Source organism: Pseudonocardia bannensis, from assembly GCF_012911875.1.
In the GTDB taxonomy this organism is placed as follows: domain Bacteria; phylum Actinomycetota; class Actinomycetes; order Mycobacteriales; family Pseudonocardiaceae; genus Pseudonocardia; species Pseudonocardia bannensis.
The window spans coordinates 54539-111457 of record NZ_JAAXKZ010000001.1; the positions used below are offsets into that span (position 1 = coordinate 54539).

Sequence of the window (56919 nt, forward strand, 5' to 3'; positions counted from 1 at the left end):
TGCTCCTCGTCGCCGGAGAACGGCATCGCGGCCACGCCGACGACCGGGATCCGGCGGCCGAGCTTGACGTTGGACAGGTGCCGGGCGAGGTCGACGACGATGCCGCTGCCGGTGCCCCCCGCCATGGAGAAGAACACCAGCACGATCGACGGCAGCCGGGTCGCGTTGATCGAGGCGACGAAGTCGTCGAGCTCCTTCTCCAGCCGCTTGTCCTCGCCGTAGTAGTAGTGACCGTAGATCGCCTTGGCGACGGCCCGCGGGATGGAGTCGCCCGGCTTGGGCATCTCGGTGTCCGACGGCAGCCACGGCTCGTAGTTCGGGTTCCAGTAGTAGCGCGGATACTCCATCTTCAGGAACTCGCGCCAGCGGTTGAGGCTGGTCATCAGCTCCCCGCGCTCGGGGACGTCCAGGGCCACCGTGCGGACCTGGTGGCGGTCGGTCGGAATGCCGCGTTCGGCGAGCCGGCCGTTCAGGCCCGCTGCGTACTCCCTGAGCTCGTGCATGTCCTGCTCGCCGATGTCGACGGCCAGTCCGGTGAACCGGGCGCGCGGGTCCTCCAGCTGGTCCTCGATCTCACCGGTGCGCAGCAGCGCCTCGACCATGTAGGCGCCGGTCTTGCCGATGCCGATCGCGTGGATGCAGTGCGGCGCCTGAGCGCCGGTCGCGCTGTGGTAGAGCGACATGCCCATTGCGGTGCTCCTCCTGGTTTCGGGCGTACGACGTCGCCGCACGCCCTCGTGGGTCTCGTGCGCTGCTCGCCTGTCTGCAGGTCGGGGGATGTCATTCGAGGTACCCGAGGTCCTTGAGCACGGTGGCCGCGGTCGTCGGCCGCTCGTCGGCGATGTAGGTCCGGTAGTGGTCGACGACGTCGCCGTAGTTCCGCGTCATCCGGCCCGCCTCCAGCAGTTCGACCGCCTTCTCCAGGTAGGCCCGGGTGAGCTTGTCCTTCCAGAGCCGGTGCGAGACGTAGATGTAGTCCTGGTCGGCCCCGGTGACCTGCAGCGTCCGCGCGCCGGGCATGGATGGGAGCTCGGCCCCGTTCTCGTACCGTTTGACGACGTCGGCCCAGTCCAGTGGCACGGTGTCCTCCGGGTTCAGCTGCTGGAGACGGACGTGGCCGCCTCTTCGGCCTCCGGCAGCGACACCGGGGACGTGATCTCCTCGCCCCGGATCGCGGCGTGCGGCACCACGACCCAGCAGGCGCAGCCCCAGATGCACTCGCCGCCCATGCCGTCGAAGCGGATCGACGGTTCGCAGAGCATCACGCCGAGGTCGAGCAGCCAGGAGTGCATGAGCAGCTTGTCGTCCCACTCGAGCGTGTCGTAGGTGTCCCGGGACGGCACGAACAGCGCGAGGTCCAACTTGGATGCCCGCGGCAGCAGCACGCTCACGAAGCCGGCGTCACTGTCGATCGGCAACACGACCGGCTCGACCCTGGTGTTCGCGACCTCGCCGATGGCCTTCGCCGCGGCCTCGCCCGCCTTCGCCCCGTCCTTGGCGGGGGCGAACACCCGCGCCTCGGCGTACTCGGTGCTGAAGCCCTTGTTCAGGCCGAGGGACCCGAGCGAGCCGGCGTCGTCGAGCTTGCGGGTGGTGAGCACGTTGATCCAGCGGTCGCTCTGCTCGCCGCGGATCGCCGGGTGCCACTGGTCACCGGGGACGGCGAGCCAGTTCAGCGCCTTGAGGGTCTCGTAGAGGTTCTTGCCGTCGTCGGCGGCGAGGAACCTGGCGAGGCCGGAGTCGAGGTAGGCGTGGGTGGCGGCCAGGTCGCCGGTGAAGGCCTGCACGTCGTCCTGCGGGACCACGAAGAACCCGCCGGTGAACGGGTTCTTGTACAGGTCGCCCCAGACCGCCATCACGCCGTTGTTCTTCTCGGTGTCGACCATGCAGTCGAGCTCGTTGATGGCCGGGAAGAACGATCCGTCCGCGATCTCGGGCGCGTCGGCGCCGCTCGGCAGTACGCCGATCCCGACCACCCAGGGCCGGCGGCCCAGCTTGATCGACGACAGGTGCCGGGCGATCTCCACGACGATCGCGCTGCCCACGCCCCCGCCCAGCGCGAACGGTACGACCACCAGCGGGGTCCGGCCGCTGTTCAGGATGCCTTCGGCGAACGCGTCCATGGCCGTGGCGATCTCGTGGTTCTGGTAGTACTCCGAGCCGTAGATCGCCTTGGCGACGGCACGCGGGAAACGCTCGCCCTCCGCGGGCAGTTCGATGTCGCCGGGCAGCCACGGCTCGTAGTTCGGGTTCCAGTAGTAGCGCGGGTACTCCATCTTGAGGAACTCGCGCCAGCGGTTCAGGCTGGTCAGCAGCTCCTCGCGGGTCGGGATCGGCAACGCGACGGTCTGCACGGCGCCGGCCGGCAGCCCGCCGGCGGCGGCCCGCACCGGGGCGAGATCGGTGTCGCCGATGTCGACCGCCAGCGCGGTGAAGCCTTCCGGCGGGTCCTTGAGCAGCTCGGTGATGATCGCCGCTCCGGTGCCACCGAGGCCGAGGACATGCAGGGAGAACGGTCCCTCGTGCTCCCCGGCCCGGTGCACACCCTCTTTGCTCAGCGCCTCGATCCGGGCCAGCGTCGCGTCGGTTCCGTGCTCGTGGTTGTGACCGTGTCCGTGCTCGGTGGCCATGCGCAGTGCCTGCCTTTCGAGATGTCGATGGAGCCTTTCGAGGGCTGATCGCCGATCCCCGCCGTGACGGGCGGTCCGCGACGCCCGGGCCGGACCGGCTCAGCCGGTGCCGACCGTCTGTCGTGGCCTCCGGCGGCCCCTTCTGCCGTGCTCCCCTGCCGTCGATCCGGCGAGACCGCTGATCGCGCCACGCAGCGCCCATTCCTGGCGGAGCCGCGCAGCGCGCGCCGCCCGCACTGCGACGGGGGACAACCGGGCGTACTGCAGCCCGTACTCCTCGTCGCCACACCGGCCGAGCACGGTGCCGTCGAACCCGACGATCGCGGAGTGCCCCGCCCAGGTGTGCTCGCCGTCGGAACCGACCGTGTTGACCGTCGCGACGTAGCAGAGGTTCATCCACGCCATGGCGCGCGCGGCGGAGATCTGGTCGTCGACGGGGACGTCCGGCGAGCCCTGGCAGCGGACGACGAGTTCGGCGCCGCAGACCTGGCAGCCGCTCGGAGGGTGCGGCGCTCCGTCGCAGATGGCCAGCGTGGTGCGTAGTCCCTTCGGGCCGTCGACGGCCCGGGGCGGATCGGCGGGGGGCCCGCCGCCGGTGAGCCCGGCGAGCGTGTGCCGGTGGCGGTGGACGACCTCACCGCGGTCGTCGATGAGGACGACGGCGTTGCCGGGGTCCGGCCGGCAGCAACCGCCGGTTGTCGAGAACACACCCCAGACACCCGCCGCGCGGCAGGCCGCCGCGAACACGGCGGTCTCCTCCCCGGGCGCGGTGAGCGGGGGTCCGATGTCGTCCTGAGAGTCGGCGACGCCGTGCGTGCTGTACTCCGGGAACACGATGAGATCCAGGCCGGGGAGGCCCTGCTTGATCCCGACGACCATGTCGGCGATCTTCAGGTAGTTCTGCCGGACGTCGCCGGCGCAGTACAGGTCCGGCACCGGGTAGTTCATCACCGCGATGCCGACGAGCGCGTCATCGCGGGCGCTGCGGTCAGGCATGCAGGACCTCCCGGGACGTCGGCCAGGCGCCTGAACAGTGCGGCGAGGTGTGATGCGCGCCTCAAAATACCGCGGTAGCTCCGGAACGCAATACATCCAGCGTGAAGTAACTGAAAACTTCGCCGTCTGTCGCCAACGACAGCTTCGCAGCTACCCAGGGTTGAGGAATTCGAGTGCAACGGTCACCGCAGGTGATCTGGTTACGCTCCGGTAGCAGAACCGGCCACGCCGGGGGGCGCCTGGGAGGCGGTTCCGGGCCCGAGCTCGGACTGGACGGCCGATTCGGTCAGCCGGCCGAGCAGGGACATGACGGCATCCCGGGTGCCCGGGGGCAGCATCAGCTCGTAACGGGCCAGGGCCTCACCGAGTGCGGCGTCGACGGCCGCGTCGATCTGCCCGACGATCTCGCGGCCGTCCGCGGACAGGTGGACCAGGACCCGGCGGCGGTCCCAGGGATGGACCTCCCGGTACGCGAGCCCGCCGTTCACCAGGCGGTCCGCGATGCGTGTCGCCGTCGGGCCCGGCACGCCGGCCCGGGCGGCGACCTCCCCCATCGTGGCCCCCGAGTTCTCCGCCAGCAGCAGCAGCACCCGCCACTGCTCGCGCGAGATCCCGAGGCCCGCGGTGATCGGGGTGACCGCGGCCGTCACGAGCTGGTCGGCCAGGTCGAGGATGGCCAGCACAGCGGAGAACGCCGGATCCGAACTCGCCACTACCCCCGACTCCTCGATCGACGGATCGGCACGGCAGCGCGCCGGCCGGGTCCGCCGAACTCGCTGCGCCCCGCGAAGGGCGCCCGGCGGACGGCAACGATCATGAGTATTACACGGAGACGGGCTGGGCATGACGCACATCACCTGCCCAGGCAGTGGTCAGGTGGGAGGCGCGTCCAGTCCGGACACCCGGAGGGTGATGTTGAGCCGGCCGTGGGCCAGGCCGATGTCGGGCGCGTCGAGATCCGTCAGCAGCCGGGGCACCCCGTGGTAGGCGAGCCGGCTCTCGTCGCCGAAGACGAGCAGGTCCCCGGAACACAGCTCGACATCGGTCCACGGTCGGCCGCGGTCTGCGGTGTTGCCCAGGCGGAACACGCAGGCCGCACCCAGGCTGAGCGACACGACCGGCTCGAGCACCTTCTCGTCGCTGTCGCGGTGGAGTCCCATCCGGGCGTCCGCGGCGTAGTGGTTGATCAACGCGATGTCGGGCCGGTAGGCGGCGCCGCGGGCCGGGTCGAGGTAGGCGTCGGCGACGGCGGCGCGGCCGAGGTCGCCCAGCCGGTCCGGGAACGGGGTGACGGGAGACCCGTCCTGGTCGTCGCGGGTGCGGGAGTAGCGGTAGGGGTACCAGTGCCAGCCCAGGCAGACCTGGCGCGCCGACATCCGGGCACCGTTCGGCAGCGACGCCGCCCGGATGCCCGGTCCCTGCATCGCCCACTCCCGGCAGGCCACCACGAGCTCGCGCTGGCGGCACAGGTCCAGCCAGTCCGGGACGTGCACCGCGCCCGGTGCGAGGGTGCGGCGCTCGCGGGGTATCAGCTCCATCGCCGGTCGCCTGTCCGCGCCGTCAGCGGGATGCCTTCGTCTCCTGCGGCGCGAACCCGGATCGCAGCACCCCGACGAGCCGGTCGACGGCCTCGGCGGTGGTGGCCGGGTCGGCGTCGGTGAGCCCGAGCACCGGATCGAGGCCCGGGCTATTGGGGGCGATGGCCAGGTGCGGCATGAGCAGGAGCAGCAGTGCGAGGAACGCGTCGAGGTCGGCCTCGCGATCGAGCTGGCCGGCCTCGCGGGCGATCTGGAGCAGGGGCCGCAGCACCTCGATGTAGTGCCGGTTGACGACGAATCGGACGGCGGAGCGGGCAGCCGGGTCGGGTTCGAGGCTCACGGCCGCGGTGAAGGCGCGATCGACGGGATGGGTGTCGAAGTACTCCGTCCAGACCAGGAGCATCGCACGCAGCGAGCCGAAGAAGTCCTCGGTCCAGGCCATCTCCTCGATCCGCCGCACCATCGCCGTCCGGATGCGCACGCTCGCCAGGTCGCTGAGGTGGGCGTACATCTCGGCCTTGTCGGTGAAGTACTGGAACAGGCTGCCCTTGCTGACCTTGGCGTTGCGAGCGATCGTGTTGAGGCTGCCGCCGGAGAAGCCGCGGGCGGCGAACTCGGCCTCGGCGGCGTCGAGCACGGCCTGGCGGCGGGCGGCGGGGAGCCGGTACCAGGTGTCGGTCGGCACGAGAACACCCCCTTCGGGGCCATCAGGACGTTGCGCCGTGAGCGTGTCCCAGCTTACAGTGACCGCCGGTCATATGACCACTGGTCACATCGGGCGACGTCGCCGCCCCGGCACGCTCCGGGCGTCTCGGACGCCCCCCACGTCGAGGAGGCTGGCATGAGTGGTGCCGAGCAGCCGGGCACCCCGCGCCGGGTGCGGATCGCGATCATCGGCGCCGGGTTCTCCGGGCTGGGCATGGCGATCCGTCTGCAGCAGGCCGGGATCGGTGACTTCGAGATCCTCGAGCGCGCCGACGACATCGGCGGCACCTGGCGGGACAACAGCTACCCCGGGTGCGCGGTCGACGTGCAGTCGCACCTGTACTCGTTCTCGTTCGCCCCGAACCCCGAGTGGAGCCACGTCTACTCCCCGCAGGCCGAGATCTGGGACTACATCAAGCGCGTCGCGAACCAGCACGACGTGCTGAGCCGCGTCCGCTTCCGGCACGAGGTGACCGGCGGCGAATGGGACGAGACGACGCAGCGCTGGCTGCTGCACACCACCGCGGGCGACGTCGAGGCGCAGTTCGTGATCTCGGCGATGGGGCCGCTGAGCAACCCGATCCCCCCGGACATCCCCGGCCTGGAGAGCTTCGCCGGGCACAGCTTCCACTCCGCGCGCTGGGACCACGACCACGACCTGACCGGCAAGCGGGTCGCCGTCATCGGTACCGGGTCCTCCGCCGCCCAGTTCGTGCCCGAGATCCAGCCCAAGGTGGGCAGGCTGCTGGTCTTCCAGCGCACACCGGGATGGACCTTCCCGCGGAACAACCGGCGGATCACCGCCGTGGAGCGCGCCCTGTACCGGCGCTTCCCGCTGCTGCAGCGGCTGGTGCGGGCCCGGCAGTACGCGTACCGGGAGGCCCTGGCCTTCCTGCTGCAGAGCCCGAACCGCGTGGGCGTCATGGAGGCGATCTCCAAGCGGCGGATGCGCCGGCAGGTGCCCGACCCCGAACTGCGCGCCAAGCTCACCCCGGACTACGCGATGGGCTGCAAACGGATCATCGTCGCCGACGACTTCCACCCGGCGCTGGCCCGGCCGAACGTCGAGGTCGTGACCGAGTCCATCCGCGAGATCCGGCCCAACGCGGTGGTGACCGCGGACGGCAGCGAGCACGAGGTCGACACGCTCGTGCTGGGTACGGGCTTCCAGGTCATGCCGGTGGCCGATCCGCTGCGCGGTCGCGACGGCGTGCCGCTGGCGGAGCGCTGGGCGACCCGGCGCGAGGCCTACCTCGGCACGACGGTGGCCGGCTACCCGAACTACTTCATGCTCGTCGGCCCGAACACCGCGACCGGCCACACCTCGGTCCTGCTGTACCTCGAGTCGCAGATCGAGTACGTGGTGCAGGCGCTGCGGCACGTCGGCCGCCACGGCGCCGCCTCACTGGACGTGCGACCGGACGTCCAGGACGCGTTCAACCGCGACCTGCGGGAACGACTGGCCGGCACGGTGTGGACCGCGGGCGGCTGCCGGAGCTGGTACCTCGACTCCGACGGCGGCACCTCGGCCCTGTGGCCGGGATACACCTGGCAGTTCCAGAAGGCGCTGCGGCGGTTCGAGCCGGCCGACTACCGGCTGGGCGCGGCTCCCGCACCGCCGGCGCCGTCGGCACCACACGACACCCGCGACCTCGACCTCGACCTCGTGAAGGGATGACCGGGATGCGCCTTCCCGCCGTGCCCCGACCGCTCATGCGCGCCCTGGTGCGCTACGGCGTCCGCCCCGTGCTCTCCGCCGGTGTCCCGGAAGCCTTCCAGCGGCGCTGGCTGGAGATCATGACGGCCCCGACGCCGCTGCCGTCAGGAGTGCGGGTCACCCGTGACCGGCTCGCCGGCCGCCCGGCCCTGCGCCTCACCCCGCCCGGGGCCGACCCCGCTCGGGCCGTGCTCTACCTGCACGGCGGCGGTTTCACGATCGGTTCCCCGGCCACCCACCGCGCGCTCGCCGGTCACCTGGCCGACGCCGCCGGCGCCACCGTCTACGTGCTCGACTACCGGCTGGCCCCGGAGCACCCCTACCCCGCGGCCCTGGACGACACCACCGCGGCCTACCGGGAGCTGCTCGAGCGCGGTTACGCGGCCGAGCACCTCTCCATCGCCGGCGACTCCGCCGGGGGCTGGCTGACCCTCCGGGCGGGGATCGAGCTGCGGGACGCCGGGACACCGCTGCCCGCACTGCTCGTGCTGATCTCGCCGGTCGTCGATCTCGGGCCCACCGATCGTCCCGACGACGCCGGCGACCCGATGCTGCAGAAGAGCTGGATCCGGTCGTGCATCGACAGCTTCGCGTCCGGCCGCGATCCCCGCTCGCCGGAGCTGTCCCCGGTGTACGCCGACCTGGCCGGGCTGCCGCCGCTGTGGGTGCACGTCGGCAGCGACGAGATCCTCTACGACGACTCGGTCCGCATCGTCGAGCGGGCGCGCGCCGCGGGGGTCCGCGCCGACCTGCGCCGCCTCGACGGGCTCTGGCACGTCGCGCACGCCCACGCCGGGCTGCTGCCCGAGGCCACCGCCGCGGTCGCCGAGCTCGGTGGCCACATCCGGCAGGCGACCCTGCCACTGACCGACACGACCGGGAGTTCCGCGTGAGTGACCAGAAGTCCTTCGACTACATCGTTGTCGGGGCGGGCAGCGCGGGGTGCGTGCTCGCGTCCCGGCTGACCGAGGACCCGACCGTCTCGGTGCTGCTGCTCGAAGCCGGCGGCCGGGACGACGCCGACGAGATCCGTATCCCGGCGGCGTTCTCCAGCCTGTTCAAGACCAAGTGGGACTGGGACTACCGGACCACCGAGCAGAAGCAGCTCGACGGCCGCCGCGCGTACTGGCCGCGGATGAAGGCCCTCGGCGGGTGCTCCTCGATGAACGCGATGATCTACATCCGCGGGCACCGGGCCGACTACGACGGCTGGCGTGACCAGCACGGGGCGCAGGGCTGGGGCTACGCCGACGTGCTGCCCTACTTCGTCCGCGCGGAGGGCAACAGCCGCCTGGGCGGGCCCTACCACGGCACGTCGGGCCCGTTGCACGTCGAGGACCGGCGCTACACCCACGAGCTGACCGAGGCCTGGGTGGAGTCGGCCGTGGCGTCCGGGCTCAAGCGCAACGACGACTTCAACGGGGCCGACCAGGAGGGCGCCGGCCTCTACCAGGTCACCTGCAAGCGGGGCCGGCGATGGTCGGTCGCCGACGCCTACCTGCACCCGGCGGCGGACCGGCCGAACCTGACCGTCCACACCGGGGCGCACGCGACCCGGGTGACCATGGACGGTTCCCGGGCGACCGGGGTGTCCTACCTCCAGGACGGCACGCTGCGTACCGCGCACGCGTCCGCCGAGGTGCTGCTGGCGGGCGGGGCGATCAACTCCCCGCAGCTGCTGATGCTCTCGGGCATCGGCCCGGCGACGCACCTGCGCGAGACCGGCGTGGACGTGCTGGTCGACCTGCCGGGCGTGGGCGAGAACCTGCACGACCACCCGGCAGTGCCGCTGCTGTGGCGCAGCCGCGGCACCAGCGACCTCGTCGACGCCCTGAGCCCGGCCCGGTTGATCCAGTGGCAGGCCCTGGGGCGCGGGCCGCTGGCCTCCAACGTCGGCGAGGGCGGCGGCTTCTTCCACAGCCGTGACGGGCTGGCCGCCCCCGACCTGCAGGTGCACGTGGCACCCACCGGGTTCTACGACAACGGGCTGCGCGAGCCGGTGGGCCGGATGTTCACCGCGGCCCCCACCCTGGTGTCCGTCGCCAGCCGTGGGCGGCTGCGGCTGCGGTCCGCGGACCCGTCCTGGCGGCCCGAGATCGACGTCCGCTACTACGACGACCCGGCCGACCTCGACGCCATGCTGGCCGGGTGCCGCCGGGTGCTGGAGATGGCCCAGGAGGGCCCGCTCGCGCAGCTGCTGGACATGTCGTACCGGCCCGCGGCGGGGGCGCGCAGCAGCGACTCCGAGCTGATCGACCACATCCGGGCGCTGACCCAGACGCTCTACCACCCGGTGGGCACCTGCGCGATGGGCAGCGGCGAGGACGCCGTCGTCGACCCGGAACTGCGGGTGCGCGGCACCGAGGGCCTGCGCGTGGTCGACGCGTCCGTGATGCCGGTCGTCCCCCGGGGCAACACCAACGCCCCGACGATCATGATCGCGGAGAAGGCCGCCGACCTGATCCGCGGGCGCACCGCGCCGGCCGTCTGACACCCCAACCGACCCCACCGGAGGAAGATCATGAGTGTCACCGACATCGCGACGCGACGCGACGCGGAAACGGACGCGGAGACGTTCGACTCACTGAACCCCGCGAACGGCGAGGTCGTCGGCACCTACCCGGTACACGGCGCCGAGGACGTCGCGGCCGCGGTCGCGCGCGCCCGGGAGGCGACCGCGTTCTGGTCGTCGCTGTCGTTCGCCGAGCGTGCCGAGCGGCTGCGGGCCTGGGCCGGGGTACTCACGCGCCGGCTCGCACAGCTGTGCGAGGTGGTGCACGCCGAGGTCGGCAAGCCCCACGGCGACGCGCAGCTCGAGGCCGCGCTCGCGATCGACCACATCGCCTGGGCGGCGCGCAACGCCTCCAAGGTGCTCGGGCCGCGCCGCGTCTCGCCGGGCCTGCTGATGGCCAACCACGCCACGACCGTCGAGTACCGGCCCCTCGGGGTGGTCGGCGTGATCGGGCCGTGGAACTACCCGGTGTTCACGCCGATGGGTTCCATCGCCTACGCGCTGGCCGCCGGCAACACGGTCGTCTTCAAGCCCAGCGAGCACTCCCCCGGCGTGGGCGCCTGGCTGGTCGACACGTTCTCCCAGGTCGTGCCCGAGGCCCCGGTGCTGCAGCTGATCACCGGGTTCGGCCCGACCGGCGAGGCGCTGTGCCGGTCCGGCGTGGACAAGATCGCCTTCACCGGTTCGGCGAAGACGGGCACGCACGTGATGAGGGCCTGCGCCGACACGCTGACCCCGGTGATCATCGAGGGCGGCGGCAAGGACGCCCTGCTCGTCGACGCCGACGCCGACATCGCCGCCGCGGCCGACGCGGCGGTCTGGGGCGGGATGTCCAACGCCGGGCAGACCTGCATCGGCGTCGAGCGGGTCTACGTGCACGAGCGGGTCTACGACGCGTTCGTCTCCGAGGTCACCGCGCGGGCGCGGCAGGTCCGGGCGGGTGCCGACCCGGGCGCGAAGATCGGGCCGATCACCATGCCCAGCCAGCTCGGGGTCATCCGCCGGCACATCGAGGACGCGCTGGCGCGTGGCGGCCGGGCGCTGGTCGGCGGCCTCGACGCCGTGGGTGAGCGGTTCGTGCAGCCGACCGTGCTGGTCGACGTGCCGGAGGACTCCATCGCCGTCACCGAGGAGACCTTCGGGCCGACGCTCACGATCGCCAAGGTGCGCGACATGGACGAGGCCGTGGAGCGGACGAACGCCACGGCCTACGGGCTCGGCGCGACGGTGTTCTCGAAGTCCCGCGGCATGGAGCTCGCTCGGCGGATCCGCTCCGGGATGGCGTCGGTGAACTCGGTGATCTCGTTCGCCGCCGTCCCGTCGCTGCCGTTCGGCGGGACCGGCCAGTCCGGGTTCGGGCGCATCCACGGCCCGGACGGGCTGAAGGAGTTCACCAGCGCCAAGGCGATCGCCCGGCAGCGGTTCCCGATCCCGCTCGCGCTGACCACGTTCGCCCGGTCCGAGGCCGCGGACAAGGCGATGGCCACGCTGACCACGCTGCTGCACGGCAACGCGGGGAAGCTCCCGCGCCGGCGGCGCTGACGCGCAGCAGGTCCACGCGCGGGCGGGCCGTCACGACGGCCCGCCCGTCGGCGTGTCCGCGCCCCCCGTGGCAACCGGGCAACGCGCGCGTCGGGACGCGCGTGGGGAGCACAACGGGCGCGTCACCCACAACGGGCCGCGTGGCGGCACGACGGGCACGTGGCGGCACAACGGGCGCACGATCACGTATGACGCAGGAAGTCACCGGGGCGGCACGGCGCCCGGCGGCGGCCTGGGTCAGCGGGGCTCGCGGGCGGCGCGCGCCGCGGCGTCGAGCTCACCGACGAGGGCCTGCAGGGTGCGGTCGCCCTCGATCTTCCGGTCCAGCAGCGGGTTGACGATCCCACGCAGCACCGACAGCGCGGCCCACCGCTTCGGCACGATCACTCGAGCGGCACGGCGTTCGATGCCGGCGAGGGCCGCCTGGGCGACCTCCTCCGGTCGGATCGCCTGGCCCAGCGGACCGGGCATGGCCCGCTCCCGGAGCCGGGTGACGATCGGGTTGCCGCCGAAGGCGACCTTCGCGATGGCGGTGTCGACCCAACCGGGGTAGAGCACCCCGGCGGTGGCCCCGGTGGAGCTCAGCTCGGCGCGCAGGCTGCGGCCGAACATCTCCGCGCCGGCCTTGGAGACCGCGTACGGCGCGTTGGCCATGCCGTTGACGAAGGCGTAGGCCGACGCGACGACGAGCACGTGCCCGCGTCGCGCGATGACCTGGGGCAGCGCGGCCTTCACCGTCCGCCACACTCCCAGCAGGTCCACGTCGACGACGTGCTCGAAGACGTCCTCGTCGATGGCGGCGATGGTGCAGGGCGGATCGGCGGCGATGCCCGCGTTGGCGAACACGACGTCGATCCCGCCGAAGCGCTCCACGGCGGCCGCCACCGCGGCGTCGAGCGAGGCGCGGTCGGTGACGTCCGCGGCGAGGGCCAGCGTCCGGTCAGCACCCAGCGACGCCGCCACGCGGTCCACGTCCTCCTGACGCAGATCGGTCAGCACCACGCGCGCACCGCGCGCGTGCAGGGCCTGCGCGGTGGCCCGGCCGATACCACCGGCCGCACCGGTGAGGAACACGACCTTGTCGCGGACGGGGAAGTCGGTCATCGTCGCCTGCCTCGGCTCAGCGGTCGGGGTGTGGCCGCACCCTACTGTCATCGACACCGTGATCGGCACCGCTGTATGACCAGTGGTCACACCGTCGGTCAGGTTGCGGTGCATCGCGACCAGTTCGGCCCCGCGCTGGAGATGGCCGGACACGGCGTTGAGCGCGGCGTGGTCGACTCCGGGCCCGCTCCACCGGTCACGACGACGTCCGGCCGCGCGTGCGGGCCGGACACCAGCCGCACTCCCTGCAGGTCCGCGGTCACGTCCCCGCTGTCGAGCAGCAGGCAGGCGACGCCGGGACCGCGAGACCCACGAACGGGGGGCATCCCGCACCGCGACCTGTCCGCCGAACGGGCTACAGGTACGGTCGGCGGCGCCTGTCCGGGCCGGCCCCGCACCAGGGTCGCTGCCCCCACAACGCACCGCGGGAGGACTCGTGCAACGCGGCGATGGACCCGACCAGACCCGCCGGTTCCCGGGGCCGGACGCGCCGGGCCGGTCGGACGAGACCCGCCGCGTCGACGGCCTGGTCGGCTCGCCACGCCGGGACGGCTCCGGCCCCACCCGCAGGATGGGCGCACCCGCAGGTGCGGAGCCCACCCGGCACCTCGGTGGACCGAACACTCCCGAGGGCCCGGTGCTGGACGGGCGTTACCGGCTGACCGGGCTGCTCGGCACGGGCGGCATGGCCGACGTGCGCCGGGCCGTCGACCTGCAGCTGAACCGCCCCGTCGCGGTGAAGATCTTCCGGCCCGGCACCGACCCCGACGGGGAGCAGCGCTTCCGCGAAGAGGCGCGGACGCTCGCGAACCTGAACCACCCCGGGCTGATCCCGGTGCACGACTTCGGGATCGAGCAGCACCGCGCCTACCTGGTCATGGAGTTGGTCGAGGGGCCGACGCTGCGCGCGCGCCTCGACCGGGAAGGCCTGCCGCTCGCCGAGGTGGCACGTATCGGCAGCGACGTCGCGAACGTGCTGGCGTACGTCCACACCCAGGGCGTGGTCCACCGCGACGTGACACCGTCGAACGTGCTGCTCGACCAGGGCCGGCGGGTTCGCCTCGCCGACTTCGGGATATCGCGGCTGGCCGGGGCCGCCGGTCTCACCTCCGCCGACCTCGCCGTCGGCACCCCCGCCTACATGGCTCCCGAGCAGGTGCAGGGCGACCACGCGGGCCCCCCGGCCGACGTCTACGCGCTCGGCCTCGTGCTGCTGGAGGCCGTCACCGGCCGGCCGGAGTATCCCGGGGGGAGCTGGGAGGCGGCCGCCGAACGACTCTCCCGGCCGCCCGCGGTGCCCGGCGACCTGCCGGAGCCGCTGCGGCGCGCACTGCTCACCATGACCGAGACCGACCCGGCACGGCGACCGACCGCCCGGCAGGCGGCGCAGATGCTCGCTGACGTCGCCACCGGCGAGGACAGCGCCGACAGCGGCTATGCGGAGGAGCCGGCGGGCTCGACGACGAAACGCTACTTCGCGATCGCGATCGGATTGGTCGTGCTGATCGCCGCGCTCGTCATCGCGTCGCCGGTGAGCGCGCAGGACGCGCCGCAGACGGCCCAGCCGAGCGTCCCGGCCACGACCGAGGACACCGGGAGCGGCCCGGCCGCGGACAACCCCACCGGCGCCCCCACCGCCGAGGATCCAGGCCCGAGCGGTGGCGGGGACAGCGGCCCCCGGTTCCCCAGCCCGCCGAGCATCAACCTCTCCGACCTGCCGGACGTCCCGGACCTGCCGAACGTCCCCGAGGTTCCGGAGTCGGTCCGCGAGGACGCCCGTGGCCTCTGGGAGCGGTTCACCGACTGGCTGTCCGGCGTGTTCTGACCCGCGGCCGTGCGGGCGGGGCCGGAGTTCGAACGGCGGTCAGCCCGGGCCGGAGCCCCCGGCACCGGGCCGGGGGCCCGCCGCGGCGGTCGCCCGGCGGGGCACGGCGACGCGGGTCAGATCCTGGGCGACGACGATCTCGCCGTCGAACACCGCGGCGGCCTCCTCGTGGAACAGGACCGGGTCGGAGTAGCGCTGGGAGAAGTGGGTGAGTACCAGCCGGCGCACACCGCATTCCGCGGCCACCGACGCCGCCTGCCGTGCGGTGAGGTGGCCGTAGGCGCGGGCCAGTTCCTCGTCCTCGCTGAGGAAGGTCGACTCGATCACCAGCAGATCGGCCCGGTCGGCCAGCGCGTACACCGCGTCGCACATCCGGGTGTCCATGACGAAGGCGAACCGCTGGCCCGGCCGTGGCTCGCTCACCTGCTCCAGCCGCACCGTCCGCCCGTTCAGCTCCAGTGCACCCGCCCGCTGCAGCCGGCCGACGTCGGGGCCGGTGACACCGAAGCGGGCCAGCAGCTCGGGCACCATCCGCCGGCCGTCCGGCTCGACGAGCCGGTAGCCGAAGGTCTCGATGAGGTGGTCGAGCCGCCGCGCCTCCAGGGTCGCGGACCGTTCGGTGGCGAGCACCCCGTCGCGTTCGATCGGCTCCTCGCGCACGTCGACGACGTCGCGGAAGAAGGTGGCGTGCCGCAGCCGCTCGAAGAAGTGCCGGCCCGAGGCCGGGAAGTGCGCGTGCACCGGGTGCGCGACCTGGTCGAGCGAGAGCCGCTGGACGACGCCTGGGAGGCCGAGGCAGTGGTCGCCGTGGAAGTGGGTCAGGCAGATCCGGGTGATCGCGCTGCTGGGCACGCCGGCCAGCAGCATCTGCCGCTGGGTGCCCTCCCCCGGGTCGAACAGCAGTCCCTGGTCGTCCCAGCGGAGCAGGTAGCCGTTCTGGTTGCGCTGCCGGGTGGGCGCTTGGCTGGCCGTGCCGAGCACGACCAGTTCCCGGGCTGACATCCCGCGAGGCTACGCGACCGTCCGCGGGGTGTCGGCCGGTCAGCTCTTCCCTGCGCCCCCGGCGTCGCGCGGCCGCGCCCGCGGAGACGGCCCGGCTCGGTCAGTTCTCGGCCCGGGCCGTGTCCGCCGTGGCTGTGGACGCGACGGACGAGCGGTTGTCGACCACCTGCACGCCGGCTGCGATCCCGGACAGACCCCGGTGCCCGTCGGTGCGCCACGCGGCGACGACCGTCGCCACCGCGAGCAGGAACGCCAGCACGCTGCCGACCCCGCCGATGCCCTGGAGCACCAGGATCCCGCCGGAGCCCACCGTGGCGCGCACGAGCCGACGGCGGCGCGACGGCGCCCGCCCGTCCGGGCCGAGGGGGCGCAGCAGCACCACCTTCTGCCCGATCGTGGCGCCGTCGCCGGCCAGCGGCACCACGAACAGGAACAGCACGGTGGGCAGCCACCAGCCGACGACGTCACCTGCAGCACCGGGCCAGTCGAGCTCCCCCGGCCCGCCGAAGGGGACACCGGCGAGCAGCAGCACGGCGCTGACCCCCATCACGAGCGCACTGCCCGTCAGCTGCACCACGAGCACGTCGCAGACCATTCCGAGCAGCCGGCGCCTCGTGGTCACCGGGCGGGGCGCGGAGGGCGGTGCGGTCACCCGTTGTCCGGGAACGAGCCGCAGCAGCGGCGCGGCCAGGGCGCCGAGCATCGCGCCCGCGCTGTTGGCCAGCAGGTCGTCGACATCGAACAGCCGGTACGGGCAGGGGTAGGCACCCCAGATCCCGGTCAGCTGGGTGACCTCGATCAGCAGCGAGACGACGGCTCCCGCAGCCGTGGTGAGGATGACGGAGCGCTTGCCGAGGTAGCGCACGAGCGCTCCGAAAGGCAGGAACAGCACCACGTTGAACGCCACCTGCTGCACGGCTGGACTGGCCATGAGCGCGTGGAATCCGGACCCGGCCTGCTCGTTGCGGATGTCGCGGAGGAACTGCAGCGGCCGCAGTTGCGGCTCGACCAGCCAGGCGTCACGGGTGCAGAACGCGGCGTCGGCGTGGGGCAGCGGGAGCAGCACGTAGGCGAGGAGTGCGAGGCCGTAGACCAGCGCGGCGCCGGCGAGCATCACGTGGCCGGCACCGAGCGTGCCGCGCCGCCGGAAGCTCACCGCGACGTAGGGCACGAGCAACGCGGTCGCGAGGAGTCCGCCCAGTACCACCGCGACGAAGGCGGGGAGGACGCGGACGCTCACACCGCCATCCTGCCCTGCCGATGATCTTCGCGCTGCTCCGCTTCGCGTCAGCGGTCGAGGGGCCAGTGCACTTCGACGCGCGTGTAACTGATGTGCACTCCCGGGCCCACCAACGAGGACGGGGACCGCGGCTGCGCACCCGGCCACGGCAGTTCCCGCCGGTCGGTCCACGGCCACATCAGACGGGAGACCACCGCGGCCCCGGTCATGGCGGCCGCCGCGGCGGCGCCGACGACCGACGCCGCGACGAGGGGAGCGCCGGCGAGGGCCCGCGCCAGGGACTCCGGACGGGCGACGGAGACGGTGCGCGATGCCCGTGACGCCGGTCGGCGTTCCGACGCCGGGACGGGCAGGCGGCTGTCGTCCGGGCCGGGTGCGCCCGACGGCGTCACGGACTCATGATCAGGCATGGTTTCCCTCCCTGTCACTCGTCCTCATTCCACCACCGCCGGGTGCCCTGAGCCAGGTCCCGCCGCAGCCTTGCCGGGCCGATGAGTTCTGTATCCGCGCGCGGTCCTACCGGTGCCGAGCCGGTGGTGAGCGGGTGAACGGTGGCCGCGATCCACCGCCCACCCGCCCTGCCGTCAGCCGGACTTCCGGTCCGCACCCACGAGGACGTACACCATCGTGCAGTGCCTGTCGCTGCGGTTGCGCCAGGCGTGCCGGGTGCCCCGCTGCACCACGCAGGTCCCCGGGGTGACGTGCACCTCGGCGCCGTCGTCGAGCTCCAGGTAGATCTCACCGTCCACGCAGATTCCGTAGTCGATGCTGTCGGTGGTGTGCATGCCCGGGGTGTCGGGCTCGAACACCCCGATCAGCCCGGGCTGCCTCCGCTCGGCGTCCGCCGCGATCTCCTCGGGGTCGGCGCCGTCCGGCTCCTCCTGCTCGGCCGACTCCGGCGGGAACCGCACCACGACGAACCGTGTGCCGCCCGGCCCGGGGAAGAACGGGTACGGCACCGTCGCGGGGTTGTCCCCGGCGCCGACGAACGGGATGCCGTCGTCGGTGCCCCAGATGTTGTAGATGTCCAGGCCCAGCACCGGCCCCGGCTCGACCGATGTCTCCTCGGCGAATACCGACCTGCCCTCGGCGGTCCGGTCCGTCACGACCTTCTTGACGTCGAATGCCACCATTCCTCCTGACGTCGTGACCAGCGTGTGTCCTACAGGCCCACCCATTGCCGGCCGGTTCCGCGGACGATGCGGCCGAAGGCCGACCCGCTGAAGTGCCCGTCGGCGCCGATGACGCCGGGGTCGCCCTCGAGCTCGGCGGCGATCTTGTCCCGGGTGCGGGCGGCCGTGTCCGGATCGACGTCGAAGATGATCCGCAGGTCACCGTCGGCCAGCTGCAGCGGGCAGTGCACGACGTCGCCCAGGATGATCGCCCTGTCCGCACCGGAGGAGATCACCGCCGAGCAGTGGCCGGGCGTGTGACCCGGGCTCGCGAGCACGTTGACCCCCGGGGCGATCAGCGCGCCGTCACCCACCGGCTCGATGCGGTTCACCAGCGGCGCCTGCACCACCTCCGGGTGCGGCCCGACCGCGGCCAACTCCTCGTCGGTGACGCCCTGCCAGAACTCGAACTCGCCCTCGCCGACGACGTGGCGTGCGTTGGGGAAGGTCAGCGCGCCGTTCTGGGAGGTCCAGCCGACGTGGTCGAGGTGCATGTGCGTGTAGAACACGATGTCGACGTCGTCCGGCTCGACACCGGCCTGGCGCAGGCTCGACAGCAGCTTGCCGCCGGTGAACACGCCGCCCACCGGGTCGAACGGGACCGTCATGTCCCCGAAGCCCAGGTCGACGACGATCTTCTTGTCGCCGGTCTCGACCAGGAACCCGCCGAGGGTCAGCAACAGCTTCCCGTCGGCGTCGAACAGCTCCCGGTGAGCTTCCCAGAGCGCGTCGTTCGCAGCGGGGAAGACCGTACCGGCCTCGACGGTCGCGTCGCCGTCGGGCAGGTAGGTCACCTTGATGTCACCCACGTCGATCGACTCGAGGGGTGCAGGTCGTGCAGACATGGTCGTCCTCTCTGTGGTGACCGGCGGGCGACCCGTCAGCCGGCCAGCGCCCCGAGCACCGGCTTGAACGGGTAGATCTGGCTGTCCACGACCACGCCCTGCGCGACGTAGGGGTCGCCGTCGAGCAGCGACTTCAGCTCGGCCTGGTCGGCCACCTCGGCCACGAGGACCCCGCCGGTGCCGTCCTCGAAGGGGCCGGCCACGCGCACGAGGCCCGCCGCCACCTGCTCCTTGAGGTACGCGGCGTGCGCGCCGCGCGCCCGGTCGATCAGCTCCGCATCGTCGGTGTACTTCCACACCACGGTGAAGAACGCCATGCCATCCATCTCCTCGTGTCGGGGGACCCTCCACCGCCTCACGCAGAGAAGGGCATGAAAGCCGGCGCGGCGACCGCTCGGCCGGCAGCGGGGTGGGTGGCCCGGTTGCGCCGGGCCACCCACCCCGGGTTGGCGGACTCAGCCGGGGAACTGCGGCATGATCTTCTCGCCGAACAGCTGCAGGTTGCGCTTGACCTCGTTGAACGGCAGGAAGCCCTGGTCGGACCACCAGACGAAGTACTCCGGGTTGCCGTTGTCCGCCAGCTCGTGCATCTTCTCGGCCACCGCGCCCGGGTCGCCGGCGTAGAGGTAGTGCGACTCCTCCATGCGCTCGATGGTGCGCGGCACGTCGCCGGTCTCGCCGGCCCGACGGAACACCTCGTAGAAGCCGTGGTGGCCCCAGAAGTGCTTCCAGCCCACGCCCGACACCCCTCGCGACGCCTGGCGCATCGCCTCTTCCTTGTTACGACCGAAGTGGACCGACCGCAGCACCCCGGTGTTCTCACCGAGCGCCAGGTCGAGGCCGAGGTGCTGCTTCGCCTCGTCCTGGTAGGCCTCGACCATCTTGTGGTAGTCCTCGGGAATCGAGGTCAGGATGATCGGGGTGATCCCCTCGCGGGCCGTCCACCGGATGGTGTTCTCGCTCATCGAGAACGCCTGGAACATCTTCGGGTGCGGCTTCTGGTACGGCTTGGGCACCACGGAGATCTTGTGGAGCAGGCCGTCGTCGCCCATCTCCCCGTCGGCGCCGAACCGCCGGGTGTAGTCACCGGCCGGCCACGGGGACGCCGGGTGCGGGTACGGGAACTTGTAGAACTTCCCGTCGTAGCTGAACGCCTCCTCCTTCCAGGCCAGCTTGAGGATCTGGTAGCACTCCTCGAACAGCTCGCGGTTCAGCTTGTCGCGCTCGCTCGCGTCGCTGGTCGCCGTCTGGACCGGGAGCAACTGGGTCAACGCGTTGAACCAGCGCTCCTGGTATCCGCGCGCCATGCCGACCACCGTGCGGCCCTGGGTCATCTGGTCCAGCCACGCCGTGTCGATGGCCAGCTTGACCGGGTTGTGGCTGGGCATCACGTAGCCGACCGGGCCGACCTTGATGTTCTTGGTGTGGTGGGCGACGTCCAGGTAGAGGGAGGAGGGGCCGCCCTGCTCCATGCCCTCGGTGTGCAGGTGGTGCTCCGGGAAGCAGATGGCCTCGAAGCCGTAGTCGTCGGCCATCTTGGACAGCTCGCGAACCTCGGTCAGCATCTGCTGCCACTTCTCGGTCCGGTGACCGATCGGGCGCAGTGCCTCTCGCTCGCGTTCCGTGGCCGGAAGAGCTGGGAGCATGAAAAAGACGAACTTCACCTGGACTCCTTCACCGAAAGAGATGAGGGCCCTGGGAGTGGGCCCGTACAACGGCGCACTCAGCCGTTTCGTGCCAGTGCCGTGCATGACCGGATTCGACCGGAACGGTCAGGAGATCTCCTGGCGTGAACGCTAGCCCGCGGGAGAGGGGCGGTGCTGTCCGATAGTGCAACAGAGCCCGGCCGCCGAGGCCGCTCCCGGTACCGGCGAGCGCCCTGGAGGTTACTCTGAACTGCGGCGATGGCGTGACCGGCGGCCGATCCAGGAGGAGGGCTCCAGGTGACGGCCCCGTGGTTTTATCCTCATCATGTGCAGGTATTGGCGTCGGCTCACCGGCGGGCGAGCCGGCCGTCGCAGCGGCGCGCGAGACGGTCCGCGTCTTCATTTCTTCCTGGCAGGTGCATCAGAATGAGAACCGGCGTGCAGGGCAATGGCCGGCGTGGCCCGAAGATGTCGGAGGTCATCGCCCGGGAGTTGGCGAACCACATCGTGGAGGCCGGGCTCGTGGCCGGGAGCGTCCTGCCCACCGAGCGGGAGATGATCGAGAGTTTCGACGTCGGCCGCTCCACCATCCGGGAGGCGTTGCGGCTGCTGGAGACCAGGAACGTCATCACCCTGCGCCCCGGACCGGGCGGAGGCCCGGTCGTGCGGCGACCCCGGCCCGAGGACCTGAGCGAGGCCCTCACGCTGATCCTGCAGTTCGAGGCCGCCTCGCTCAACGACGTGATGGAGGCTCGTCGGGCGCTCGAGCCGACGATCGCCCGGTTGGCCGCCAGCCGGATCACCGAGGCCGACCTGGAGATCATGGACGAGACCGTCCGCCTGGTCCTGGAGGCCCCGAACCCGGAGAACTTCCAGGAGCAGAACCGGATCTTCCACGCGACACTGGCCCGAGCCGCGCGCAGCGTGGTGCTGCAGGTCTTCGTCGAGAGCCTCGGCTGCGTCGCCGACGGCCTGGCCGGTGGCGTCACGTACTCGTCGCGACGCTATGTCATGGCCGCCGACGCCCACGCGCGCATCATCGAGGCCCTCCGGGCCCGGGACGGCGACTGCGCCGAGAAGATGATGCGCGAGCACCTCGACGAGGCCGACGGCTACTGGCACAAGAAGCACCGGGACCTGATGACGCGCCCGGTGGTGTGGCGGCGCTGAGCCCTCGCTCAGCCACTCAGGCAGCGGCCGTCGATCCCCAGAGATCTGATCTTGCGGTAGAGCGTGGACCGCGCGATCCCGAGCAGTTCTGCCGCGGCCTGCTTGTTGCCGCCGCAGTCGTCCAGCGCGTTGAGCACCGCCTCGCGCTCGGCCCGCTGCAGCGACGTCAGGCCGTGCCGGATCGGTGCCGTGCGGTACTCCGGCGGCAGGTGCTTGATCGCGACGTCCCGCCCGGCCGATCGCATCAGCGCACTGGTCAACACCGTTCGCAGCTCGCGCACGTTGCCCGACCAGACCTGGCCCATCAGGTTCTGCAGCGTGGCCGGCTCCAGGCGCGGGGCCGGCGCGTCGCCGGCGAGGTCACGGACCAGCACCCGGGCGAGATCGGGGATGTCCTCGACCCGCTGCCGAAGCGCAGGCAGACGCAGTCGCGCCGGGAAGCAGTCGCGCAACCGGGTCGCCGCGTCGTCGTGCTCGGCCAGCCGGGCGGTGGCGATCAGCCGCACCGCATGCTCGTCGGCGGTCTCGACGAGGCTCACTGCGCGTGAGGCCAGCTCGGCGGGCAGCTCGTCGATGTGGCGCAGTACCAGCGTCCCGGGGGTGGCCAGGCCGGCCCGTAGACGGTCGAACCATGCCCCCGGGTCATCGCGGCACTGCCCGGTCTCGAGGACCCTCACCACGCCGCCGGCGCCGTCGAGCTCGTGCAGGTGGCGGGCCAGGAAGGTCTTGCCGGTCCCGGGCTCACCGGAGATCAGGACCGGCCGCCGGGCCTCGGCCACCGCCGCGAGCTCGCGGCGGAGCCGCTCCGCCGCAGCGCTGCGGCCGGGCACCGGGTGACCGCTGCCGTCCCCGCCCGGGCGGCGGTACACGGGACCGGGACCGGCCACGTCGGCCGGGCGCGGCCGCATCTCGATGAGGATGCCGGCCTCGAGCTCGTGGACGCGCACGGTCGTGCAGCGGGCCTGTACGACGATGTCGTCGGCGAGCCGCAGTTCGCCGCAGTACTCGTCCCGGGAGGCGAGCACCTTCGTAGCCCAGTCCCAGAGCAACGGCTGGTCGGCCGGGCCGACCAGCGGGCCGGCGAGGGTGTTGCTGATGAGCAGGTCGCGGTTGAGGCACACCACGGCCCCCGCGGACCGGCGGGTGGCCTGTAGGAAGCGGTCCAGCAGGAGCCGCTCGTGCCGCGCGATGTCGTCCGACAGCCGGTCCTCGATCCGTGCCGCGGCCTCCTCCGCCAGCGGCAGCATCAGCACGTTGTCGTCCTCGCTCGGGCACACGAGGGCGAGAACACCTTTGACGATTCCGGTGGTCGGATGCCGGACCGGCACCGCCCGCGCGCTCAGCCGCCGCAGGTTCTCCCGGTAGTGCTCGGCACCGACCACGACGAACGGCCGGCGCTCCTCCATCGCGCATCCGATCGCGTTCGTCCCGATGGTCTCCTCCGCCAGCAGCGAGCCGGGAGCGATGCGGAGCCGGTCGAGCCAGGCCCGCACGTCCTCCCGCCCGACACGGCGCGCCACGACCCGCGCGTCCGCGTCGGCCAGCACGACCGCCAGGGGCAGCCCGTGCAACCGCCCGGCCAGCCGCTCGATCACCGCTTCGGCGGCTCGCAGGAGACGACCGGGGCGATCGCCGCTGGAGCTGCGGGGGACGTCCACATCGCTACGACCGACACCGTTACGCGCGGACCGTTGCCAGGACAGGGCGATCTCGGGCCGGAGGTGGGCGCGGCGGGCGCTCTCGGCCACCTCGGGGCACCGCGGTCTGTCCCGGGCCAGGCTCGGGACAGGGTCGGACTGAAACGTCAGGGTCACGTTCGGTCACCTCGATGTGACTGGGCCTGCTCCGACGTTGTCGAGGCGCGTCCTCCACCGCGCTGCTTCAGGCCGTCCTGAAGCAGCGGGCACCGGCCGTCCGGGCAGTCGCCTCAGGTTGGCATGCTTGCATGTCTGCTATTGATGTGCAGCAATCTTCAGCAGGTGCCAGGAACGTGTCAAGAAGCGTTCCCCCGAATTGGACCGTTGCCGCTCCGCACCCCGCTCGGACAGCTCGCGCTCGGCCAGGCGATTCCTCTTCGGACCCGACATGAACTCTGCGATCTCGACGAGGAGAGAGCACGTGACGACCGACGGCTACATCGACGGTGGGAGTGCCGGTCCGTGGTGCGTCGGCTTCGCCGCATGGCTCGGCGTGCCGTGACCTTGTGGCCCGGGCGCCGGTCCGGTAGCGCGAATCGACGGAGTACCCACCGGCCGTCCGTCCCGGACGAGACCTTGACTTCCGCCCAAGAGCCGCCCATATGATGCGCATCATATTCAGCTTCCGGCCGACATGAGCGGCCGATGGCGGATGAGAAGAGGCCGGTCACGATGACCACAGTGGAGACGACGGTCGCAGACCTGCGCACGGAGGTCCGCCGGTTTCTCGCCGACGAGCTGGCCGCCGGCTCGTTCCGGCCGTCCTGCGACTCCTGGATCCAGGGGCACTCGGCGGAGTTCAGCCGCAAGCTGGGTGACCGCGGCTGGCTCGGCATGACGTGGCCGCAGCGCTACGGGGGCGGAGGCCGTTCGGCGCGCGAGCGGTTCACGGTCATCGAGGAGTTGCTCGCCGCGGGCGCGCCGGTGGCCGCGCACTGGATCGCCGACCGGCAGACCGGCCCGCTGCTGTTGCGCGTGGGTACCGAGCAGCAGAAGCAGGCCTTCCTCCCCGCCATGGCGCGTGGGCGGCTGTTCATCGCCGCCGGGATGAGCGAGCCCGACAGCGGCTCCGACCTCGCGTCGGTCCGCACCCGGGCCGTCCCGACCGCCACCGGCTGGCGGGTGAACGGGCGCAAGGTGTGGACCAGTCACGCGCACCGGAGCCACTACCTGCTCGCGCTCGTCCGGACCGCGGCGCCGGACGGCGACCGGCACGCCGGGCTCAGCCAGATGTTGATCAAGCTCGACGCCCCGGGGGTGCACGTGCGCCCGATCGAGGTGATGACCGGCGAGGCGCACTTCACCGAGGTCATCCTCGATGACGTCGACGTACCGCAGGGCATGGTCGTCGGCGCGGTCGGGGACGGGTGGCGCGGGGTGATGTCGGAACTCGCGCACGAGCGCAGCGGGCCCGAGCGCTACCTCAGCACCTTCCCGTTGTTCGCCGAGCTGGTCGCCGGTCGCACCGCGCACGGGGAGGCGGCACTCGCCGACATCGGCTCGGCCACCGCACGGCTGTGGGCGCTGCGCGCCCTCTCGGTGCAGGTGCAGGACCTCATCGAACGACGGAGCCCGACGGACACCGCGGCCGCGCTCGTGAAGGACCTCGGCACCCGGTTGGAGGGCGAGATCATCGACATCACCCGGCGTGCCTGCCGGCCCGGGCCCGACCCGTCCGACAGCGGTCCGCTGCGCACGCTGCTGTCCGAGGCGCAGCTCGCCGCGCCGTCGTTCACGCTGCGCGGCGGTACGAACGAGATCCTGCGCGGGCTGGTGGCACGCGGACTGGGGGCCTGAGATGGACGACCGCGAGATGCTGCGCTCCACCGTGTCCGCGATGCTGGCGGAGCGAGCGGGCTCCGCTCGCGACGAGGCCGCCCGGCAGGGCTGGAGCGCGGGACTGTGGCAACTACTCGAGGAGTCCGGCCTCACCCTCGTGTCGGTCCCCGAGTCCGCGGGCGGCCCCGGCGGCGGCCTGCGTGACCTCGCCACCGTGGTCCAGGCCTGTGGCTACCACGCGGCGCCGGTGCCGCTGGTCGAGACCGCGTTGCTGGCCGGCTGGGTGCTGGCGTCGGCCGGGCTCGCGGTCCCGCCCGGACCGCTCACCGTCGTGCCCCCGGCAGCCGCGTCCGGCGCACTCGTGCCGGACGGGCCCGGTCATCGCCTGGCCGGCCGGCTGTGCGGGGTTCCGTGGGCCCGGGCAGCCCGGCGGATCCTGGTGCTCGCCGCAGCACCCGGGCAGCCCGGCCGGACGCTCCACGCGGTGATCGATCCGCGCGACTGCACGATCGAGACGGGCACGAACCTCGCGGGCGAACCCCGCGACACCCTGGTGCTGGCGCCCTCCGGTGTCGACTGCCGGCCATTACCCGCGGGCCACGCCGCGGACCCGTCGCACCTGCGTCTACGGGGCGCACTCGGCCGGACGCTGCTCATGGTCGGGTCCCTGCGCCGGGTGCTCGACCTGACCGTCCGGTACGCGGGCGAACGCGAGCAGTTCGGCCGGCCGATCGGCAGGTTCCAGGCGGTGCAGCAACAGATCGCCGGGCTGGCGGGCGCCGTCGAGCAGGCACAGGCGATCACCGACCTCGCGGTGGAGACGCTCGAGCACGACGAGCACGCCGTCGAGGTGGTGATGGCTGCCAAGATCTGCGCGGGACACGCGGCCTCGGTCGCGATCGCGGTCGGCCATCAGGTGCACGGCGCGATCGGCTTCACCACCGAGCACGAGCTCCACCTGCACACCTGCCGGCTGATGTCCTGGCGCGACGAGTACGGATCCGAGTCCGAGTGGTCCGGCGAGCTGGGTGCGCGGGTGACCGGGGCCGGCCCCGGTGGGCTGTGGGGCCTGCTCACCGGCCGGGCGCCCGCGGTAGCGGCCCGATGACCGGGGCGGCGGCACCCGCCCCGATCGCGGCGCCTCCCGGGTGCTTGACCGGGGTGCGGGTGCTCGACCTGAGCTCCTACCTGCCCGGACCGTTCTGCACCCAGATCCTGGCGGACCTGGGCGCCAGTGTGATCAAGGTGGAGGGGCCCGGCGGTGACGCGGCTCGGCAGTTGCCCGGGGCCCTGCACGAGGCGGCGAACCGCAACAAGCGCAGCATCGTGCTCGACCTGAAGACCGATCGCGACCGGGAACTGGGCCTCCGGCTGGCCGTCGGGGCCGACGTGTTCGTCGAGGGCTTCCGGCCCGGCGTCGTGGACCGGCTCGGCATGTCCTACACCGCGGTGCGGGCGGTCAACCCCTCGATCGTCTACTGCTCGGTGTCCGGGTTCGGGCAGACCGGACCGCTCCGCGACGTTCCCGGCCACGACGTCACCTACCTCGCGGCCAGTGGCGTGCTGTCCTTTCCCGGCAGCTGGGGCGACCGGGTGCCGCGGCGCCCGGGGGTGCCGGTGAGCGACCTGGCCGCGTCCGCCTATGCGACCGTCGCGATCCTCGCCGCGCTCTACCAGCGCCGGGACACCGGTGAGGGCGCGCACCTGGACCTGGCGATCACCGACGCGGCTCTGGCCTTCGCGAGCGTCCGGGCCGACGCGAAGCTCGACGACCAGGGGACCGACCACTCGCACCTGCACCCGGCCAACGACCTCTTCGAGGCCGCGGACGGCGTGACGATCGCGATCGGCGCCGTCGAGGAGCACTTCTGGGAGCGCCTCGCCGCGCTGCTCGCCGAGGAGGTCCCGGCACTCGCCGATCCCCGCTTCGGCTCCGCGACGGCGCGGCGCGCCGCCGGCGACGAACTCGTCACGCTGCTGCGCCGCGCGGTCCGGGCCCGCCCGGCCGCCGAGTGGCTGGCCGCGTTCGCCGCGGCGGACATCCCGGCACAGCGGGTGCTGTCCGTGCCCGAGGCCGGCCGATCTCCCCATGTGCGGGCCCGGGGGATCGTCGCGGACAGCGGCGCCGGGCGGCACGTCGTGTTCCCCGTGCTCCGTGACGGAGCGGCGATGGGCCGGGTGCACAGCCCGGCCCCCGCGTTGGGCGCGCACACCGAACAGGTGCTGGCCGACCTGCTGGCCGGGAAGGAGCCGTGGTGACGACACCACCGGGTGGCGGCCCGCTCGCGGGGGTCACGGTCGTGGACCTCACCACGACCTTCATGGGTCCGTACTGCACGTTGTTGCTGGCCCAGCTCGGCGCCGACGTCGTCAAGGTCGAGACCCCCGCAGGCGACGTCGTCCGCTACATCGGCGACGAGCGGGGCGCCGGGATGGGGCCGGTGTTCCTCAACGCCAACCAGGGCAAGCGCAGCGTCGCACTGGACCTCAAGGACCCGCAGGGCCACGAGGTGCTGCTGCGCCTGGTGGCCGGCGCCGATGTCTTCGTGCACAACATCCGCCCGGAGGCGGCGCACCGGCTGGGTATCGGCTACGACCGGATCGCAGCGGCGAACCCGGCCGCGGTGTACTGCGCGCTGCGCGGGTTCGGCGGCGAGGGCCCGTACCGGGACCGGGCCGCCTACGACGACGTGATCCAGGCCGGCTGCGGGCTGGCCGCGGTCCAGGGCGCGGGCGACGAGCCCGCCTACGTGCGGACGCCGGTGGCCGACAAGGTCGTCGGGCTGCTGGCGGTCAGCGCGATCACCTCGGCGCTCCTCGCCCGGGAACGGACCGGCCAGGGCCAGGAGATCGAGGTTCCGATGCTCGAATCGATGGTCGCCTTCACGCTGCTCGACCAGCAGGGCGGCTACGTCTTCGACCCGCCGCGGGGGCCGACCGGATACGCCCGGACGGCCTCGCCGTACCGCAAGCCCTACCGGACGGCCGACGGCCACCTCAGCGTCATGGTCTACACCGACGCCCAGTGGCGGGCGTTCTTCGGCCTCATCGGCCGCTCCGAGCTGGCCGACGATCCGCGGTACCGCACGATCACCGAGCGGACCCGGCACACCGACGAGCTGTACCAGATCCTCGAGAAGGAACTGCTCGCCCGCCCGAGCGACGAGTGGCTCGCGGCGCTCAGCGCGGCACAGATCCCGGTGGCGCCGGTTCGGTCGGTGCCCGATCTGTTCGACGACGAGCACCTGGCCGCGGTCGGGCTGTTCGAGCAGGTGGAACACCCCACCGAGGGGACGCTGCGGCTCGCCCGGTTCCCGATCTCGTTCGCCGGTGAGCACCCGCAGCGGCCACGCCCGGCACCACGACTGGGGCAGCACGGGACCGAGGTGCTCACCGAGCTCGGCTACGGCCCGGAGCAGATCCGCCGGCTCGCCGAGGCGGGCATCGTCGTCGGTGCCGTCGAAGAGGTCAGTGCCGTCGAAGAGGAGGAGATCCGGTGAACGAGGTCCAGTGCGAGATCAGCGACGGCGTCGCCGTCGTCACGCTCGCCGCGCCGCAGCGCCGCAACGCGCTGACCGTGGGGATGGCAGCCGAGCTCATGGCCGCGTTCGACGAGATCGACGCCCGCGACGACGTCGGGGCGGCGGTGGTCCGGGGGTCCGGTGGGTCCTTCTGCGCCGGAGCTGACCTGGGCGTGCTGGCCGACGCGTCGCAGGACCCGCTCGACGACGACGCGCAACGCGACATCGACGCCCTCTACGGATCGTTCCTGCGCGTGGGCCGGTCCCGGGCGGCGACCATCGCCGCGGTGCGCGGCCCCGCGGTGGGCGCGGGGATGAACCTCGTGATGGCCACCGACCTGCGGATCGTCGCCCGCGACGCCCGGCTCATCTCGGGCTTCCTGCGGATCGGGGTGCACCCCGGTGGGGGCCACTTCACCCTGCTCACCCGCGCCGCCGGACGCGATGCCGCCGCCGCGGTCGGGCTGTTCGGCCAGGAGATCGACGGCGAGCGGGCGGCCGAGCTGGGGCTCGCCTGGCAGGCCGTGGAGGACGCCGACGTCGAGGCGGTGGCGCTGCAGATCGCCGGCCGGCTGGGCAAGGACCCGGCGCTGGCCCGCCGGATGACGGCCTCGTTCCGCCGGGAGGCCGGACCGCCCGCGACCTCCTGGGACGTGGGGCTCGAGGTCGAGCGTGGCCCGCAGATGTGGTCGTTCCGCAGGCGGGCCCAGGCCCGGCCGGCCTGAGTGCGCGCGATGTCGGCGACGTCCGGTGGGCCGGCCTGCATCGACTGCGACGTGCACAACGCCGTCCCCGACATCTCGGCGCTGTTCGCGTTCCTGCCCGACCGGTGGGTGGACTACTGCGTGGAGAGCGGCGTGGACGGGTTCGACCCGGCGTTCTACCCGCCGGGGATGCCGCTCTCGGCCCGGCCCGACGCCCGGTGCGACGGGGGGCCGCCGGGCTCGGACCCGGACCTCGTGCGCGCCCACGTGCTGGACGACGGGCACGCCGACCATGCGGTCCTCAACTGCCTCTACGCCGTGCAGGCCCTGCACAACCCGGACTGGTCGGCCGCGATGGCGAGCGCGCTCAACGACTGGCAGGCCGCGCGCTGGCTGGCTGCCGACCCGCGCTTCCGGGCCTCGATCGTGGTGTCGCCCCGGGACCCCCGCGCGGCGGCGGAGGAGATCGCCCGGGTAGCGGAGAATCCGGGTTTCGTGCAGGTCCTGCTGCTTGCGACGGCATCGGCGCCGCTGGGCCGGCGAGGGTACCGGCCGATCTACGCGGCGGCTGAGGCGGCGGGGCTGCCGGTGGCGATCCATCCCGGGGTCGGCGGGCCCAACCCGCTCTCACCGGTCGGCTGGCCGTCGCACTACATCGAGGACTACGCCGGTGCCGCGCTGTCCCTGCAGTCCCAGCTGACCAGCCTGGTGTGCGAGGGCGTGTTCGCAACGCACCCCGGATTGCGTGTGGTACTGCTGGAGAGCGGGGTGACCTGGCTGCCGTCGCTGATGTGGCGCTTCGACAAGAACTGGAAGGCCCTGCGCCGGGAGGTCCCGTGGGTCGACCAGCCGCCGTCCCGGCTGATCCGGGAGCACGTACTGCTCAGCGTGGCCCCGTTCGACGCCCCGCTCGACCTCGACCGGGACTGGGTCGACCGCTTCCTCGCCCAGCTCGGGTCGGTGCAGATGCTGCTGCACGCCAGCGACTACCCGCACTGGCACCACGGGGACCGGCCGAGTGCGCTGCTGGAGCAACTGTCGCCCGCGGAGCGCGCGCTGGTGCTGCGCGGGAACGCGGCCCGGCTGTACGGCCTGCCGGAGGAGGGATCCCGATGCGCGACCGCCTGATCGACTGCGACGTGCACAACGTCGTGTCCTCGGACGCGGCCCTGCTGCCGTACCTGCCGGACCGCTGGCGCCGGCACCTCGAGCTGACGGGATCGCGGACCTTCTCACCGTTCGTGAAGGGCTACGCCTACCCGAAGGCCGCGCCGCTCGCCAGCAGACGCGACGCCTGGCCCCCGTCCGGCGGGCCGCCCGGCTCGGACCTGGACTTCATGCGGACGCAGCTGCTGGACGCGTACGACGTCGAGTTCGCTGTGCTGAACTGCCTGTACCGAGCCCCGGAGCAGCGCTACGACGTCTACGGAGCGGCCCTGGCAGCGGCGGTCAACGACTGGCAGGTCGAGTGCTGGCTGGAACGTGACCCCCGGCTGCGCGCCTCGATCACCGTGCCGTTCGAGTCCCCCGCCCTGGCCGCGGCGGAGATCGACCGGGCCGCCGCGCATCCCGGCTTCGTGCAGGTGCTGCTGTACCCGCGGACGCAGCAGCCGCTGGGCAAGCGGCACTACTGGCCGATCTACGAGGCGGCCTGCCGCGCCGGGCTGCCGGTGGGCATCCACGCGGCGTCCACGACGCCCGGTCCGATCACCGCAGCGGGCTGGCCGTCGTACTACATCGAGGACCACACCGGGCTCGCCGTCGCGTTCCAGGCCCAGGTGATCAGCCTGATCATGGAGGGCGTCTTCGACCGGTTCCCGGACCTGCAGATCGTGCTCCTGGAGGGCGGGTTCGCCTGGGTGCCGCCCCTGATGCAGCGGCTCGACGCCCTGCACCATCGGTTGCACGACGAGGTGCCGGACCTGCAGCACCCGCCCTCGCACTACCTCCGCCACCGGATCCGGATCACCACGCAGCCGATGGAGGAGCCCGAGCGGCCGGGCGATCTCGTGCCGCTGCTGCACGAGGTCGGGCAGGACATCCTGATGTTCTCCACCGACTATCCGCACTGGGATTTCGACAACCCGCACCGGGCGTTCCAGACCCGCGTGCCGGCTGACCTGCACCGCAGGATCATGTACGACAACGCCCGCGCGCAGTACCGGTTCACGTCGTGAGCGGATCCGGATACGACAGGAGCCCGCCTCCCTGAGGAAGCGGGCTCCTGGTCGAACGGGGTGGATCAGACGACGCGCACGCCGGTGGCCTGCGGGCCCTTGTTGCCCTGGCCGATCTCGAACTCCACGCGCTGCCCCTCGTCGAGGCTGCGGAAGCCGCTGGCGTCGATCTCGGAGTAGTGCACGAAGACGTCAGCGCCGCCCCCGTCGACCGAGATGAAGCCGAAGCCCTTCTCGCCGTTGAACCACTTCACAGTTCCCTGTGCCATGTATCTGCTCCTCGCAGGTGGTTGGGCTCCCGCACCGTACGGGACCCGGCCGACCCCTGGTGGCGCTGCCCGGAGTCCTTGTGACTCAGGGCCTCGTACACCAACTTGTTCCCGCGGGCGTGCAATACACGAACACCGAAACTGAAACGACCTACCTCATCCAACCACAGGGCGTGGCGGTTTGTTCCCGGGAGTCGACGAGTGACCGACCTGCGCTGCTCCGGCCGGCCTCCTGAACTGGGCTCCGTCGTGGTCGGTGTGGTCTCGCACACCCCAGCGGGCCGGGCCGTGTGCCGGCCCAGGGGCCTGCCCGCGTCCGGGGTCCCGCTCGCGGTGGCCTCGAGGAGGCTGCGGCACTCGCAGGTCGGGATCACCACGGATCTCTACGGGCGCCTCACTCGAGAGGCTTCACGCTCCGCCGCGGACGGCTTGGCCGCGGTGCTGGACGCAGCGGCCGAGCTCGTCGCTGAGCGCGCGGTGAGTGATGCGACCACAGTGCGACCACACGAGCCGCTGCCGAACCTTCCGAGAAGGTGAGCGATGATCGTCTCGCTGGTCGAAGTGGTGCGCCCGAAGGGATTCGAACCCCTAACCTTCTGATCCGTAGTCAGATGCTCTATCCGTTGAGCTACGGGCGCGTCGATCTTCAGTTGTACCACTTGTCGCAGCCGACCCGGGAGTCGACCACGCCAGCGGAGGCTCCGGGATTTGAACCCGGGATGGGGGGTGACCCCAAACCGCATTAGCAGTGCGGCGCCATAGACCAGACTAGGCGAAGCCTCCCGGGGCCTCTCGGCCGCCAGCAAGGGGAAGAGTACACAGCCCCTCGGGGCGGGATCAAAGGACCCCGCCCCAAGGGGCGGTGATCAGCTCTGCGCTCGGGTGCCGGCGAGGTCGAGGAAGGGTGCGAGGGCATCGGGGTTCTGCAGTGCGCCCCTGCTCACGGCCTTGTCCGGGGCGACCCCGGCGAGGATCTTCTTCACCGGCACCTCGCACTTCTTGCCGTTGAGTGTGCGCGGGATCGCATCCACCACGACGAACCGGTCCGGGACGTGGCGGGGGGACAGCTCCGAGCGCAACGCCTTGCGCAGCCGCGGCTCCACCTCATCGAGGGAGGCCCCGGGTGCCAGCACCACGAAGCACAGCAGCGCGCCCTCGTCGCGCGCGCCGAGCTCGGTGGTGTCGATCACCAGCGAGTCCGCGATCTCGTCGAAGCCCTCGACCACGGCGTAGAAGTCCGCGGTGCCCATCCGCACCCCGCCGCGGTTCAGCGTGGAGTCGCTGCGCCCGTAGATGACGTAGGAGCCACGCGGGGTGAGCCGCACCCAGTCGCCGTGGCGCCACACCCCGGGGAAGTCCTCGAAGTAGGCCTCGCGGAGCCGGGTGCCGTCCGGGTCGTTCCAGAACGCCACCGGCATCGAGGGCATCGGCTGGGTCAGCACCAGCTCGCCGACCTCGTCGACGAGTTCCTGGCCCGTCTCGTCGTAGGCCACCACCGCCGCGCCCAGTGCGGCGCAGGAGATCTCCCCCAGCCACACCGGCACTGTCGGCGCCGAACCGACGAACGCCGCGCACACATCGGTCCCGCCGGACACCGAGCAGATCTGGATGTGCTCGCCGACCGCCTCACCGATCCACCGGAACCCCTCCGCCGACAACGGCGCCCCGGTGGAGCCGATCGCACGCAGCTCCGACAGGTCGAACTCCTCCCGCGGGCGCAGCCCGGCCTTCAGCGAGGCCTGGATGAACGGCGCCGAGGTCCCGAAGTAGGTCACCCGGTGGCGCTCGGCGAGGCGCCACAGCGCGCCCAGGTCGGGATGGGCCGGGTTGCCGTCGAACAGCACGATCGTGGACCCGACCAGCAGCCCGGAGATCAGGAAGTTCCACATCATCCAGCCGGTCGTGGTGAACCAGAAGAACCGCCCGCCCGGCCCCAGGTCCAGGTGCAGCCGCAGCGCCTTCAGGTGCTCGACCACGATCCCGCCGTGCCCGTGCACGATCCCCTTGGGCAGCCCGGTGGTGCCCGAGGAGTAGAGCACCCACAGCGGGTGATCGAACGGCACCGGCTCGAACTCCAGCGGCCCCGGCTCGGCGGTGAACTCCGCCCACGACAGCGTGTTCTCCGCCGTCGCCTCGGGATCCAGGTAGGGCACCAGGACCGTCTGGCGCAGCGTCGGCAGCTGCGACTGCAGCGCCGCCACCGTGGCGCGGATGTCGAAACGCTTACCGCCGTAGACGTAGCCGTCCACGGCCAGCAGCACCGTCGGCTCGATCTGGGCGAACCGGTCGTGCACCGCTCGCGCCCCGAAATCCGGGGAGCACGACGACCAGATCGCCCCGAGACTCGCCGCGGCCAGGAACGTGACCAATGTCTCCACCGAGTTCGGCGCCAGCGCCACCACCCGGTCTCCGCGCCCCACCCCGAGCCGCACCAGCCCGGCCCGGGCCCGGCCCACCAGCTCCCGCAGCTCGGCGTGGGTCACCGTGCGCTCGGCCCCGTCCTCCCGGGCGAACACGACCGCCACATCGGCGTCGCCGCGACCCGGCCCCGGCGTGAGCGCGTGCTCGGCGTAGTTGAGGGTCGCGCCCGGGAACCACTCCGTCCCCGGCATCGTCGTCGAGCCCAGCGTGGCGGTCGGGGCGTCGTGGAACCGCACCCCGAGGAACTCCGCCGCCGCGGACCAGAAGCCCTCCACGTCGCGCACCGACCACGCATGCAACGCCGCGTAGTCCTCGGCGTCGACACCACGGTGCTCCCGCACCCACGCGGCGAACCCGGCCATCGCGCTCGCGGCAGCCGTGTCGGGATCAGGGGACCAGAGGACGTCGGGGGTCGCGTCGGGAACACCAGCCATGCCGGTCAGCATGGCTGTCGCGGCCCCACTGGCCAAGCCCGGATGCAGAGCCGCGACGGCCCCCGCTGTCACCCGAGCCACAGCGAGGTGGCCCTACTCCGATCCAGTCATGGCAAGGCCACCCCGCCGCGGGCGGCGAGGAGGCTGCGGCATCCCCGGCGCCGGGGCGGGCAGTGGTCAGCGCAGGTGCGAGTCGAACCAGTTCAGGGTGCGCTGCCAGGCGTCGGCCGCGGCATCCGGATCGGTGTCGAAGCGGTGGCCCGACCGCGGATAGGTGACGACGTTCGTCGCGACCTCCGACGACGCCGCCGCATTCCGCAGCTGCTCGAGCTCCGGGTTGGCCTCTCCTCCGACCGGCTCGCCGTAGATGCCCAGCCAGGGGCAGGTGAGCCCGGTCGCGGCCTCGACCATGGAGGGCAGCCCCTCGGACATCGGCGTGCCGATCCCGCCGCCGGCCACGGTGACCGCAGCTCCGAGGGTGCGCTTGGCCGCGACCAGCAGGGCCACCGAGCCGCCGAGGTCGAACCCGACGACGCCCATCCGGTCGGCCGTGATGTCGTGGTCGGCGAGCCAGCCGAACGCCGTGTCGGTGTCGGCCATCACCTGCTCGCCGTCGAGCCGGTTCACCTGGTCCTGCACCTGCTCGTCGGTGTCGGCCGGGTCGAGTTCGTCGGCGTTGTCGCGGTGGTAGAGGTGCGGGGCGACCGCCAGCCAGCCGTCACCCGCCATTCCCGCCACCAGCCCGCGGATGTTGTCCGTGACGCCGCGGGCCTCGTGCAGCACGACGATCCCGCCACGGACCGACCCGACCGGTTCGGCCACGGTCAGGCGCAGCTCACTCCCGTCGACCAGAGGGACGGTCTCGGTCCGGATCTCCGTCATACGACAAGCCTTCCACGGCGGTGGTCGCCGCACAGCGGCGGTCTACGGTGGCTCTCGTGAGCCTGATCCGCGCCGACCTCGAGAGCCTGCCCGCCTACGTGCCGGGCCGCGCCGTTCCCGGCGCGATCAAGCTGGCCAGCAACGAGGTGCCGCTGCCCCCACCGCCCGCCGTGCTCGCCGCCATCGCGGAGGCCGCGGCGAACGCCAACCGCTACCCCGACCTTGCCGTCTCCGCGCTGACCGCCCGGCTGGCCGACGCACTCGGCGTCGCGGCCGAGCGGATCGCGGTCGGCTGCGGTTCGGTGAGCCTGTGCCAGCAGCTGGTGCAGATCACCTGCCGGGAGACCAGCGATGAGGTGATGTTCGCCTGGCGCTCGTTCGAGGCGTACCCGATCGTCACCCAGATCGGCGCCGCAACGGCCCGTACCGTGCCGCTGACCTCGGATTTCCGCCATGACCTTGATGCGATGGCCGCCGCGGTGACCCCGAACACCCGGCTGATCTTCGTGTGCAGCCCCAACAACCCGACCGGGACCGCGGTCACCCGCGCCGAGTTCGAGCGGTTCCTCGCCGCCGTCGGGCCCGACGTCCTGGTCGCCCTCGACGAGGCGTACCACGAGTACGTCACCGACCCGGACGTCGTCGACGGCACGACGCTGCTCGACGCGCACCCCAACCTGGTGGTGCTGCGGACGTTCTCCAAGGCCTACCGGCTCGCCGGGCTGCGGGTCGGCTACGCGGTCGGAGCACCCGACGTCGTGCTGGCCCTGCGGAAGGTGTGCTCGCCGTTCAGCGTCAGCTCGGTGGCCCAGGCCGGCGCGATCGCCGCGCTGGACCACGCGGCAGAACTGCTCGCGTCGTGTGCCGAGGTGGTGTCCGAGCGGACCCGGGTGCGCGACGCGCTGCTGACCGCCGGCTACACCGTGCCGCCGACGCAGGCCAACTTCGTCTGGCTCCCGCTCGGCGAGCGGAGCACCGCGTTCGCGACGCACTGTCTCGAGCGCAAGGTCATCGTGCGGCCGTTCGCGGCGGACGGGGTGCGGGTCACGGTCAGCACCCCGGAGGAGAACGACGCGTTCCTAGATGCGGCAGCATCCTTCGCCGGATAGCCGGTCAGACATACACGACGATCCGGACCAACAAGGCCGGTCCGGATCGTCGTGTGTCGGCGCCTAGTGCCTGATACCCCGCCTGCCGTAGACCCCCGCGACGATCGCAACACCGATGGCCGCCACGACGACCTGGAGGATCACCTCCATGATGTTGAAGCCGGCGGTCCGGAAGCCGAAGGCGCGCGCAAGGAACGTCCCAATGAAGGCGCCCACGATGCCGACGAGGATCGTCAGCCAGATCGGGATGTCCTGCTTGCCCGGCAGGACCAGCCGGGCCAGAGCGCCGATGATCAAGCCGAAGACGATGGCGGTGATGATCCCGGTAACGGTCATGAGTACTCCCGACTTCATTCGGGCTACACACCGTCGCAGCCCGTGTCGGACCTGGGTAGCACAGCCCGACGGCCGTCGCACCGCAGGAGCACGGTTTCCACCGAAGCGTTATCGGGACGTTCCAAAATCGTCGATCTCCCGTCACTGTGACGGTTCGGCGAGCGTCGGCACGACCCCCGCCGATCGGGGGAATAGATCCGCCCGGAAGGGGAACACCGGCCCCGGGAAGCCGGTCGGCCAGGACGGGCGGCCCGGTCTCAGATCCGTATCGCGCGGTTTCGACGCGCGAGGACGCGAGGAGGAATCATGGGCATTCTCGGTTGGATCATCGTCGGCCTCGTCGCAGGCGCTCTGGCGAAGGCGGTCATGCCGGGGCCGGACCCGGGCGGGACCCTCGTGACGATCCTGATCGGCATCGTCGGCGGCGTGCTGGGCGGCTTGATCAGCTCAGCGTTGTTCGGGGTCGGTACGGGCAACTTCTTCGACATCAGGACCTGGCTGATCAGCTTCCTGGGCGCGGTCGTGCTGCTCGCCATCTACCGCATGGTGGCAGGTCGGGGCCGCCCCGTCGCGCACTGACCCAGCAGGTGACCGGGCCGGCTCCCCGGCCGGCATCCCGCATGGTGGCTGATCCAGGAAATGGATCAGCCACCATTCACTTTTCGGGGAGGAATCCGACGATGCATGCCGGGAATCGGTCGATCACTCATGCCGAAAGGGTCGACGGGCCGGGGTCATCCCTCCAGGATGTAGCCCACACCACGAACCGTTCGAATCCGCTCGGCTCCGATCTTTCGACGCAGGTAGGAGATGTAGACCTGCACGAGATTGGCCGACGCCGGCTCCGACCACACCTGCTTCGCGAGCTTGTCGTGGGACACGACGGCACCGGGCTCCGCCAGCAATGCCACCAGCAACGAGAACTCGGTGGGTGACAGCGCGACCGGCTGGCCGTCCACGCTCACCTCTCCGAACTCGGTGTCGACGGTCAGATCTCCCATCCGGACGATGGCGTGCGTGGTCGCGGCGCCCAGCCGCAGCCGCAGCCGGATCCGAGCGGACAGCTCGTCGACGGCGAAGGGGCGCAGGAGGTAGTCGTCCCGGTCCCCGCGCAGCTGGCCGAGCAGGCTGCCACGGCGTTCGCGGGGCGTCACGGCGATCACCGGGACGTTCGGCGCCTCGGAGTGCACTGCCGCCAGCACGGCGGCCTGGTCGGGCCCGGGCAGCTCGACGTCGAGCACGAGAAGCGCCGGCGCACCGGATCGGACGGCGTCGAGTACGCCGATACCGTCGCTCACCGAGCTGACCCGCACCCCCTCGGAGCGCAGGCTTCGCAGCACCGAGGCGGACGCGGCAGTCGGCGGCAACGCCAACAGGACGTGTTCATGCGGGGGTACGGACGTCCGTGCCGACCTCTGCGTGGGTACGAACGCTGACGCACCCCCCGGGGGAGCAGCGGGGAGCATCCGATACAGCTTCCCTCCAACCCCAGGGGAATAACAATCGGCTAACGGTGCGATAGCGCCCACCTGAGAGCCCCGGAACTCGAATCCTGAGAACCTGGTTACTCCGATCGGCCTAGCGCATATCGACTCCGGGTGCGTTGGTCGCTGTCCAGCGCGCCGGAACGACCTACCGGCGCGTGCGCGCAACCACATCTCTCAGGTTGGCCGGTCACAGCCCGTGATCTTCTTAGTGTTCGCGTCATGCGACGGAAACCCTCCGCTGCGAGCGATCGGCTCGGCGCCCGCGAGCTGATCGAGCGCGTCACCGCGGAGCGGGCTTCCGCTTCGACGGTCCCGGGCCGCCCTCGGCATGCTCCGGCGCCGGCCGTTCCGAGCGTCAGCGTGACCAGGGCGCGCCGTTCCCCCCGGCGCAGGCTCGCTCCGCTCGTACTGGGTGTCGCCGTCATGGTCATCGCGACCGTGATCGCCACCGTCGTCCGGACGACCGCCTCGGAACCCGCCCCCGGCCTCAGCCCCACCCTGGTGTCGCAGGACGCGACCCAGGCGGCGCCGCCGCCGGACCCTGCTCCGCCGGCGACGCCGCCGGACGGCCCCGAGAACGGCGTCCAGGCCGCGAACGCGCACGGCTGGGAGCTGATCGGCGGTGACGAGTTCAACGGCGGCCTGTCCGACAAGTGGAACCGCTACGACGGTCCGGGCCACGCCGATGCCGGGCGGCGCTCCCCCGCCGCGGTCGGTGTGCGCGGCGACGCCCTGGTGATCAGCGGCGACGCCACCGGTACGACGGGCGGGATGGCCTGGTCGGAGAGCCGCCGGTACGGCAAGTGGGAGATGCGCGCGAAGTTCCCGGCGGGCGACCGGCAGTACCACCCAGTGCTGCTCCTGTGGCCGACCGAGGTGGAATGGCCACTGGGCGGTGAGATCGACTTCGCCGAGACGACGAGCGCCTCGAAGGACGTGTCGTTCTTCCTGCACCACGGGCCGGACAACGCGAAGGAGTCCGCCCGCAAGAAGATCGACATCACCCGATGGCACAACTACGCCGTCGAGTGGACTCCGCAGGGGATCACCGGCTACATCGACGGCAAGCGGTGGTTCGCCAGCACGGACCCGGACACGCTCCCGCCCGGGCCGATGCATCCCGCCATTCAGCTCGACTACGTCCCCGGCGACGGCTCCCCGAAGCCGACGGAGATGTTCGTCGACTGGATGCGCATCTACGCCTGACCGGCCCCGAACCCCGAGCCGTGCCCGCCTCCTGCCCGCACCGCCCCGCCCGGCGCTCCCCACCGGGTGGGGCGGTCGCACGCCGCCGCCCGCCGCCCTCCTGGTCCGCGCACGCCTTCTGGCCCCCGCGCGCATGACCGGTCGTGCGCGGGGGACCACGACGGGCGCGCCGTCGGCTCAGCCGTCGTGGGATGCCCGCGGACGAGGTCGGAGGATGTCCGAGGTCCGACTCGGCGAGTAGCGTCGGACATGCCCGTTGGCCGGGCCGTGACCCGGACGGGTGCGGGAGCGCACGATGATCGTCGACGTGATACTGGGTCTGGCGGCCGCCGGGGTCATCTGGTTCGCGGCGGGGTTCCGGGTGATCCGGCAGTTCGAACGGGGGGTGCTCTTCCGGTTCGGCCGGGTGAGCGAAGCCGTCCGCGGGCCGGGGCTCACCCGCATCCATCCGGGGATGGACCGCCTCCGCAAGGTCAACATGCAGATCGTGACGATGCCCGTCCCCGCTCAGGACGGGATCACCCGCGACAACGTGACCGTGCGCGTCGACGCGGTCGTCTACTTCAAGGTCGTCGACCCGGTGCGGGCGACGGTCGACGTGCAGGACTACATGTCGGCCGTCGGCCAGGTGGCGCAGACGTCGCTGCGGTCGATCATCGGCAAGAGTGACCTCGACGACCTGCTGTCCAACCGTGAGCGGCTCAACCAGGGCCTGGAGCTGCTCATCGACAGCCCCGCGGTGGGCTGGGGCGTGCACATCGACCGCGTCGAGATCAAGGACGTGGCGCTGCCCGAGTCGATGAAGCGGTCGATGTCGCGGCAGGCCGAGGCGGAGCGGGAGCGCCGGGCCCGGGTGATCAGCGCGGACGGCGAGCTGCAGGCCTCGGAGAAGCTCGCGCTGGCCGCCGCCCGGATGTCCGACAATCCCGCGGCGCTGCAGCTACGGCTGTTGGAGACCGTCGTGGAGGTGGCCGCGGAGAAGAACTCCACGCTGGTGCTGCCGTTCCCGGTCGAGCTGCTGCGGTTCCTGGAGACGGGGACCGAGCATCTGGGCCTCAGGTCCCGGCCCCCCGGCGCGACCAACAGCGCGCCGGCGAGCTCGGACGACGATCAGAAGCTGGCCCTCGGCACGCCCTGACCGGGGTCGACCCGGCGCGGGCCCTCCTTGCTCGGCCGGACGTCGATGTCGAAGATCGCCGTCGGGATGTAGACGGTGGAGCACGAGTTCGGGATGTCGACGACAGCGGAGTGCCGGCCCTCGACCGGTGCGGCGCCCAGGATCATGTACGCCTGCTCGGGGGTGAAGCCGAGCTTGGACAGGTAGTCGATCGCGTGCAGGCAGGCTCGCTTGTAGGCCAGCTGCGCGTCGAGGTAGCGCTGCGTGCCGTCGAGCTCGACGGAGATCCCGGAGAACGCGAGCCACTCGCTGTACTGGGGGGCGGTGATACCCGGCAGGAAGATCGCGTTCTCGCCGACGCCGTAGGACTCCATGCCGTTGCGGATGACGTCGACGTGCAGGTCGATGAACCCGCCCATCTCGATCGCGCCGCAGAAGGTGATCTCGCCGTCGCCCTGTGAGAAGTGCAGGTCGCCGACCGAGAGCTTCGCCTCGGGGACGAACACCGGGTAGAAGACGCGGGTCCCGGCGGTGAGGTTCTTGATGTCCTGGTTGCCGCCGTTCTCCCGGGGCGGTGCGGTCCGGGCGGCCTCCGCTGCCGCGGCCTCGAACGCGGTCCCTTCCAGTGAGCCGAGGATGGCGTCCTGCGGCAGCGGTGGCAGCGCCAGCGGCGGCACCCGGTCCGGGTCGGTCGCGATGAGCGCCCCCTCCCGCTCGTTCCAGGTGTCGAGGAGTTCCGTCGAGGGCGCCGTGCCCATCAGGCCCGGGTGCACGATGCCGGTGAACGAGACGTGCGGGATGTGCCGCGAGGTCGCCTGTTGGCCGCGGAAGTCCCAGACCACCTTGTAGGCGTCGGGGAACTCGTCGGTGAGGAATCCGCCGCCGTTCCGCTTGGCGAAGATGCCGGTGTAGCCCCAGCCCTGCCCGGCCAGCGGCCCGGAGTCCTCCCCCGGCACGGGCCCCACGTCGACGATGTCCACCATCAACAGGTCCCCGGGCCGGGCGCCCTCGACGGCGATCGGCCCGCTGAGACAGTGCACCCGCGACAGCGGCGCGTCGCGGACGTCCTCGGCGGAGTCGTCGTTGTGGATGGCGCCGTCGAACCACTCCCGGCAGTGCACCCGGAACGTGTCGTCTGGCCGGACGGTCACGGCGGCCGGGATGTCGTAGTGCCACCGGTTGTGACCGACGATCTGCTGCTCGGTGAAGGGTTTGGTGTTGTCGAGTGGGAACACGACTGGAGGCATGGCCCGTCCTTGTCTCGATGATCTCCAGGGGATGGCGGTCAGCCCGTTCCCCCATCACCGTCCGTCTTCGGGTCGACCGGATCTCTGCGGCGTGGAGCGGTCCGGCGCCGGCCGTTGATGCGCCTCGGGTGCGCCCGGGCCGGCTCGGCGACCGGGCTCACGGTCGCGGCAACCGGCGCAGCGCGGGATTCCGCGGGGCGACCGGCGGTCGACGTGGCGGCGGCGACGTGACCACCCCGGGCGCGCTCGCGGTGGCCTCCGCGCGATCGATCGCGGACACGAGAGCACGTGGCGCGAGGCCCAGCAGCGGCGCGGTGAACACGCGTCGCAGGTCCGTCGTGCAGCGCGGACACGGCCAGGCGGGCGCGGCGGTGCCGATGGGGGCACGCACCTCGGTGATCCCGTGCTCGACACATCGATATTGATAGATCGCCATCATCCGGCCTCTTTCCCGCCGGTGCGGAACCGCCGGCAGCAGCCCTGACCCGAAAATTCTGGCCACCATCGAAGTGGGCAGTCAATAGCCTCTTCGGTTGCGCAACGGTGCCCCCGGGCAGCGATAGAGACACGCTTCATTGCAGCTCATCGGGCCTGCCGCCGAGCCGTCACGTCTTCACCGACCGCGCCGGAAATTGAGCATATCCAGCACCGGGAACCGCTCGTCCCGTTCTCATCCAGAATGGCCGAAAATTGTTTCGGCCCGTGCTGTGATCGCGCAGGGCCCACCTTGGGACCGCCGGCCGGGTGGCCGGGTCGTGCCCGGCCCGTCGGAGAGCGAGCGCGCGGAACGGTGGGATTCGACATGGTCTGCACGTCCGGGTCGTTCGGATGCGAAGCCGTTGGGGGTACCCGTCCGCGCCACGGGCAACCACGCACAGCCGAGGCATCGACACCGGAGACAGGCCCACGGACACCGGTCGGCGCTCGCCGGGAGGCGCTGCGCTGGTCCGGGAAGTGTCGTCACTCGCCGCGATGGGAGACGCCGTTCGAGACCGTGGATCTCGTCCGGCGCAGCACGACCTGAGCTACACGCCGCTCGACGACTCGTCGGCGTCCTCACCGGGGCAGTTCTCCAGGTGCCGGGTGAGGGCGCGGACGAGACCTTCCTCGCTGAAGGCGATGACACGGGCGTCGGCGCACCAGGGGCAGGTGCGCGTCAAGTGCGGTGAGCCTGGGGTGTTCACCCGGGGCAGCCTAGGCGCGCCCGAGGGGCCACGGCTCCCATCCTGGACAAGGGTCACACTGCGTGATTCACGACGCGAACAGTGCCGCCAATCGGGTGTCGGACTCCGCCAGCGCGGCCCGGTCGAAGGTCGATGTGGAGGCGAGCACCTCGTCGGCACCGGTGCGCGCGAGTAGAGCATCGAGCTCTGCGGCGACCGTGGCGTCGTCGCCGTGAACCGTCCGGCCGACCGCGGCGTCGACCACGCTGCGCTGCCGTGCCGACAGCGTCCGGGATGCGACCCCGGCCACCGGCTCCAGGGCGGGGAACTCGCCGTTCGTCCGGGCCGCGGCGAGCGCCCAGGCCTCGGGCAGCGCGAGTTCCCGGGCTGCCGCCACGGAATCGGCGACCAGCACATCCAGGGACAGAACGACATAGGGCTGGGCGCCGGGTGCCTGTGGCCGGAACCGGCCGCGGTAGTCGTCGAGTGCCTCGCCGATACGGTCACCGGCGAGGACCGGACCGCCGACGACGACCGGGAGCCCAGCCGCGGCCGCGACCGCGAGCCCGCGACCGGTGGCCAGCACGTAGACCGGGACGGGCGCATCGAGCCGTGGCCGCGCCGTCACCGCCGCCCGGCCGTCGAGATAACTGCGCAGCTCGGCGAGGTCCTCGGTGAACGTGTCGGGTTCGTCGGCGGCGCGGCGCAGGGCCCGGCGGACCGGTGGGGTGAAGCCGAGCGAGCGGCCGACCCCGAGGTCGATCCGACCCGGGAAGAGCGCTTCGAGCATCGCGAACTGCTCAGCCACGACCAGAGGTTGGTGGTTGGGCAGCATCACGCCGCCGGACCCGACCCTGATCCGCTCGGTGCGTGCGGCGACGGCGGCCATCAGGACCGGCGGGCTGCCACTGGCGATGCCCGGGACGCCGTGGTGCTCGGCGACCCAGAACCGGTGGTAGCCCAGCCGTTCGGCCCGCACGGCGCGCTCGACGGTGTCGCGCAGCGCGATCGCGTCGGGCTCCCCGGCCCGTGTGCGCGACCGGTCCAGCAGCGAGAGGCGCACGGACTCGAGCATCACCGCGGGCAACGCGGCACCCGGCACCGGCATTCCAGGCGCCTGATCGCCGACTCACGCACCCGAAACCACCGACTCGCGCGTCCGAATCCCCCGACTCGCGCGCCCGAAACCACCGACTCGCGCGTCCGAATCCCCCGACTCGCGCGTCCGAATCCCTCGACTCGCGCGCCCGAAACCACCGACTCGCGCGTGCGAATCCCCCGACTCGCGCACCTGGAGACGCCGACTCGCAGTCAGGTGCGGGCCAGCCCCCGGCGGGCGAGCAGCGGCGCGATCTCCGGGTCGCGGCCGCGGAACGCGCGGTAGGCCTCCATCGCGTCGACGCTGCCGCCCCTCGACAGCAGCTCGCGGCGGAACGTGTCGCCGTTCTCGCGGCGCAACCCGCCGTTGGACTTGAACCACTCCACGGTGTCGGCGTCCAGCACCTCCGACCAGATGTAGGAGTAGTAGCCCGCGCTGTAGCCGCCCGCGAAGATGTGGTTGAAGTACGTGCTGCGATAGCGCGGGGGGACGGTCGGCAGCGCGATCCCCGCAGCGGCCAGCGCCTCGGTCTCGAACCGCTGCACGTCATCGACCTTGTCGTCGGCGTCGAGGGTGTGCCAGGCCTGGTCGAGCAGCGCGGCGGCGAGGTACTCGGTCGTCGCGAACCCCTCGCCGTACTGCCGGCCGGCCAGTAGCCGCTCGATCAGCTCCGGCGGCAGCGGCTCGCCGGTCTCGTGGTGGCGCGCGTAGTTGGCCAGGATCTCCGGCCACAACGCCCACATCTCGTTGACCTGTGACGGGTACTCGACGAAGTCGCGGGGCACGCCGGTGCCGGAGAACATCGGGTAACGCACGTCGGAGAACAGCCCGTGCAGCGCGTGCCCGAACTCGTGGAACAGCGTGGTCACCTCGTCGAAGGTGAGCAGCGTGGGCTCGCCCGCACCCGCCCGGGAGATGTTGAGCGTGTTCATGACGACCGGCCGGGTGCCGAGCAGCCCCGACTGCGACACCAGCGCATTCATCCACGCTCCGCCGCGCTTGGACTCCCGCGCGTAGAGGTCCGCGCCGAACAGGCCGAGCGGCTCGTCGCCGTCGGGGCCCTCCTGGAAGACCTCCCAGACCCGGACGTCCTCGTGGTACATCGGCAGGTCGTGGCGTTCGGCGAAGCGCAGCCCGTAGAGCAGCCCGGCGGCGTGGAAGACACCGTCGTGCAGCACCCGCTCCAGCTCGAGGTAGGGCCGCAGCTCGGCGGCGTCCAGGTCGAAGCGCTCGCGGCGAACCCGCTCGGCGTAGAACGACCAGTCCCAGGGCTGGATCTCGTGCCCGGCCGCGCGCTCCAGCTCCGCGGCCTCCGCCTCGGCGTTCTCTGCGGCGGCCGGGGCCAGGCCGGCGAGCATCTCGGTGACGGCGTCCACGCTGCCCGCGGTGTTGTCCTCGATCACGTACGCGGCGTGGTTCGGATACCCGAGCAGGCGGGCCCGCTCGGCGCGCAACGCGGTCATCCGGCGGACCAGCTCGGTCGTGTCGTGGGCGTTGCCGCGCCCGCCGCGCCGGACCGACGCGGTGAACAGTTGCTCGCGCAGACCCCGGTCGGTCAGCGAGGCGAGGGCGGGCTGGCCGGTCGGCAGGACCAGGGTGATCAGATGCCCGTCGCGGCCCCGGGCCGTCGCCGCCGAGGCGGCCGCCGAGATCGCGTCGGGCGACAGGCCGTCGAGGCGAGCCGGGTCGTCGACCGGCACCGCTGAGTCGTTGGCCTCCGCCAGCAGCCGGGTGCCGAAAACGGTGGACAGTGTGGACAGCTCGGCGTTGAGCTCACGAAGCCGCTGCTGGTCCGTCTCGCCGAGCTCGGCACCCGCGCGGACGGCGTCGGTGTGGTAGCGCTCGAGCAACCGGTAGGACTCGGGGTCGAGGCCGAGCTCGTCACGGCGGGAGTGGAGGTCCCGGATCCGGGCGAAGATCCGCGGGTCGAGCGCGATCGCGTCCCGGTGCGCGGCCAGTTCCGGGGCGATCTCCTCCTGGATCCGCTCGATCGCCGGGTTGGTGTGCGCGCTCGCCCGGCTGAAGAAGACGGTGGACACCCGCTGCAGGGTGCGTCCGGACCGCTCCAGCGCGACGATCGTGTTCTCGAACGTCGCCGGCTCCGGAGCCGTCGCGATGGCCTCGACCTCGGCACGCTGCTCGGCCATCCCCTGGTCGAACGCGGGGCGGTAGTGCCCGTCGGCGATCCGGGAGAAGTCGGGAAGCTGGTAGGGCAGTTCGCTCGGGGTGAGGAACGGGTTGTCGGCCGAGGTCATCTTTCCAACCTAACCGCCGGAATCCGGGTGCGACGCGATCCGAGCTCGGCGGCCGCGGTGTCATGCGGTTCCCGTGGCCGTGAGCCGCGCGAACACCACGACGTTGTCGAGGTAGTTGCCGCTGGCTCGATCGAAGGCGCCACCGCAGGTGATGAGCCGCAGTTCGGGGGACTCGGTGTTGCCGTAGACCTGCTGGGTGGGAAACCGCGACTTGGCGAATCGGTCGACCCGGTAGGCGGTGAATGTCGCCGTGCGGCCGTCGGCCCGGGTCACGCTGATGTCGTCGCCCGGTCGGACATCGTGTAGCCGTGTGAACAGTCCCGGTACCCCGGCGTAGTCGACGTGCGCCGCGATGACCGCCGGTCCGACTTCGCCCGGCGTCGGGCCGAGCTCGAACCACCCGGCGGTCACTGCGTCCTCGGGGACCTCCATCTCCCCGGTCCGGGTCAGCCCCAGGTCGATGAGCCGGTCGGTGCGCATGCCGATCGACCGCACGCTCACGGCCACCGGCCGGGCCTTCGGCAAGGCCGGGAGGGGCCGTTCCGGTGCGGCGGCCAGGGTTGGTGACGGTATCGGCGTGACGGGCACCGAGGGCGTGACGGGGGCCGGGGACGGGGCCGTCGATGCCGGATCGGAGCTGGTGCCGCAGCCGGCGACCGCACCGGTCACCGCGAGCACGGTGAGCAGCACGGCCACCAGCCGCCATGATCGGCTAGGCACGTGAGGGCCGGCCACCGGTGTCGACGCCACCGACCGGGTGCACCTGGACCTGCTGGTTGTCACTCCCGAAGTGGCTCTCACAGGCGATGCCGTCGTCATCGGCGTCGAGTCGCTCCGGGTCCGACGGGTCGGCTTCCAGCGCGGCCTGCGCGTCGGCCTGGGAGGCGAAGTCGGGGCAATCGCGGTCCCGGTTCTCCTGCGCCGACGTGGTCGGAAGGAATCGCGCGGAGGTGTCGACCGGGTCCGGCGAGGGCTCCGGCGACGGCTCCGGCTCCGGGTCCGGCGACGGCTCCGGCGACGGCGACGAGGTACCCCGGCGCGGCAGCAATTCACACGCGATGCCGTCGCCGTCATCGTCAAGGCGATGGGGGTCGCCGACGCCCCGATCCAGCACCTCCTGAGCGACCTCCGGGAACTGGAAGTCACCGCAGTCCAGGTCCGGCTGTGCCACGGCGGTGCCGGGGAAGGTCAGGAACCCGACAGTCGCCAGCACGGAGAGGGCCGCCGACAGTCGGGCAGCGCGGGTGACAGCCATGCTCACGAATGTCCTTTCGGGAGGACCACCAGTAGCGGGCCGCAGCGGATCGAGTTCAGCGACCGCAACCGGTAATCGAATCGCATGTGAAGTCCGTTACATGCTGTTGGCGCGCTATGAGGCAATCACTGGATGACGCAAGGTGATCCCTCGTCGACGGCGCGGCGCGAGCGCGGTACGGCTGATCGCACGGCCCAGCTGGACGGGAGGGCGTGCGGCTGCCGCACCGCGGGCGCCGTGGTCAATACGCTGCAGTGCGCGTGCCGGGACGGGACCGGAAGAAGGTCGCAGCGCGTTCGGCGATCATCAGCGCTGTGGCTGCCGGACCACGACGGGGCGCCGTGGGGAGGACCGAGGTGTCGACGACGCGCAGGCCGGCGATCCCGTGCACCCGCAGCTGAGGGTCCACCACGGTGTCCGGGCCGCGCCCCATCGCCGCGCTGCCGCACAGGTGCACCGCGGTAGTCAGGTTCGCCGCGATCCACCCGTCGAGCCTCCTGTCCACGCCCAGCACGTCCCCGCCGATGCCCGCCCGTCCCCCCGGGAACACGCCGGTGCGCAGCAGGTCGGCCGCGGTCCGGATGGCGTGGCGCAGCCGGCGGCGATCGGCTTCCGTCTCCAGGTAGCGGTACTCCACCCGCGGCCGGACGGAGGGGTCGGGCGATTGCACCGTGATCGACCCCCGGCTCTCCGGTCGCTGCAGCCCGCACATCAGGTGCAGCGCACCGCCGGGCACGAAGGGGCGCGCGAACAGCAGGATCTCCACGTCACCCGCGGGGTCGGCACCCGAGTCGGCGTTGATGGACGCCTGGCAGCCGACGGCGTCGGGGTGCGGCTGCGGGACGCCCGAGTGGAAGGGCACGAAGACGCCGGGGTGGTCCGACCAGTTCTTCCCGACACCGGGCCGGTCGTGCCGCACCGGGATCCCCGCCGCTCGCAGCTCGTCCGCAGGCCCGATGCCGGAGAGCAGCAGCAGGTGCGGCGAGTTCACCGCACCCGCCGCGAGCACGACCTCGCCGGCGCGGATCACCTCACCCGCCGTCGTCTCGACGCCCACCGCGCGGTCGTCGTCGAGCACCACCCGAGCGACCGGGGTGTCTCCGCGCAGTTCCAGGTTCGGCCGGTGCAGGTTCGGTAGCAGGTAGACCATCGCGGCGTTGACCCGCAGACCCTCGACGGCGTTGGACGGGATCAGGCCTGCGCCGGGCGGGCCGCCGGCGTTCTTGTCCCGCTCCGCGGCGATGCCGAGCTCCGCCGCGGCGGCGAGGAACGGGCCGGTGAGCGGGCTGCACAGGTGGCCGGCCGGGCGCCGGACCCGGATCGGGCCGCGGTCACCGTGCACCGGTCCGCCGAAGTCGAGATCGTGTTCGAGGCGTCGATAGCAGGGCAGGACGTCGTCGTAGGACCAGCCGGACACCGCCCAGTCGCCGAAGTCGGCCGGGGTCGCGCGGACGAAGTAGGTGCCGTTGATCGCGCTGGAGCCGCCCGCGATGCGGCCCCGGGGGACGGTGTGCCGGTGCCCGCGCCGAAGCTCGACGGGCACGGCCCAGTTGAGCGGATGTGCCGGGTCGGTGGCGGCCAGCGACGGTGCGTGCCGGGCCTCGGGCGGGTACCCGGCGACCGTGCGCGGGGCCGGTCCGGCCTCGAGTACCAGCACGCGGCGCCCGGGCTGCTCGGTGAGGCGCGCCGCGAGCACCGAACCGGCGGACCCGGCGCCCACGACGATCACGTCGTACTCGGGAACCGGCGTCCGACCCACATCGGGAAGGATGCACGACGTGGCCGACCTCGTACTGGATCTCGCCGACTTCATCACCGCGAGCCCGACGCCGTACCACGCGGTCGCCGAAACGGTGCGCCGGTTGAGCGAGGCCGGCTTCACCGAGCAGCCCGAAGCCGGGGAGTGGAGCACCGAGCCGGGGGGGCGCTACGTCGTCCGGGACGGCACGCTGCTCGCCTGGTGGCAGCCCGCCGACACCCGTCCCGGCGCCCCGATGCGGATCTACGCCGCCCACACCGACTCGCCGACCCTCAAGGTCAAGCCGCGCCCGGACACCGGCGCGGCGGGCTGGCGACAGGTCGCCGTCGAGGTCTACGGCGGCGCCCTGTGGAACTCCTGGCTCGACCGCGACCTGGGCGTGGCCGGCCGGCTCGCGCTCTACGACGGCTCGACGGTGCTGGTCGACGTGGCACGGCCGCTGCTGCGGGTGCCGCAGCTGGCCATCCACCTCGACCGCCAGGTCAACCAGGGGCTGACACTGGACCCGCAGCAGCACCTGTTGCCGATCTGGGGGCTCGGTGCGCCGTCGGACGGCGACCTGATCGAGTTCCTGACCGCCGAGGTGGACGTGGACCCGGACGAGGTCGCCGCGCACGACCTCGTCGTGCACGACCTCACCCCGCCCGCGCGGCTCGGCGAGGAGGAGGAACTGCTCGCGGCCCCACGGCTGGACAATCTCGCGTCGGTGCACTCCGGGATCGGCGCCCTGCTGGCCGCGTCCCAGGAGTCGTCGGACGTGATTCCGGTGTTCGTCGGGTTCGACCACGAGGAGATCGGCAGTGGAACGGCGACCGGGGCGGCCGGGCCGCTGCTGGAGTCCGTGCTGACCCGGATCGCCGGGGGCTTCGACGCGCGGATCACGTCGTTCGCGCTGTCGCGCTGTCTGTCGGTCGACGTCACGCACGCGGCCCACCCGAACTACCTCGGCCAGTACGACCCGATCCACCGCTCGCTGCCCAACGGCGGGCCGGCACTGAAGGTCAACGCCAACCAGCGCTACGCCACCGACGCCCCGGGGGCGGCCGCGTGGGCCCGCGCGTGCCGCGACGCCGGCGTGCCGAGCCAGTACTTCGTCGGGAAGAACACGGTGCCCTGCGGGACGACGGTCGGCCCGATCGTGGCGACCCGGCTCGGCATCCGGACCGTCGACGTCGGTATCCCGGTGTTGTCGATGCACTCGGCCCGCGAGCTCTGCGGGGTGCAGGATCCCGAGTTCCTGACCGCCGCTGCGACGGCGTTCCTGACCGATATGACCTGATCAGGCAGGTTCCGAAGGCCTCCCCTGGCCTTCCGTTTGACACCCACGACCGAGGCTCGCAGCCTCAATCCCCATCGGTGCTTCGACCGAGGGGACGGGTCCGGCCGGCTGCACCGATGCACGGTGCGGTTCGACCAGACCCGGGAGCCTGCGATGAGCACCCACACCTCATCCCCCTCCGCCAACGTGCAGCGGCGACGCGCCGTCGTCGCGAGCACGGTCGGCACGATGATCGAGTGGTACGACTTCTTCCTCTACGGGACCGCGGCGGCGCTGGTGTTCCCGCAGATCTTCTTCCCCGGCCAGGACCCGTACGCCGGTGTCATCGCCGCCTTCGGCACCCAGTTCGTCGGCTTCGCGGCGCGACCGATCGGTGCGGCGATTTTTGGCCACTACGGCGACCGGATCGGCCGTAAGGCCACCCTGATCATCACGCTGGTGCTCATGGGCGTGGGCACCGCGCTCATCGGGGTGCTCCCGGGTTACGCCGCGATCGGCGTGGCGGCGCCGGTGCTGCTGACCGTGTTGCGGCTGGTGCAGGGCATCGCGGTCGGCGGGGAATGGGGCGGATCGGTGCTGATGGCCATGGAGTGGGGTCCGCCGAATCGCCGCGGGTTCATGGCGAGCTGGCCGCAGCTCGGCGTACCGCTGGGTCTGCTGCTGTCCACCGGAATGGTCCAGCTGATGTCGGCCACCACGGGTCCGGCCTTCCTGGCCTGGGGCTGGCGGGTGCCGTTCCTGGCCAGCGTCGTGCTCATCGGTGTCGGCCTGTACGTCCGGCTGCGGGTGATGGAGAGCCCGACCTTCGCCGAGGTCAAGAGGAGCCAGACGGTACTGCGCATCCCGGTGCTCGAAGCCATCCGCCACCAGTGGCGCGAGATCCTCACCTCCGCCTTCGTCCGGATGTCCGAGCAGGCGCCGTTCTACATCTTCGTGACGTTCGTCCTGACCTACGGCACCCGCGAGCTGGGCCTGGACCGGAACTCCCTGCTCACCGACACGCTCATCGCCGCCGCCATCGGCCTGATCAGCGTCCCGCTGTTCGGTTACCTGTCCGACATCATCGGACGGCGACTGATGTACGGCATCGGGATCGTGTGCACCGCGCTGTACGCCTTCCCCTACTTCGGGCTGCTGAACACGCGTGAGGCGGGGCTGGTGCTGCTCGCGATCGTGCTGTCGTTGCTCTTCCACGACATGCAGTACGGGCCGCAGGCCGCGCTGATCGCCGAGTGCTTCGGGCCCAACATCCGCTACAGCGGGGCCGGGCTCGGCTACCAACTCGCCTCCGTCATCGCGGGCGGCCCGGCGCCACTGATCGCGGCGGCGATCCTGCAGAGCACCGGGTCGAGCACCGGGATCAGCCTCTACATCATCGGCTGCTGTGTCGTCTCGATGATCGCGCTGCTGCTGATGCCCCGCCGCGAGGTGGGGTACGAACCGCCCAGCGTGCCGGTCACGGCGCCGCCCCGGAGGGCGGCTGCCTGATCTGAGAGCCGGGGGCCCCGGCTTCGCGTACACGCCCGGTCGTCCGCACCGGTAACCGCCCGGCCACGGACGACGGACGCGTGGCCGCCCCCGGATCGGCCGGGGCGGTCAGGTCACCGCCCGCCGCCGCTGTAACACGCTCCGCATCCCGGCGATGAAGTCGCAGGGATGCGGAGGGGGCACAACGGTGGGTCGTCGAAGGTCGCGCCGGGCGTGGCGGGCGGTCCCCCATCGGGGCGCCCCGAACCGATCCATCCGGTGAGCTCTCCGACCGTCACGACGACGTTCCGCCATCGGGTCATCGTGCTCGGGCTGGGAACGGCTCTGGGCTACGGCGCACTGGCCCAAGGCGCGTTCTACACCGAGCAGTTCGGCAACGTCCTGCTGCTGGTCGCCGTGGCGGCAGGTGTGCGGGCGCTCTCCCGGCCCCGGCGGACCGAGCGCTTCGTCGTGGTCTGCGCCGGGTCCTGGACCCTCTTCGCCGCATGGGCCCTCACCAGCGCGAGCATGCATGGTGACGTCCGGGCCGGCCTGCCCATGGCGGCTCTCGGTTGCTGCCTGGCCGCGGCGGTGTGGGCGGCGAGCGGCCTGCCCGAACGGGCCCGACACGTCCTCGAGGTCGTCATCCTCGGCACCGCGGTCGTCGTCGCCGCTTCGGCGTGGGTCGGCGTCGCATTGCATCTCGAACCGCTGGCCCTCCCCTCCGACGGGCTGTGGCGTGCGGCGTCGACGCTGACCTACGCCAACGCCGCCGCCTCGTTCCTCGTGACCGGGGTCCTCGTGGCCGTCGCGGTCCTTCCGCCGCACCGCCGCATGCTCTCCCTGGCCGTCGTCTCGATCCTGCTGCTGGCCCTGCTGGCGACGATGAGCCGCGCCGGCGTGCTCGGGCTCGCCGTCGGCACGCTCGCCCACGTCACGACGAGGTCCGGTCGTGCCCGGCTGGCACGCTTGTGGCCGGTGCTGCCGGCGGTGGCGGTCGCCTTCGCCGGCCTCCTCCCGTCGCTGCCGGCCGAATCCGATGCCGACCCGATCCTCGCGCTCGCCGGGTTGGCCGGCGGGATCGCACTGCTCGCGATGCACCGCCACCCACGGCTGCTCGGCCTGGCGGTCACCGGGATCGCCATGGGTCTCACCGCCCTGTCGTTCGGATCCCCGGCGACGGTCGAGGCGGTGACCGGTATCGCCTCGACGCGCCTGTCCACGACCTCCGACGACAGGGACGACCTGACCCGGGTGACGGCGGAACAGTTCTGGTCCTCGCCCGTGAGCGGGGTCGGGCCGGGCCGTCTGGATCTCGAGTACGTGAACCACCAGGGCGTCCCGGTCCGGGCCGAGTACACCCACAACGAGTACCTGCAGCTCGCGACCGAGACGGGACTGGTCGGCGTGGTGCTCGCCGTGGCCGGATCGGCTGCCCTCGCTGTCGGAGCCTTTCGCCGACGCAATCCCTCGGCGGCTGAGCTCGCCCGGCCGGCTGCTCTCGCGGTAGTGGCCGCCTTCTGCGTGCACAGCGCGTTCGACTTCCTCTGGCACATCCCGGTGCTGCCGCTGCTGACGGCGCTGTCGGTCGTCGTCCTGCTCGCCACTGCTGGTCCCGCATCCCGTCCCACCGTCCCGGAGGCCTCCTCGTGATATTGATGCTCAAGATCGCCCTCGAAGCGAGCGCGGTCCTGGTGACCAGTGCCGCTCTCGCCTGGTCAGGCGGTATCGGGGACGCCCTCACTCGCTTCAGCCCGCCGAGGAGCGCACCCGCGAGCTGCGTCGACGTGAACGTCCCGGGCGTCCACGTCGCCGTCGGCCGCCACAGCCCACCGGTCCAGCACTCCAGCCCGCCCCGCAACTGCATCGACGTGCGGGTGCCCGTGGGCAATCACAGTGCCCCCGTCGGCCGGTTCAGCCCACCGGTGCAGCGCTGGAGCCCACCCGCGCGGTGCGTCACCGTGAACGTGCCGGGCGTCCACGTCGCCGTCGGCGGGTTCAGCGCGCCGGTGCAGCGCTCCAGCCCGCCCGCCAACTGTGTGGCCGTGCAGGTGCCGGCCGCTCGGCACGGCCTGCCGGTGCAGCGCTGGAGCCCACCGGCACGGTGTGTCGAGGTGGTCGTTCCGGGGCTGCCGATCGACGTCGCGCGGCACAGCGCACCGGTTCCCTGCTGAGCCCACCCGCACCGGCCGTCTCGGAATTCGACGTCCGATCGGGCCTGCGCCTGATGTGATCGGGCTCTCTCGTCGTCCTCCCCGGGAGGATGCCGGCGCAGGAGCCCGACGATCCGCGAAGCAGCGTTGTCCGTGCGGGCTGAGCAGGTGTTGCTACTGGTCACGGCGAGCGGCGGTGCTGCGCGAGAGTCGGCGCGCGACGCGCTTGGCGGCGTAAGATCCAGCGGCATGGACGCGGCGACGCGCGTGCTCGTCCTTGCCAACCGGACGGCGGACTCCAGCGAACTGCTCCGGCAGGTCCTCGCCCGCCACGGCCGGAGTCCGATCGCGGTGACCATGCTCGCGCCCGCGATCTGGGAGGTCCAGGACCCGCACGGGGGCACGGAGTCTGCGTGGCGGCGCCTGCGCGCGGCGCAGAAGCGCCTGCAAGCGGACGGGATCGAGGTCTCGTGCATGATCGGCGACCCGGACCCGATGACGGCGTTCGAGCGCGAGTGGAAGCGCGGTGGCTATGACGAGGTCATCGTCGCCACGCTCCCGAGCCAACTGTCGAAGTGGCTTCGCATCGACCTTCCCCGTCGCATCAGGGTTGCTGTCGCCGGCGTCTCCATTACGCACGTGGTCGCCTCTCCTGATCCGCTGGGCGCGGACTGAGGAGAGCACGGGTACTTCCTCGGTCGGTGGGAGGCGCGGCAGCTCGGCGAGGCGCTCTCGGGCGGGTTGCTGTCACCGGTTGCTGTCAGCCCGCTCTTGGGGAACGAACAAGATCGGCCTGCAGCCCCGTGACCTGGCGGAAGCGGAGGGATTCGAACCCCCGAACCCTTGCGGGTCTCTCGCTTTCAAGGCGAGTGCATTCGGCCGCTCTGCCACGCTTCCGTCGACGAGCCTAGCTGGCTCTCGCCTCGGGTTCGGAGCGGCGCAGTTCAGCGAGCACCCGCTCCATCACCTGGGCGAGGATCTCCTGCTCCGCGGGCTCCACGCGATCGATCACGTACCGGCGGACGCCGTCGACGTGGGTCGGCGCGGCCTGCTCGAGCAACTGGCGGCCGCGGGGCAACAGCCCGGCCAGGATGCCGCGAGCGTCGGACGCGCACTCCTTGCGCTGCACCAGCCCGGCGCGCTCCATCCGCGCGATCTGGTGCGACAGTCGCGACTTCGACGACGCCGTGAGCTCAGCCAGAGCGCTCATCCGCATCTGCTCGCCCGGCTGCTCCGAGAGCACCGCGAGGATGGCGTAGTCCGCGTGCGAGATGCCGTGCGCCTCCACGAGCTCACGGTTGAGCCTGGCCTCGAGAAGAGTCGCGGCGTGGATGAAGGATCGCCAGAAACGCATCTCGCTCTCGCCCAACCACCGCGGCGTAGCATCCGCCACACTCATTCCACGAGCGTACTCACCGGGCGCTGTCGACCGCCGCCCCGTGCATGTGATGGGATCTTGGTCGCCGGGCGCCGGCTGGGTCGTGGGGGGCACGCATGCGGTTCGACGAGAATGCCGATCTCGACACCTCGCAGGTCGACGACCTGCGAGGATCAGGCGGAGGCGGTGGCGGTGGGCCTCTCGGTGGCCGCGTGGCCCTCGGCGGCGGCGGCCTGGGCATCGTCGGCCTGATCCTGTACTTCCTCATCTCCCAGCTCGGCGGCGCCGGCGGGGGCGGGCTGGCCCTGCCAGGTGGGCTGTCCGGGGTCGGCAGCGGACAGACCGCCGACAACACCCAGATCGCGCAGAGCTGCCGGACCGGGGCCGACGCCAACAACCGGTTGGACTGCGAGGTCACCGCGGTCGTCAACTCGCTGGACGGCTACTGGACCGACGCCTTCGCGCGGTCCGGGTCGACCTACCGGCCCCCGCGCATCAACTTCTTCAGCGGTTCGGTGAACACGGGCGGCTGCGGTGGCGCGACGTCGGACGTCGGACCGTTCTACTGCCCCGCCGACGCCGAGGTGTACATCGACCTCTCCTTCTTCCAGGAGCTGGAGACCCGCTTCGGCGCGGAGGGCGGACCGTTCGCCCGGGCCTACGTCATCGCCCACGAGTACGGCCACCATGTCCAGAACCTGCTCGGCACCAACCGCCGGGTGCAGGCCGGGGACTCGGGGCCGACGTCGGGATCGGTACGCCTGGAGCTGCAGGCCGACTGCTACGCCGGCGCCTGGGCCAACCACGCCACCACCGTGCCCACCGCGACCGGCCGGACGTTGATCACCGACGTCACCCGGGCCGACGTCGCCGCCGCGCTCGACACCGCCCAGCGCATCGGCGACGACTACATCCAGAGCCGGCTCGGCGGTGGCCAGGTGAACGAGAGCCAGTTCACCCACGGCAGCTCGGCGCAGCGCGAGCGGTGGTACACGATCGGCCTGCAGACCGGCGACCCCGCACGCTGCGACACCTTCGCGCGGGGCGTCGACCTCGGCTGAGGGGTCACGCCCCGAGCAAC

At 71.9% G+C, this 56919-nt stretch carries 54 protein-coding genes and 3 tRNA genes (2 of these 57 only partly in view); 23 read left to right on the plus strand and 34 right to left on the minus strand.

Going from position 1 to position 56919, the window contains the following annotated elements:
- The 7 genes from HF519_RS00315 to HF519_RS00345 form a co-directional block, all read right to left on the minus strand.
- On the minus strand, positions 1 to 689 hold the start of the coding sequence (locus HF519_RS00315; RefSeq protein ID WP_169409555.1) for an FtsZ/tubulin family protein. Its footprint begins 967 nt before the window's first position; 689 of the gene's 1656 nt are visible here — the first part of the coding sequence; its start codon is at positions 687 to 689; its stop codon lies beyond the left edge, outside the window.
- 91 nt (positions 690 to 780) lie between these two features.
- Positions 781 to 1080 carry a hypothetical protein gene (locus HF519_RS00320; protein ID WP_169409556.1) on the minus strand — a complete coding sequence of 100 codons (300 nt, stop codon included), beginning with the start codon at positions 1078 to 1080 and terminating at the stop codon, positions 781 to 783.
- Positions 1081 to 1094: 14 nt separating this feature from the next.
- The gene (locus HF519_RS00325; RefSeq protein ID WP_169409557.1) at positions 1095 to 2630 is read right to left on the minus strand and encodes a hypothetical protein; all 1536 of its coding nucleotides are present in this window, start codon (positions 2628 to 2630) and stop codon (positions 1095 to 1097) included.
- A gap of 99 nt (positions 2631 to 2729) precedes the next feature.
- Positions 2730 to 3626: a nitrilase-related carbon-nitrogen hydrolase gene (locus HF519_RS00330; protein ID WP_169409558.1), complete on the minus strand. Its 897-nt coding sequence runs from the start codon at positions 3624 to 3626 to the stop codon at positions 2730 to 2732.
- Positions 3627 to 3826: 200 nt separating this feature from the next.
- Complete coding sequence (locus HF519_RS00335) at positions 3827 to 4339, minus strand: MarR family winged helix-turn-helix transcriptional regulator (RefSeq protein WP_169409559.1); 513 nt, start codon at positions 4337 to 4339, stop codon at positions 3827 to 3829.
- Between the two features lie 159 nt (positions 4340 to 4498).
- Positions 4499 to 5164, minus strand: a complete 666-nt coding sequence (locus tag HF519_RS00340) for an alpha-ketoglutarate-dependent dioxygenase AlkB (RefSeq protein ID WP_169409560.1) — start codon at positions 5162 to 5164, stop codon at positions 4499 to 4501.
- Between the two features lie 22 nt (positions 5165 to 5186).
- Positions 5187 to 5849 (minus strand): TetR/AcrR family transcriptional regulator, encoded by a 663-nt coding sequence (locus tag HF519_RS00345; protein ID WP_169409561.1) that lies wholly within the window; start codon positions 5847 to 5849, stop codon positions 5187 to 5189.
- A gap of 156 nt (positions 5850 to 6005) precedes the next feature.
- Between HF519_RS00345 and HF519_RS00350 the strand changes: the two genes are divergently transcribed.
- From HF519_RS00350 to HF519_RS00365, 4 genes are read left to right on the plus strand one after another with little or no spacing between them, the layout of a single operon-like run.
- On the plus strand, positions 6006 to 7547 hold the full coding sequence (locus HF519_RS00350; protein ID WP_169409562.1) for a flavin-containing monooxygenase: 1542 nt from the start codon (positions 6006 to 6008) through the stop codon (positions 7545 to 7547).
- A 5-nt stretch (positions 7548 to 7552) separates the two neighbouring features.
- The gene (locus HF519_RS30765) at positions 7553 to 8479 is read left to right on the plus strand and encodes an alpha/beta hydrolase (RefSeq protein ID WP_169409563.1); all 927 of its coding nucleotides are present in this window, start codon (positions 7553 to 7555) and stop codon (positions 8477 to 8479) included.
- On the plus strand, positions 8476 to 10077 hold the full coding sequence (locus tag HF519_RS00360) for a GMC family oxidoreductase (RefSeq protein WP_169409564.1): 1602 nt from the start codon (positions 8476 to 8478) through the stop codon (positions 10075 to 10077). The genes HF519_RS30765 and HF519_RS00360 overlap by 4 nt, the downstream gene beginning before the upstream one ends.
- Positions 10078 to 10107: 30 nt before the next feature.
- Positions 10108 to 11640: an aldehyde dehydrogenase family protein gene (locus tag HF519_RS00365; protein WP_169409565.1), complete on the plus strand. Its 1533-nt coding sequence runs from the start codon at positions 10108 to 10110 to the stop codon at positions 11638 to 11640.
- Positions 11641 to 11877: 237 nt separating this feature from the next.
- Here HF519_RS00365 and HF519_RS00370 read toward each other — a convergent pair whose 3' ends face one another.
- Positions 11878 to 12744 (minus strand): short-chain dehydrogenase/reductase, encoded by an 867-nt coding sequence (locus HF519_RS00370; RefSeq protein ID WP_169409566.1) that lies wholly within the window; start codon positions 12742 to 12744, stop codon positions 11878 to 11880.
- Positions 12745 to 13180: 436 nt separating this feature from the next.
- Between HF519_RS00370 and HF519_RS00375 the strand changes: the two genes are divergently transcribed.
- Entirely contained in the window at positions 13181 to 14569 is a 1389-nt protein-coding gene (locus tag HF519_RS00375) for a serine/threonine-protein kinase (RefSeq protein ID WP_169409567.1), read from the plus strand.
- A gap of 39 nt (positions 14570 to 14608) precedes the next feature.
- Here the strand turns inward: HF519_RS00375 and HF519_RS00380 are convergent, their stop codons facing one another.
- From HF519_RS00380 to HF519_RS00410, 7 genes are all read right to left on the minus strand, one after another.
- The gene (locus HF519_RS00380; protein ID WP_169409568.1) at positions 14609 to 15571 is read right to left on the minus strand and encodes a ribonuclease Z; all 963 of its coding nucleotides are present in this window, start codon (positions 15569 to 15571) and stop codon (positions 14609 to 14611) included.
- Between the two features lie 100 nt (positions 15572 to 15671).
- The gene (locus HF519_RS00385; RefSeq protein WP_169409569.1) at positions 15672 to 16811 is read right to left on the minus strand and encodes a VanZ family protein; all 1140 of its coding nucleotides are present in this window, start codon (positions 16809 to 16811) and stop codon (positions 15672 to 15674) included.
- 47 nt (positions 16812 to 16858) lie between these two features.
- The gene (locus HF519_RS00390) at positions 16859 to 17221 is read right to left on the minus strand and encodes a hypothetical protein (protein ID WP_169409570.1); all 363 of its coding nucleotides are present in this window, start codon (positions 17219 to 17221) and stop codon (positions 16859 to 16861) included.
- Between the two features lie 174 nt (positions 17222 to 17395).
- Positions 17396 to 17941, minus strand: a complete 546-nt coding sequence (locus tag HF519_RS00395) for a cupin domain-containing protein (RefSeq protein WP_169409571.1) — start codon at positions 17939 to 17941, stop codon at positions 17396 to 17398.
- A gap of 32 nt (positions 17942 to 17973) precedes the next feature.
- Positions 17974 to 18828, minus strand: a complete 855-nt coding sequence (locus tag HF519_RS00400) for an MBL fold metallo-hydrolase (RefSeq protein WP_169409572.1) — start codon at positions 18826 to 18828, stop codon at positions 17974 to 17976.
- Between the two features lie 35 nt (positions 18829 to 18863).
- Positions 18864 to 19145: a YciI family protein gene (locus tag HF519_RS00405; RefSeq protein WP_169409573.1), complete on the minus strand. Its 282-nt coding sequence runs from the start codon at positions 19143 to 19145 to the stop codon at positions 18864 to 18866.
- Positions 19146 to 19283: 138 nt separating this feature from the next.
- Entirely contained in the window at positions 19284 to 20492 is a 1209-nt protein-coding gene (locus tag HF519_RS00410) for an LLM class flavin-dependent oxidoreductase (RefSeq protein ID WP_169409574.1), read from the minus strand.
- A 408-nt stretch (positions 20493 to 20900) separates the two neighbouring features.
- Between HF519_RS00410 and HF519_RS00415 the strand changes: the two genes are divergently transcribed.
- The gene (locus tag HF519_RS00415) at positions 20901 to 21644 is read left to right on the plus strand and encodes a FadR/GntR family transcriptional regulator (protein ID WP_169409575.1); all 744 of its coding nucleotides are present in this window, start codon (positions 20901 to 20903) and stop codon (positions 21642 to 21644) included.
- 8 nt (positions 21645 to 21652) lie between these two features.
- Here the strand turns inward: HF519_RS00415 and HF519_RS00420 are convergent, their stop codons facing one another.
- Positions 21653 to 23458, minus strand: coding sequence for a sigma-54-dependent Fis family transcriptional regulator (locus HF519_RS00420; RefSeq protein ID WP_169409576.1), 1806 nt, complete (start codon positions 23456 to 23458; stop codon positions 21653 to 21655).
- 528 nt (positions 23459 to 23986) lie between these two features.
- Here HF519_RS00420 and HF519_RS00425 point away from each other — a divergent pair.
- The 7 genes from HF519_RS00425 to HF519_RS00455 are packed head-to-tail and all read left to right on the plus strand — an operon-like array spanning position 23987 to position 31522.
- Positions 23987 to 25138 carry an acyl-CoA dehydrogenase family protein gene (locus HF519_RS00425; protein WP_211169326.1) on the plus strand — a complete coding sequence of 384 codons (1152 nt, stop codon included), beginning with the start codon at positions 23987 to 23989 and terminating at the stop codon, positions 25136 to 25138.
- A 1-nt stretch (position 25139) separates the two neighbouring features.
- On the plus strand, positions 25140 to 26228 hold the full coding sequence (locus HF519_RS00430) for an acyl-CoA dehydrogenase family protein (protein ID WP_169409577.1): 1089 nt from the start codon (positions 25140 to 25142) through the stop codon (positions 26226 to 26228).
- Positions 26225 to 27379, plus strand: coding sequence for a CaiB/BaiF CoA transferase family protein (locus HF519_RS00435; RefSeq protein ID WP_169409578.1), 1155 nt, complete (start codon positions 26225 to 26227; stop codon positions 27377 to 27379). Before HF519_RS00430 ends, HF519_RS00435 begins: the two co-directional genes overlap by 4 nt.
- Positions 27376 to 28620 carry a CaiB/BaiF CoA transferase family protein gene (locus tag HF519_RS00440; RefSeq protein ID WP_211169327.1) on the plus strand — a complete coding sequence of 415 codons (1245 nt, stop codon included), beginning with the start codon at positions 27376 to 27378 and terminating at the stop codon, positions 28618 to 28620. The genes HF519_RS00435 and HF519_RS00440 overlap by 4 nt, the downstream gene beginning before the upstream one ends.
- Positions 28617 to 29366, plus strand: a complete 750-nt coding sequence (locus HF519_RS00445) for an enoyl-CoA hydratase-related protein (protein WP_169409579.1) — start codon at positions 28617 to 28619, stop codon at positions 29364 to 29366. Before HF519_RS00440 ends, HF519_RS00445 begins: the two co-directional genes overlap by 4 nt.
- A 9-nt stretch (positions 29367 to 29375) precedes the next feature.
- Entirely contained in the window at positions 29376 to 30473 is a 1098-nt protein-coding gene (locus tag HF519_RS00450; RefSeq protein ID WP_169409580.1) for an amidohydrolase family protein, read from the plus strand.
- Positions 30458 to 31522, plus strand: a complete 1065-nt coding sequence (locus HF519_RS00455; RefSeq protein ID WP_169409581.1) for an amidohydrolase family protein — start codon at positions 30458 to 30460, stop codon at positions 31520 to 31522. The genes HF519_RS00450 and HF519_RS00455 overlap by 16 nt, the downstream gene beginning before the upstream one ends.
- A 65-nt stretch (positions 31523 to 31587) precedes the next feature.
- Here HF519_RS00455 and HF519_RS00460 read toward each other — a convergent pair whose 3' ends face one another.
- The 5 genes from HF519_RS00460 to HF519_RS00480 form a co-directional block, all read right to left on the minus strand.
- Positions 31588 to 31791 (minus strand): cold-shock protein, encoded by a 204-nt coding sequence (locus HF519_RS00460; protein ID WP_169409582.1) that lies wholly within the window; start codon positions 31789 to 31791, stop codon positions 31588 to 31590.
- Positions 31792 to 32353: 562 nt separating this feature from the next.
- Positions 32354 to 32429, minus strand: a tRNA-Arg gene (locus HF519_RS00465).
- A gap of 55 nt (positions 32430 to 32484) precedes the next feature.
- A tRNA-Ser gene (locus tag HF519_RS00470) sits at positions 32485 to 32574 on the minus strand.
- Between the two features lie 83 nt (positions 32575 to 32657).
- Positions 32658 to 34646 (minus strand): acetoacetate--CoA ligase, encoded by a 1989-nt coding sequence (locus tag HF519_RS00475; protein ID WP_169409583.1) that lies wholly within the window; start codon positions 34644 to 34646, stop codon positions 32658 to 32660.
- Positions 34647 to 34823: 177 nt separating this feature from the next.
- A complete protein-coding gene (locus tag HF519_RS00480) occupies positions 34824 to 35528 on the minus strand; it encodes a dienelactone hydrolase family protein (RefSeq protein WP_169409584.1) in 705 nt (234 codons plus the stop codon).
- A gap of 56 nt (positions 35529 to 35584) precedes the next feature.
- On the opposite strand from HF519_RS00480, the gene hisC reads away from it, so the two are divergent.
- Entirely contained in the window at positions 35585 to 36637 is a 1053-nt protein-coding gene (hisC, locus tag HF519_RS00485) for a histidinol-phosphate transaminase (protein WP_169409585.1), read from the plus strand.
- A gap of 63 nt (positions 36638 to 36700) precedes the next feature.
- Here hisC and HF519_RS00490 read toward each other — a convergent pair whose 3' ends face one another.
- On the minus strand, positions 36701 to 36973 hold the full coding sequence (locus HF519_RS00490; RefSeq protein WP_169409586.1) for a GlsB/YeaQ/YmgE family stress response membrane protein: 273 nt from the start codon (positions 36971 to 36973) through the stop codon (positions 36701 to 36703).
- Between the two features lie 306 nt (positions 36974 to 37279).
- Here HF519_RS00490 and HF519_RS00495 point away from each other — a divergent pair, with 306 nt between their 5' ends.
- A complete protein-coding gene (locus tag HF519_RS00495; RefSeq protein ID WP_169409587.1) occupies positions 37280 to 37552 on the plus strand; it encodes a GlsB/YeaQ/YmgE family stress response membrane protein in 273 nt (90 codons plus the stop codon).
- A gap of 155 nt (positions 37553 to 37707) precedes the next feature.
- Here the strand turns inward: HF519_RS00495 and HF519_RS00500 are convergent, their stop codons facing one another.
- The gene (locus HF519_RS00500) at positions 37708 to 38631 is read right to left on the minus strand and encodes a response regulator transcription factor (protein WP_312859809.1); all 924 of its coding nucleotides are present in this window, start codon (positions 38629 to 38631) and stop codon (positions 37708 to 37710) included.
- Between the two features lie 252 nt (positions 38632 to 38883).
- Between HF519_RS00500 and HF519_RS00505 the strand changes: the two genes are divergently transcribed.
- Positions 38884 to 39666, plus strand: a complete 783-nt coding sequence (locus tag HF519_RS00505; protein WP_169409589.1) for a glycoside hydrolase family 16 protein — start codon at positions 38884 to 38886, stop codon at positions 39664 to 39666.
- Positions 39667 to 39961: 295 nt separating this feature from the next.
- Complete coding sequence (locus HF519_RS00510; RefSeq protein WP_169409590.1) at positions 39962 to 40804, plus strand: slipin family protein; 843 nt, start codon at positions 39962 to 39964, stop codon at positions 40802 to 40804.
- Here HF519_RS00510 and fmdA read toward each other — a convergent pair.
- The 8 genes from fmdA to mftG form a co-directional block, all read right to left on the minus strand.
- The gene (fmdA, locus tag HF519_RS00515) at positions 40777 to 42030 is read right to left on the minus strand and encodes a formamidase (RefSeq protein WP_169409591.1); all 1254 of its coding nucleotides are present in this window, start codon (positions 42028 to 42030) and stop codon (positions 40777 to 40779) included. The genes HF519_RS00510 and fmdA overlap by 28 nt on opposite strands.
- A gap of 157 nt (positions 42031 to 42187) precedes the next feature.
- Positions 42188 to 42535, minus strand: a complete 348-nt coding sequence (locus tag HF519_RS00520; protein ID WP_312859810.1) for an FmdB family zinc ribbon protein — start codon at positions 42533 to 42535, stop codon at positions 42188 to 42190.
- Between the two features lie 520 nt (positions 42536 to 43055).
- Entirely contained in the window at positions 43056 to 43190 is a 135-nt protein-coding gene (locus HF519_RS32100; protein WP_281358353.1) for a hypothetical protein, read from the minus strand.
- A 91-nt stretch (positions 43191 to 43281) separates the two neighbouring features.
- Positions 43282 to 44301, minus strand: coding sequence for an MsnO8 family LLM class oxidoreductase (locus tag HF519_RS00530; RefSeq protein WP_246241961.1), 1020 nt, complete (start codon positions 44299 to 44301; stop codon positions 43282 to 43284).
- Between the two features lie 203 nt (positions 44302 to 44504).
- Positions 44505 to 46547 (minus strand): M3 family metallopeptidase, encoded by a 2043-nt coding sequence (locus HF519_RS00535; RefSeq protein WP_169409593.1) that lies wholly within the window; start codon positions 46545 to 46547, stop codon positions 44505 to 44507.
- A 60-nt stretch (positions 46548 to 46607) separates the two neighbouring features.
- On the minus strand, positions 46608 to 47243 hold the full coding sequence (locus HF519_RS00540) for a class F sortase (protein WP_312859811.1): 636 nt from the start codon (positions 47241 to 47243) through the stop codon (positions 46608 to 46610).
- A gap of 16 nt (positions 47244 to 47259) precedes the next feature.
- Positions 47260 to 47802, minus strand: coding sequence for an excalibur calcium-binding domain-containing protein (locus HF519_RS30770; RefSeq protein ID WP_169409649.1), 543 nt, complete (start codon positions 47800 to 47802; stop codon positions 47260 to 47262).
- Positions 47803 to 48043: 241 nt separating this feature from the next.
- Positions 48044 to 49561, minus strand: a complete 1518-nt coding sequence (gene mftG / locus HF519_RS00550) for a mycofactocin dehydrogenase MftG (protein WP_312859812.1) — start codon at positions 49559 to 49561, stop codon at positions 48044 to 48046.
- A gap of 19 nt (positions 49562 to 49580) precedes the next feature.
- Between mftG and HF519_RS00555 the strand changes: the two genes are divergently transcribed.
- The 5 genes from HF519_RS00555 to HF519_RS00575 all read left to right on the plus strand — a co-directional run bounded on the left by HF519_RS00555 (position 49581) and on the right by HF519_RS00575 (position 55135).
- Positions 49581 to 50840 carry a M18 family aminopeptidase gene (locus HF519_RS00555; RefSeq protein WP_312859813.1) on the plus strand — a complete coding sequence of 420 codons (1260 nt, stop codon included), beginning with the start codon at positions 49581 to 49583 and terminating at the stop codon, positions 50838 to 50840.
- Positions 50841 to 50993: 153 nt separating this feature from the next.
- The gene (locus tag HF519_RS00560) at positions 50994 to 52328 is read left to right on the plus strand and encodes an MFS transporter (protein ID WP_169409597.1); all 1335 of its coding nucleotides are present in this window, start codon (positions 50994 to 50996) and stop codon (positions 52326 to 52328) included.
- Positions 52329 to 52586: 258 nt separating this feature from the next.
- A complete protein-coding gene (locus HF519_RS32635; RefSeq protein ID WP_169409598.1) occupies positions 52587 to 53960 on the plus strand; it encodes an O-antigen ligase family protein in 1374 nt (457 codons plus the stop codon).
- Between the two features lie 5 nt (positions 53961 to 53965).
- Positions 53966 to 54481, plus strand: a complete 516-nt coding sequence (locus HF519_RS00570) for a hypothetical protein (protein ID WP_169409599.1) — start codon at positions 53966 to 53968, stop codon at positions 54479 to 54481.
- Positions 54482 to 54709: 228 nt separating this feature from the next.
- On the plus strand, positions 54710 to 55135 hold the full coding sequence (locus HF519_RS00575; protein WP_169409600.1) for a hypothetical protein: 426 nt from the start codon (positions 54710 to 54712) through the stop codon (positions 55133 to 55135).
- Between the two features lie 134 nt (positions 55136 to 55269).
- Here HF519_RS00575 and HF519_RS00580 read toward each other — a convergent pair.
- Both HF519_RS00580 and HF519_RS00585 read right to left on the minus strand, forming a co-directional pair.
- Positions 55270 to 55357 (minus strand) — tRNA-Ser (locus HF519_RS00580).
- Positions 55358 to 55367: 10 nt separating this feature from the next.
- A complete protein-coding gene (locus HF519_RS00585; RefSeq protein WP_169409601.1) occupies positions 55368 to 55859 on the minus strand; it encodes a MarR family winged helix-turn-helix transcriptional regulator in 492 nt (163 codons plus the stop codon).
- 95 nt (positions 55860 to 55954) lie between these two features.
- Between HF519_RS00585 and ypfJ the strand changes: the two genes are divergently transcribed.
- Complete coding sequence (gene ypfJ / locus HF519_RS00590) at positions 55955 to 56899, plus strand: KPN_02809 family neutral zinc metallopeptidase (protein ID WP_169409602.1); 945 nt, start codon at positions 55955 to 55957, stop codon at positions 56897 to 56899.
- A 4-nt stretch (positions 56900 to 56903) separates the two neighbouring features.
- On the opposite strand, the gene HF519_RS00595 is transcribed toward ypfJ, so the two are convergent.
- A protein-coding gene (locus tag HF519_RS00595) for a GNAT family N-acetyltransferase (RefSeq protein ID WP_169409603.1) crosses the window boundary here: on the minus strand, positions 56904 to 56919 show its final stretch. It continues 632 nt past the right edge of the window; the window shows 16 of its 648 coding nt (coding positions 633-648); the start codon falls outside the window, past its right edge; its stop codon occupies positions 56904 to 56906.

Coding starts and splice junctions, on each gene's coding strand:
- fmdA (WP_169409591.1), bottom strand. CDS start 42,030: ATGCCTCCAGTCGTGTTCCCACTCGACAACACCAAACCCTTCACCGAG.
- HF519_RS00435 (WP_169409578.1), top strand. CDS start 26,225: ATGACCGGGGCGGCGGCACCCGCCCCGATCGCGGCGCCTCCCGGGTGC.
- HF519_RS00510 (WP_169409590.1), top strand. CDS start 39,962: ATGATCGTCGACGTGATACTGGGTCTGGCGGCCGCCGGGGTCATCTGG.
- HF519_RS00530 (WP_246241961.1), bottom strand. CDS start 44,301: ATGCCGGTGCCGGGTGCCGCGTTGCCCGCGGTGATGCTCGAGTCCGTG.
- HF519_RS00405 (WP_169409573.1), bottom strand. CDS start 19,145: ATGGCGTTCTTCACCGTGGTGTGGAAGTACACCGACGATGCGGAGCTG.
- HF519_RS00455 (WP_169409581.1), top strand. CDS start 30,458: ATGCGCGACCGCCTGATCGACTGCGACGTGCACAACGTCGTGTCCTCG.
- HF519_RS00370 (WP_169409566.1), bottom strand. CDS start 12,744: ATGACCGACTTCCCCGTCCGCGACAAGGTCGTGTTCCTCACCGGTGCG.
- HF519_RS00365 (WP_169409565.1), top strand. CDS start 10,108: ATGAGTGTCACCGACATCGCGACGCGACGCGACGCGGAAACGGACGCG.
- HF519_RS00450 (WP_169409580.1), top strand. CDS start 29,376: ATGTCGGCGACGTCCGGTGGGCCGGCCTGCATCGACTGCGACGTGCAC.
- HF519_RS00505 (WP_169409589.1), top strand. CDS start 38,884: ATGGTCATCGCGACCGTGATCGCCACCGTCGTCCGGACGACCGCCTCG.
- HF519_RS00425 (WP_211169326.1), top strand. CDS start 23,987: ATGGCGGATGAGAAGAGGCCGGTCACGATGACCACAGTGGAGACGACG.
- HF519_RS00415 (WP_169409575.1), top strand. CDS start 20,901: ATGAGAACCGGCGTGCAGGGCAATGGCCGGCGTGGCCCGAAGATGTCG.
- HF519_RS00575 (WP_169409600.1), top strand. CDS start 54,710: ATGGACGCGGCGACGCGCGTGCTCGTCCTTGCCAACCGGACGGCGGAC.
- HF519_RS00380 (WP_169409568.1), bottom strand. CDS start 15,571: ATGTCAGCCCGGGAACTGGTCGTGCTCGGCACGGCCAGCCAAGCGCCC.
- HF519_RS30770 (WP_169409649.1), bottom strand. CDS start 47,802: ATGGCTGTCACCCGCGCTGCCCGACTGTCGGCGGCCCTCTCCGTGCTG.
- HF519_RS00460 (WP_169409582.1), bottom strand. CDS start 31,791: ATGGCACAGGGAACTGTGAAGTGGTTCAACGGCGAGAAGGGCTTCGGC.
- HF519_RS00560 (WP_169409597.1), top strand. CDS start 50,994: ATGAGCACCCACACCTCATCCCCCTCCGCCAACGTGCAGCGGCGACGC.
- HF519_RS00535 (WP_169409593.1), bottom strand. CDS start 46,547: ATGACCTCGGCCGACAACCCGTTCCTCACCCCGAGCGAACTGCCCTAC.
- HF519_RS00570 (WP_169409599.1), top strand. CDS start 53,966: ATGCTCAAGATCGCCCTCGAAGCGAGCGCGGTCCTGGTGACCAGTGCC.
- HF519_RS00500 (WP_312859809.1), bottom strand. CDS start 38,631: ATGTGGTTGCGCGCACGCGCCGGTAGGTCGTTCCGGCGCGCTGGACAG.
- HF519_RS00325 (WP_169409557.1), bottom strand. CDS start 2,630: ATGGCCACCGAGCACGGACACGGTCACAACCACGAGCACGGAACCGAC.
- HF519_RS00475 (WP_169409583.1), bottom strand. CDS start 34,646: ATGGCTGGTGTTCCCGACGCGACCCCCGACGTCCTCTGGTCCCCTGAT.
- HF519_RS30765 (WP_169409563.1), top strand. CDS start 7,553: ATGCGCCTTCCCGCCGTGCCCCGACCGCTCATGCGCGCCCTGGTGCGC.
- HF519_RS00480 (WP_169409584.1), bottom strand. CDS start 35,528: ATGACGGAGATCCGGACCGAGACCGTCCCTCTGGTCGACGGGAGTGAG.
- ypfJ (WP_169409602.1), top strand. CDS start 55,955: ATGCGGTTCGACGAGAATGCCGATCTCGACACCTCGCAGGTCGACGAC.
- HF519_RS00490 (WP_169409586.1), bottom strand. CDS start 36,973: ATGACCGTTACCGGGATCATCACCGCCATCGTCTTCGGCTTGATCATC.
- HF519_RS00585 (WP_169409601.1), bottom strand. CDS start 55,859: ATGAGTGTGGCGGATGCTACGCCGCGGTGGTTGGGCGAGAGCGAGATG.
- HF519_RS00495 (WP_169409587.1), top strand. CDS start 37,280: ATGGGCATTCTCGGTTGGATCATCGTCGGCCTCGTCGCAGGCGCTCTG.
- HF519_RS00330 (WP_169409558.1), bottom strand. CDS start 3,626: ATGCCTGACCGCAGCGCCCGCGATGACGCGCTCGTCGGCATCGCGGTG.
- HF519_RS00520 (WP_312859810.1), bottom strand. CDS start 42,535: ATGGTGGCCAGAATTTTCGGGTCAGGGCTGCTGCCGGCGGTTCCGCAC.
- HF519_RS00400 (WP_169409572.1), bottom strand. CDS start 18,828: ATGTCTGCACGACCTGCACCCCTCGAGTCGATCGACGTGGGTGACATC.
- HF519_RS00340 (WP_169409560.1), bottom strand. CDS start 5,164: ATGGAGCTGATACCCCGCGAGCGCCGCACCCTCGCACCGGGCGCGGTG.
- HF519_RS00350 (WP_169409562.1), top strand. CDS start 6,006: ATGAGTGGTGCCGAGCAGCCGGGCACCCCGCGCCGGGTGCGGATCGCG.
- HF519_RS00430 (WP_169409577.1), top strand. CDS start 25,140: ATGGACGACCGCGAGATGCTGCGCTCCACCGTGTCCGCGATGCTGGCG.
- HF519_RS00390 (WP_169409570.1), bottom strand. CDS start 17,221: ATGCCTGATCATGAGTCCGTGACGCCGTCGGGCGCACCCGGCCCGGAC.